This is a genomic window from Photobacterium sp. 270122K (assembly GCF_059941365.1).
Map to the genome: position 1 here is coordinate 576,714 of NZ_JBPOEN010000001.1, position 57,671 is coordinate 634,384.

44 protein-coding genes and 1 pseudogene (2 of these 45 cut by a window edge) are annotated in these 57,671 nt (G+C 51.8%); 27 read left to right on the top strand and 18 right to left on the bottom strand.

All coding sequences use genetic code 11. From position 1 onward, the window contains the following. Nucleotides 1-712, top strand: partial view of an iron-containing alcohol dehydrogenase gene (locus ACSF8W_RS02590; RefSeq protein ID WP_500844768.1) — the 3' portion only. 440 nt of this gene lie to the left of the window's left edge; the window shows 712 of its 1,152 coding nt (coding positions 441-1,152); its start codon lies off the left edge, out of view; its stop codon occupies nt 710-712. A gap of 202 nt (nt 713-914) precedes the next feature. On the opposite strand, the pseudogene ACSF8W_RS02595 reads toward ACSF8W_RS02590, so the two are convergent. Then, nucleotides 915-1,517: pseudogene (locus ACSF8W_RS02595) on the bottom strand (murein L,D-transpeptidase catalytic domain family protein); the annotation flags it as partial. 934 nt (nt 1,518-2,451) lie between these two features. Here ACSF8W_RS02595 and ACSF8W_RS02600 point away from each other — a divergent pair. Further along, nucleotides 2,452-3,126, top strand: a complete 675-nt coding sequence (locus ACSF8W_RS02600; RefSeq protein WP_500844770.1) for a PAS domain-containing protein — start codon at nt 2,452-2,454, stop codon at nt 3,124-3,126. A gap of 23 nt (nt 3,127-3,149) precedes the next feature. Here the strand turns inward: ACSF8W_RS02600 and ACSF8W_RS02605 are convergent, their stop codons facing one another. Further along, the gene (locus ACSF8W_RS02605; protein WP_500844771.1) at nt 3,150-4,055 is read right to left on the bottom strand and encodes a LysR family transcriptional regulator; all 906 of its coding nucleotides are present in this window, start codon (nt 4,053-4,055) and stop codon (nt 3,150-3,152) included. Nucleotides 4,056-4,226: 171 nt separating this feature from the next. On the opposite strand from ACSF8W_RS02605, the gene ACSF8W_RS02610 reads away from it, so the two are divergent. The 4 genes from ACSF8W_RS02610 (at nt 4,227) to yidA (ending at nt 8,623) form a co-directional block, all read left to right on the top strand. Further along, nucleotides 4,227-4,445: a DUF1656 domain-containing protein gene (locus ACSF8W_RS02610; RefSeq protein ID WP_500844772.1), complete on the top strand. Its 219-nt coding sequence runs from the start codon at nt 4,227-4,229 to the stop codon at nt 4,443-4,445. Nucleotides 4,446-4,466: 21 nt separating this feature from the next. Further along, nucleotides 4,467-5,402 (top strand): HlyD family secretion protein, encoded by a 936-nt coding sequence (locus ACSF8W_RS02615; RefSeq protein ID WP_500844774.1) that lies wholly within the window; start codon nt 4,467-4,469, stop codon nt 5,400-5,402. Then, the gene (locus tag ACSF8W_RS02620) at nt 5,399-7,660 is read left to right on the top strand and encodes an FUSC family protein (protein ID WP_500844775.1); all 2,262 of its coding nucleotides are present in this window, start codon (nt 5,399-5,401) and stop codon (nt 7,658-7,660) included. The genes ACSF8W_RS02615 and ACSF8W_RS02620 overlap by 4 nt, the downstream gene beginning before the upstream one ends. 153 nt (nt 7,661-7,813) lie before the next feature. Further along, on the top strand, nt 7,814-8,623 hold the full coding sequence (gene yidA / locus ACSF8W_RS02625; RefSeq protein ID WP_500844777.1) for a sugar-phosphatase: 810 nt from the start codon (nt 7,814-7,816) through the stop codon (nt 8,621-8,623). A 383-nt stretch (nt 8,624-9,006) separates the two neighbouring features. On the opposite strand, the gene ACSF8W_RS02630 is transcribed toward yidA, so the two are convergent. Continuing rightward, nucleotides 9,007-9,156 (bottom strand): hypothetical protein, encoded by a 150-nt coding sequence (locus tag ACSF8W_RS02630; protein ID WP_500844779.1) that lies wholly within the window; start codon nt 9,154-9,156, stop codon nt 9,007-9,009. 370 nt (nt 9,157-9,526) lie between these two features. Here ACSF8W_RS02630 and ACSF8W_RS02635 point away from each other — a divergent pair, with 370 nt between their 5' ends. Then, nucleotides 9,527-11,401, top strand: a complete 1,875-nt coding sequence (locus ACSF8W_RS02635) for a hypothetical protein (RefSeq protein WP_500844781.1) — start codon at nt 9,527-9,529, stop codon at nt 11,399-11,401. A 106-nt stretch (nt 11,402-11,507) separates the two neighbouring features. Here ACSF8W_RS02635 and sigZ read toward each other — a convergent pair whose 3' ends face one another. Next, complete coding sequence (gene sigZ / locus ACSF8W_RS02640; RefSeq protein ID WP_500844994.1) at nt 11,508-12,050, bottom strand: RNA polymerase sigma factor SigZ; 543 nt, start codon at nt 12,048-12,050, stop codon at nt 11,508-11,510. Nucleotides 12,051-12,103: 53 nt separating this feature from the next. Then, nucleotides 12,104-13,078, bottom strand: a complete 975-nt coding sequence (locus tag ACSF8W_RS02645) for a LysR family transcriptional regulator (RefSeq protein WP_500844783.1) — start codon at nt 13,076-13,078, stop codon at nt 12,104-12,106. A gap of 291 nt (nt 13,079-13,369) precedes the next feature. Here ACSF8W_RS02645 and iadA point away from each other — a divergent pair, with 291 nt between their 5' ends. Next, the gene (gene iadA, locus ACSF8W_RS02650) at nt 13,370-14,506 is read left to right on the top strand and encodes a beta-aspartyl-peptidase (protein WP_500844784.1); all 1,137 of its coding nucleotides are present in this window, start codon (nt 13,370-13,372) and stop codon (nt 14,504-14,506) included. A 160-nt stretch (nt 14,507-14,666) separates the two neighbouring features. Here iadA and ACSF8W_RS02655 read toward each other — a convergent pair whose 3' ends face one another. From ACSF8W_RS02655 to gshA, 4 genes are all read right to left on the bottom strand, one after another. Continuing rightward, complete coding sequence (locus tag ACSF8W_RS02655; protein ID WP_500844786.1) at nt 14,667-16,181, bottom strand: glutathione synthase; 1,515 nt, start codon at nt 16,179-16,181, stop codon at nt 14,667-14,669. Beyond that, entirely contained in the window at nt 16,147-17,982 is a 1,836-nt protein-coding gene (locus tag ACSF8W_RS02660) for an ABC transporter ATP-binding protein (RefSeq protein ID WP_500844996.1), read from the bottom strand. Before ACSF8W_RS02660 ends, ACSF8W_RS02655 begins: the two co-directional genes overlap by 35 nt. Nucleotides 17,983-18,067: 85 nt before the next feature. Continuing rightward, nucleotides 18,068-19,876, bottom strand: a complete 1,809-nt coding sequence (locus tag ACSF8W_RS02665) for an ABC transporter ATP-binding protein (protein WP_500844788.1) — start codon at nt 19,874-19,876, stop codon at nt 18,068-18,070. An 8-nt stretch (nt 19,877-19,884) separates the two neighbouring features. Continuing rightward, nucleotides 19,885-21,507, bottom strand: a complete 1,623-nt coding sequence (gene gshA, locus ACSF8W_RS02670) for a glutamate--cysteine ligase (RefSeq protein ID WP_500844789.1) — start codon at nt 21,505-21,507, stop codon at nt 19,885-19,887. A 333-nt stretch (nt 21,508-21,840) separates the two neighbouring features. Between gshA and ACSF8W_RS02675 the strand changes: the two genes are divergently transcribed. The 4 genes from ACSF8W_RS02675 to ACSF8W_RS02690 all read left to right on the top strand — a co-directional run bounded on the left by ACSF8W_RS02675 (nt 21,841) and on the right by ACSF8W_RS02690 (nt 24,465). Next, on the top strand, nt 21,841-22,386 hold the full coding sequence (locus ACSF8W_RS02675) for a TetR/AcrR family transcriptional regulator (protein ID WP_500844791.1): 546 nt from the start codon (nt 21,841-21,843) through the stop codon (nt 22,384-22,386). 92 nt (nt 22,387-22,478) lie between these two features. Next, nucleotides 22,479-22,985 (top strand): GNAT family N-acetyltransferase, encoded by a 507-nt coding sequence (locus tag ACSF8W_RS02680; protein WP_500844793.1) that lies wholly within the window; start codon nt 22,479-22,481, stop codon nt 22,983-22,985. Between the two features lie 57 nt (nt 22,986-23,042). Next, nucleotides 23,043-23,300: a YjhX family toxin gene (locus tag ACSF8W_RS02685; RefSeq protein ID WP_500844794.1), complete on the top strand. Its 258-nt coding sequence runs from the start codon at nt 23,043-23,045 to the stop codon at nt 23,298-23,300. 166 nt (nt 23,301-23,466) lie between these two features. Continuing rightward, nucleotides 23,467-24,465, top strand: a complete 999-nt coding sequence (locus ACSF8W_RS02690) for a hypothetical protein (RefSeq protein ID WP_500844796.1) — start codon at nt 23,467-23,469, stop codon at nt 24,463-24,465. A gap of 112 nt (nt 24,466-24,577) precedes the next feature. Here the strand turns inward: ACSF8W_RS02690 and ACSF8W_RS02695 are convergent, their stop codons facing one another. Both ACSF8W_RS02695 and ACSF8W_RS02700 read right to left on the bottom strand, forming a co-directional pair. Then, nucleotides 24,578-25,129: a carboxymuconolactone decarboxylase family protein gene (locus ACSF8W_RS02695; RefSeq protein WP_500844798.1), complete on the bottom strand. Its 552-nt coding sequence runs from the start codon at nt 25,127-25,129 to the stop codon at nt 24,578-24,580. A 93-nt stretch (nt 25,130-25,222) separates the two neighbouring features. Then, nucleotides 25,223-25,465 (bottom strand): DUF2798 domain-containing protein, encoded by a 243-nt coding sequence (locus ACSF8W_RS02700; protein ID WP_500844799.1) that lies wholly within the window; start codon nt 25,463-25,465, stop codon nt 25,223-25,225. Between the two features lie 148 nt (nt 25,466-25,613). Here ACSF8W_RS02700 and ACSF8W_RS02705 point away from each other — a divergent pair, with 148 nt between their 5' ends. The 5 genes from ACSF8W_RS02705 to ACSF8W_RS02725 all read left to right on the top strand — a co-directional run bounded on the left by ACSF8W_RS02705 (nt 25,614) and on the right by ACSF8W_RS02725 (nt 28,911). Continuing rightward, nucleotides 25,614-26,543 carry a LysR family transcriptional regulator gene (locus ACSF8W_RS02705; RefSeq protein ID WP_500844801.1) on the top strand — a complete coding sequence of 310 codons (930 nt, stop codon included), beginning with the start codon at nt 25,614-25,616 and terminating at the stop codon, nt 26,541-26,543. 69 nt (nt 26,544-26,612) lie between these two features. Beyond that, nucleotides 26,613-27,599: a permease gene (locus ACSF8W_RS02710; RefSeq protein ID WP_500844803.1), complete on the top strand. Its 987-nt coding sequence runs from the start codon at nt 26,613-26,615 to the stop codon at nt 27,597-27,599. Between the two features lie 33 nt (nt 27,600-27,632). After that, complete coding sequence (locus tag ACSF8W_RS02715; RefSeq protein WP_500844805.1) at nt 27,633-27,881, top strand: thioredoxin family protein; 249 nt, start codon at nt 27,633-27,635, stop codon at nt 27,879-27,881. An 82-nt stretch (nt 27,882-27,963) separates the two neighbouring features. Further along, the gene (locus ACSF8W_RS02720; protein WP_500844807.1) at nt 27,964-28,476 is read left to right on the top strand and encodes an RNA polymerase sigma factor; all 513 of its coding nucleotides are present in this window, start codon (nt 27,964-27,966) and stop codon (nt 28,474-28,476) included. Between the two features lie 96 nt (nt 28,477-28,572). Then, a complete protein-coding gene (locus tag ACSF8W_RS02725; protein WP_500844809.1) occupies nt 28,573-28,911 on the top strand; it encodes a cytosolic protein in 339 nt (112 codons plus the stop codon). Between the two features lie 257 nt (nt 28,912-29,168). Here ACSF8W_RS02725 and ACSF8W_RS02730 read toward each other — a convergent pair whose 3' ends face one another. From ACSF8W_RS02730 to ACSF8W_RS02750, 5 genes are all read right to left on the bottom strand, one after another. Beyond that, a complete protein-coding gene (locus tag ACSF8W_RS02730; RefSeq protein ID WP_500844811.1) occupies nt 29,169-29,600 on the bottom strand; it encodes a hypothetical protein in 432 nt (143 codons plus the stop codon). Beyond that, nucleotides 29,597-29,932: a hypothetical protein gene (locus ACSF8W_RS02735; protein WP_500844812.1), complete on the bottom strand. Its 336-nt coding sequence runs from the start codon at nt 29,930-29,932 to the stop codon at nt 29,597-29,599. Before ACSF8W_RS02735 ends, ACSF8W_RS02730 begins: the two co-directional genes overlap by 4 nt. Before the next feature lie 328 nt (nt 29,933-30,260). Further along, nucleotides 30,261-30,779, bottom strand: coding sequence for a lipocalin family protein (locus ACSF8W_RS02740; RefSeq protein ID WP_500844814.1), 519 nt, complete (start codon nt 30,777-30,779; stop codon nt 30,261-30,263). Between the two features lie 120 nt (nt 30,780-30,899). Further along, nucleotides 30,900-31,910, bottom strand: a complete 1,011-nt coding sequence (locus ACSF8W_RS02745) for a SphA family protein (protein ID WP_500844816.1) — start codon at nt 31,908-31,910, stop codon at nt 30,900-30,902. Nucleotides 31,911-32,009: 99 nt separating this feature from the next. Next, a complete protein-coding gene (locus ACSF8W_RS02750) occupies nt 32,010-44,036 on the bottom strand; it encodes a retention module-containing protein (RefSeq protein WP_500844817.1) in 12,027 nt (4,008 codons plus the stop codon). Between the two features lie 251 nt (nt 44,037-44,287). Here ACSF8W_RS02750 and ACSF8W_RS02755 point away from each other — a divergent pair, with 251 nt between their 5' ends. From ACSF8W_RS02755 to ACSF8W_RS02785, 7 genes are all read left to right on the top strand, one after another. Then, nucleotides 44,288-45,736: an HlyD family type I secretion periplasmic adaptor subunit gene (locus ACSF8W_RS02755; RefSeq protein WP_500844819.1), complete on the top strand. Its 1,449-nt coding sequence runs from the start codon at nt 44,288-44,290 to the stop codon at nt 45,734-45,736. A 46-nt stretch (nt 45,737-45,782) separates the two neighbouring features. Then, nucleotides 45,783-47,099 carry a TolC family outer membrane protein gene (locus ACSF8W_RS02760; protein WP_500844998.1) on the top strand — a complete coding sequence of 439 codons (1,317 nt, stop codon included), beginning with the start codon at nt 45,783-45,785 and terminating at the stop codon, nt 47,097-47,099. A 9-nt stretch (nt 47,100-47,108) separates the two neighbouring features. Beyond that, a complete protein-coding gene (locus ACSF8W_RS02765; protein ID WP_500844821.1) occupies nt 47,109-47,762 on the top strand; it encodes an OmpA family protein in 654 nt (217 codons plus the stop codon). A 2-nt stretch (nt 47,763-47,764) separates the two neighbouring features. Next, nucleotides 47,765-48,562, top strand: coding sequence for a transglutaminase-like cysteine peptidase (locus ACSF8W_RS02770; RefSeq protein WP_500844822.1), 798 nt, complete (start codon nt 47,765-47,767; stop codon nt 48,560-48,562). Then, the gene (locus ACSF8W_RS02775; RefSeq protein ID WP_500844824.1) at nt 48,559-50,559 is read left to right on the top strand and encodes a bifunctional diguanylate cyclase/phosphodiesterase; all 2,001 of its coding nucleotides are present in this window, start codon (nt 48,559-48,561) and stop codon (nt 50,557-50,559) included. The genes ACSF8W_RS02770 and ACSF8W_RS02775 overlap by 4 nt, the downstream gene beginning before the upstream one ends. 82 nt (nt 50,560-50,641) lie before the next feature. Beyond that, nucleotides 50,642-52,837, top strand: a complete 2,196-nt coding sequence (locus ACSF8W_RS02780; protein WP_500844999.1) for a type I secretion system permease/ATPase — start codon at nt 50,642-50,644, stop codon at nt 52,835-52,837. Between the two features lie 85 nt (nt 52,838-52,922). Next, nucleotides 52,923-54,263, top strand: coding sequence for a sensor domain-containing diguanylate cyclase (locus ACSF8W_RS02785; RefSeq protein ID WP_500844826.1), 1,341 nt, complete (start codon nt 52,923-52,925; stop codon nt 54,261-54,263). 47 nt (nt 54,264-54,310) lie between these two features. Here ACSF8W_RS02785 and ACSF8W_RS02790 read toward each other — a convergent pair whose 3' ends face one another. Both ACSF8W_RS02790 and ACSF8W_RS02795 read right to left on the bottom strand, forming a co-directional pair. Then, nucleotides 54,311-54,988, bottom strand: coding sequence for a YdcF family protein (locus tag ACSF8W_RS02790; protein WP_500844828.1), 678 nt, complete (start codon nt 54,986-54,988; stop codon nt 54,311-54,313). A gap of 26 nt (nt 54,989-55,014) precedes the next feature. Beyond that, on the bottom strand, nt 55,015-55,536 hold the full coding sequence (locus tag ACSF8W_RS02795) for a M23 family metallopeptidase (RefSeq protein ID WP_500844829.1): 522 nt from the start codon (nt 55,534-55,536) through the stop codon (nt 55,015-55,017). Nucleotides 55,537-55,760: 224 nt separating this feature from the next. Here ACSF8W_RS02795 and ACSF8W_RS02800 point away from each other — a divergent pair, with 224 nt between their 5' ends. From ACSF8W_RS02800 to ACSF8W_RS02810, 3 genes are all read left to right on the top strand, one after another. Continuing rightward, nucleotides 55,761-56,588, top strand: coding sequence for a hypothetical protein (locus tag ACSF8W_RS02800; RefSeq protein WP_500844831.1), 828 nt, complete (start codon nt 55,761-55,763; stop codon nt 56,586-56,588). A 183-nt stretch (nt 56,589-56,771) separates the two neighbouring features. Next, nucleotides 56,772-57,029, top strand: a complete 258-nt coding sequence (locus ACSF8W_RS02805) for a hypothetical protein (protein WP_047874001.1) — start codon at nt 56,772-56,774, stop codon at nt 57,027-57,029. Between the two features lie 83 nt (nt 57,030-57,112). Beyond that, nucleotides 57,113-57,671, top strand: the 5' portion of a protein-coding gene (locus tag ACSF8W_RS02810; RefSeq protein WP_500844834.1) for an RluA family pseudouridine synthase. It continues 200 nt past the right edge of the window; 559 of the gene's 759 nt are visible here — the first part of the coding sequence; the start codon lies at nt 57,113-57,115; its stop codon lies beyond the right edge, outside the window.

A 57,671-nucleotide genomic window follows, 5' to 3' on the forward strand; every position in this document is an offset into this window, starting at 1 on the left:
TGCGGTTGTTTCACGCGGCACCACTAAGCTGGCATTCATGACCCCACATGTACAACCACAATTTGCAGTGTTGGATCCAAGCACCACGCTAAGCCTGTCACCACGTCAGGTGGCTAACGGTGTCGTGGATGCGTACGTACACGTGATGGAGCAGTACCTGACCTTCCCAGTGAACGCCAAAGTGCAAGATCGTTTTGCCGAAGGCCTGCTACTGAACCTGATTGAAGAAGGCCCGAAAGCGCTGGCAACACCCAACGATTTGGACGTACGTGCCAATATCATGTGGACGGCCACTCAGGCACTGAACGGCTTGATCGGTGTGGGTGTCCCACAAGACTGGACCACGCACATGATTGGTCACGAACTGACGGGCCACTACGGTATCGACCACGCTCGCACCCTGAGTATTGTACTGCCAGCGGTGATGCAAGCACGTCGTGAAGACAAAGCTGAGAAACTACTGCAATACGGCGCGCGTATCTTCGGTATTACGGAAGGCACGACAAACGAGCGTATCGATGCGGCAATTGCGGCTACGATTGCCTTCTTTAAACAGATGGAAGTACCCACTGCCCTGAGCGATGTAGAACTGGGTGATAACGATATCGATGTGATTGTTGCTAGCCTAGAACAAAATGGCATGGCTGCACTGGGCGAGCACGGTAAGATCACGCTGGCTGAAAGCCGCCGTATTTTGGAAACCGCACGCTAAGTCATCCGTCCTACCGCCTCTCCCTTCACTTGATGTGCAAAGAGGGGCGGTTTTTCTCCTCAACATACCGCGTACCGCCACGATTCACCGCAATCCCCTCTTCTTCAAATGTCGCCGATTCATAAACGGATCTCTGTGCGCTTTGCTGCGCCACATGCAATAAAGATTCTCGGCTAACATCCGCCACCGCGCGTCCGCTGTAGGCCGCGAACACCACGCTGCCTCCTTTAATGGCATCAATGATCTGCCGGTTTTCTTCGGGCGGTAAAGCCGGACACCCCCAGCTCCAACCGATGTACCGATGTTTGGCTAAAAACGCCGGTGAGGCATACTCCGCCCCGTGGATCACAATATGCCGCCGCCGGGCGTTGTCATTCACCCCCGCCGATAACCCATCTAAACGCAGTGAATAACCAAATTTACCCTGATAGGTTTCAGCCGTTTTAAAAATGCCTAAAGACGTTTGCTTAGATTGGGGAATATTGGAAAATTGCTCAGCAAAGGCCATTCCGCTGGCGACACCGTGCGTGGTATAGGTGTGATGCAGCAGCTTTTTGTCCTGTAAATTAATCACATAGAAACGACGCTGGTGAGAAGGACGACTGTAATCAATAATCACCAAGTTGGGGTTCGCGCCAATGGCTTCGTTCATGTAGGCTATCACGCCATCGCGGAACAAATCAAAAGCCATTACATTGGCCAGATCCGCTGCTTGATACACCTCTTTCGCGAGGCGATCCGCGTACTTGTCGGGCGAGGCCATCACAGACAAAGGAATGAACAACAGGCAGCACAACTTTTTCATCATAGTTTTTTGCTCGCTCTATCATTTCTTTATGGTTTAGGCATGCTTTAAAGCATAACAACAAACCACCTTCCTGCCGCCCCCTCCCCTGCTCACCTGTCGTTTCCAAGCCATTTTCACGTTTTACTCAGCACTCGCGACAGATCACTTTCCAATAAAAACCCGCAAAGACAAGCACTCAAGTCATGGCTTGAGACAAAATCTTATTATTAAGACGAAATAGAGAAATCTGATACAGCAAAAATATTCGCTCAGTCAGCGGTGTTTATATATAAAAATATGACAATTTCACACAAGCAAAAATGTGATACTAAACACGATTTCATCTCATCGTTTTGGTCGATTGTTCGACATTACTCCATTAATGAACATGGGTAGTAAGGTTACCCTTTTATATCTGACTTTCTTTATATTTATTTATTCATATATTTGTTCGAGACAGTTATTGATATTTTTATTAAATCAAGTGCATAACAACATTGATACCCATTTTCTTTTTGTATTAGAAGCTAATTATTGAATTATTATGCTGTGCTGAAATGGTGCGCTTTTCATCCTGCGTGAACGATTTAAATGTACATTTAAAATATATCTATATGAACACATCAGAATGGGAAGACATAAAAGGAGTGAACGATTGCGCTTATTAAATTGACAGTAATTTGACAGAGATCTCGCCAAAATGAATGACAGAGAAAATTCTTCTATGGTATTTATACTGCATAGCACAATCATCTACTTTTGAACGTTTGTAACACTGCTCTTTTTTACATCAACAAGGATACCAAGCTGTACGTACGTAGGCCTATTTGTCCTGTTATGACATCCACTTAATCAAAAAAGTGGGTATTTCCCCTACTTTCTTTTAATCCCAAGTTGATAAAATAGAACAGTGAAAATAGACGAAAATACATATCTCTCTGTCCTTATTCACATGCTAGAGACCGTCCCCACCCCTGCTGGCCTGAAGTCTAAAGATGGGTATTTCGCCTATGCGAACGAGGCTTTCCGAAGACTGGTAAACGCCCCTGACGATATCGCAGGTTTAACGGATGGTGAGCTGCCATGTGATACAGCACAGTTTGCCGCTGAGTTTGTTAAGCAAGACCAACAAGCGATGGCAAAAAACAAAACCGTGACCACCATTGATATACACAATTATGCGCATGGTCACGATATTTATTCTTTCAGCAAACGTCCCGTTATCATTAACGGTGAGACATGGGGAACTCAGTTTCAGGCTGTTAATTTAAAATCAATGGTTCGCTTAGCGACTTTCGCAGAAGTGATTGCATTAAACACCACGCACCCATTTGTACCCATGGCGGTCGAACCCAATGCGCTTCCACTTACCGCAGCGCAAGAAATCGTGCTTTTTTGGCTACTAAGGGGCCGACAAACCAAGCAAATCGCCCAATTGATCCACCGCACACCCAAAGCGGTAGAAAAACAAATTGCCAACCTTATTGCACGCTTTTCTCACTACGGCGTCACCAATCGTGCTTCATTGGTGGAATTCGCCCGTGGCAATGGCTGGCTCACGTTGTTTCCTGAGCAACTACTGAAAACCCCTACGTCTGTCATCGTGAATACCTTGCCGGTTTTATAAACCGGCAACACCTTCTGTATGCTTCACACTCCTACTTCATGCTGCACGTCTCGAATGGCTTGACGCAAATATTCCAACAATAACGTAAGACGCGCCGTGTGGCGGATCGACGGTTTATAGAGCATGTATAGATCCACTTCCGGCACCGGATACGCCGGCAACAACGCCACCAGCTCACCGTTTTTCAACGCTCCCGCCACCTGAAACATCGGCTGTAAGGTAATACCGCTGCCTTCAAGGGCTGCTGCCAGTAACGCTTGACCACTGTTCATCGTCAGCCGCGAAGAGACCGGCGGAGTAATGTACCCGTCCGGTGACCAAAATCGCCAATGCTGTAACGTTAAAGGCGATTGGCTCTGCAAACACTGGTGGTGCATCAAATCCTCGGGCCGCTGTGGCATGCCAGCGTGCTGTAAATAGTCCGGCGTAGCGCACAACACCATGGGGTAACTGCACAACTTGGTCGCCACCAAATACTCATAGCCTTCCACCCGCTCCCGGAAAATCACATCGTAGCTTTCCTTTTTCACGTCCGGCGGGCTGTTATCCAGTGTCAGATCAATCTCTAGTTGCGGGTAGCGTTGCTGAAAATGCGCCAACACGGGCGCCAGTGCCGAGATCCCCACATTCACGCCGCATGCCATCTTCAATCGCCCACACGGCTCGTTGAGGTGGGTATAAATATCTTCCTGTGCGGCTTTCAATTCGGCCAACACCACCAAGCAACGCGCATGATACTGCTCACCGGCAGCGGTCAGCGCCTGAAAGCGGGTTGATTTCGCCAATAACGTCGCCCCCACATCCGCCTCTAGCCCGCGCACATGCTTACCGACCATTTGCGCACTGATCCCCCGCTCTTCGGCGACAGCCGCAAAGGAACCCAACGCGACCGCCCGCACAAAAATCTCAATACTGGTTAATCTGTCCATCTCATACCCGCTTTCATTATCAACACTGAGCGAGGAGTAGCGTAGCACATTCGAAACCTTGAGTTTCGAGTGTATTCCCTGTGCGCATCTTTATCCGCCATATCAAGGTGATTAAGATCACACTTTCCTTTTCACCCCATGCGCTTGTCTGCGTGTATAACGAGAACCCTCATGCCACTCGCCGCGATCCCCAAAGAAATTGCCATCGGCGATATTTACCTGCCTCCGTTATTGGTCGCCGCCCTGCTTGGGCTGATTTGTACCTCGTTGAGTGTACGCCTGCTTAACCGCTTTCGTTGGTTTCGCCACATTGTCAGCCCGCCGTTGGTCGAGCTGTCGCTCACCATTATTTACACCGTGTTTATTGGCACCGTCTTTTTTCCGTCTTAATCCTTTTCGGAGCGCCTTTTTGTGATCAAACGTTTTACGCTCACCTTGCTGTTTGTGGCCGCCGCACTGGGTGCGATAGGCTGGAAGTACCAACAATACCTTGAGAACCCTTGGACCCGTGACGGCCAAATCCGCGCGCAGATCGTGCAAATCACCCCGCGTGTGACTGGCCCGATTGTGGCCATGCCCATGCATGACAACATGGCCGTGAACGCCGACGATGTGCTGTTTAAAATTGACCCGCGCACCTACGAAGCGATGGTCGCCAAGGCGAAAGCAAGCTTGGCGCAAGCCCGCGCGCAACAGCAAAAAGCCGAGGATGAAGCCCTTCGCGGCCAGTCTTTGGCTCGCCGTCAACCAGGGTCGATCCCACTGCAAACCCTCAATCAACTGCACACTGCTGTCGCCTCAGCCCGCGCCGGGGTCATGGTGGCAGAAGCCGCACTGAAGGAAGCCGAACTCAACCTCAGCTTTACCACCGTTACCGCCCCCGTAGACGGCTTTATTACCAACTTGACCTTACGGGTCGGCAGTCAGGCGGTGGCGAATCAACCTATGGTTGCCCTTGTGGATGCTCACAGCTTCTGGATTGAAGGTTTTTTCAAAGAAACAGACATTCATGACGTCACTGCCGGTACGCGCGCTCATGTCACGTTCATGGCCTATCCGGATCAGCCCCTGGCGGCACACGTTGACAGCATTGGCTACGGTATTGCGAAAACCGATGGCAGCACCGGCGTTTCCCTTTTGCCTAATGTGAATCCCACCTTTCAGTGGATCCGCTTGGCCCAACGTATTCCGGTACGTCTCACGCTAGACAAGGTGCCAGAAGGCATTCAGCTACGCGTAGGGGCCACCGCTTCCATCATGATCCATAAAGCCCCGTCAGCGGCGACGCCACATACCTTTAGCGCAGCGATTCACGACCTTATTGCCCGCGTACAGGCGGACTCATGATAAGCCAACGCGCACGCTTACCCCTTAAAGTCGCCACCGCACTGTCTGTCGCCATTGTCAGTGCCCTGTGGTTGGGCTGGGAGCGACCATACTGGGCGGCGTTTGCCGTGATTGTGATGGCCGCAACCGAAACGGCTGGCCATTCGCTTCGAAAAGGTCGCCACCGTGTGCTCGGTACTGTCTTCGGGGTCGCGATGGCCTTTCTGCTCGCCGGTTTATTTCCACAACAACCCATCTGGTTACTGCTCAGCTATACCGCCTTTGCCGCTGGCTGTGTGTACCTTCAGACCAACCCACACCACGGTTATGTCTGGAGCATCAGTCTGATGGTCTGCTCATTGATCTTGGTGATGGGGAAATTAAACCCGGATCTGACCTTTTCGGTCGGGGTACTGCGGATGCAAGAAACCGTCTTGGGGGTGCTCTGCTTCACTGTCGTGTTCAGTGTGATGTGGCCAGCGTCTAGCCGACGCGTGCTCTACCCGACCTTGGCGCAATACTTTGCCGATCAATCGACCTTAGTGGGCGGCGCTATCACCACACTGGAAGATGAGGGAACATTGTTGTCGCCTTCAGCGATGAGCGAAAGCCTCAAGCGCCTGACCCGCATGGAAGATTTAATGCAGGCAGCCTTTGCCGACAGTTACCTGATCCATGCAAAACGCGCAGATTGGCAAGCCCTGCTCGCACAGCTAAACCGGTGGGCCATGCTGTGTGGCCATGTGGCCGACACCCTGCCGGTACTGCCGACACTGGAAAGCGATACGCCGACCCGTCAGTTGGCCGAACAATTTCTCATCCGTACCCAACAACGGGCTGACTGGGCGCAAGCGCTATTGACGCAATCTCTCTCGTCTCTTTCAGCTTCCGTCTCAACGTCAGTCTCGGCAAAAAACACGGCGAATAACGCACTACCGTGTGCAGCCCCAGCGTGTCTGGACGCACTGCCACAACCTGTGCCCGTGGATCTCGGTACTGTTGCATCACTGCCGCATCATGCCGCCCTGACGCAGTTGAACCACTTGCTGAGCACCATGGACACCTTACACCGTGCCATTGTCTCAACCTTGCAACAGGCATTAGATGACACCGCCTCACGCCGCGTATTGCCGCTATCCGCAACCGCAAAACGCAACACTGTGCCGCGCGTAGCTTCCCGACAAGCACGCTGGCAGCTCAATCCAGAAAATGCGATCAATGCGTTAAAGATCAGCCTGATCATCGGCATTTGTATTGCGCTCTGGCTGTACGTCCCCATGCCTGGGGGCGCGATGATTGTTTTGCTGGGGGCGATTCTCGGTAGTGTGATTTTATCGCTGCCTTTCATTAATGCCCGCTCCTTGCTGATCACCATGGTGGGCTGGTCAATAATTATGGTGGCGCAGTATGTGTTTATCATGCCGCTGTTTACCGAAGTGTGGCAGCTTGGGGCGTTTTATTTCATTAATACCTTTGTCATCTGGTACACCTTTTCCCAACCGCAACAACTGTTATTGCGTTTGCTAGGGGCGCAGCATCTGGTGTTAATGACTAACGGCGCGATGCAACTCACCCCACGCTATGATATTCAACAAGCACTGTTGCAACTGCTACTGATTGGGGTTTCCATGTTTGTTATTTTCATGGTGAATCACGGTGTTTTTTCCGGTCAGGCTGAGCATGTTTTTCTGCGCCAATTACGCTATTTCCGTACAGGGCTGCGGGCGCGCGTTGCGCGTCTGGCCCGCGGTCAATCACAACCGTACGCGTTTATCACACCGATCCCGTTACGGGCCGTTGCACAGGCAGAAATGGCCTTTTCTCGTATTAATCCGGCGATCTATCCCGCCGTTGATCCGACACAAGTACAAACATTGCTGACGCAGGCATACCGTGTGTGTCTGCACTACCGTGCGTTTGATGACAGCTACCAAGGCTGGCTCGCGGAATCGGCAACCCGTCCGGCCTCACATCAAGGCATCAACCGGGTGGTCCGCCAAACATTGCATGCGCTGACACAGGCGCTGTCATTTCCGCATGGTGTGCCCCATAACGTGCTACCCGAGGTACTGCAACAACGCCTGACAACATTGATCAACCGTTTAGGGCGCTATGCACCCGATGACATCGTATTCCTGTCTCTTTCCCCTGCACACGCAGAGAAAGATTACTTACTGCTGACCGCCCTTCAACAGTGGGTCGATGCATTTGATGCGCTTAATCAGCAAAAAAATAACTGTTCATTACGTGAATTACAGCGCACGCCTTTTGCGCTGTAATCTCAATGCACGGACACAATATCGGCAACCGGCAGGGAGCGATAAATTCGCGATTCCCTGCCAATAGCCGCATTCGATGCCATCCAAAGATGAGTTAGTCACAAAAATTGATTAAGATGTCGGCTCCACTCAGTATTCACCATGGATTTTCACATGTATAAATTGGTTGCCCTTGATATGGACGGCACCCTGCTTAACACGCAGAAAGCGATTTCTCCTCGCACCCAACAAGCGATTCAGGCTGCACGCGAACAAGGTGTCCACGTCGTACTGGCTTCAGGCCGCCCACTGGAAGGAATGACGAAATACCTTGATGAGCTGGATATGCGCGGCGAAGACGATTACGTCCTGAGCTACAATGCCTCGTTGGTACAACGCATTGCCAGCAAAACGGTGATCCGCAAACAAATCATGACCGGCCGTGATGCCAAAAACATCGCCAGCCTCGCGAATGATTTTGGCACCTTTGTGCATGCCTTCAGCCCAGAACGCGGTTTGATCACGCCACAAAACAACCCGTACACCCAGCACGAATCTGACATCAATGGTGTGGCGATTACTGAAGTCGACTTCAACACACTCAGTGACGACGAAGAAATCATTAAAGTGATGATGATTGCCGACCCAGAGATCTTGAGTGCGGCCATTGCTCAATTGCCTGCCTCTCTGTACGAGCAATACACCGTGGTACAAAGCGCGCCGTTCTTCTTAGAGCTGATGAACGCAAACAGCAACAAGGGTACTGGTGTCGCGATGTTGGCCGAACACCTTGGCTTGAGTGCAGAAAATGTGATTTGTATGGGTGATGCGGGTAACGACCACCATATGATCGCCTACGCGGGTTTAGGCGTGGCCATGGGCAATGCCACCGACGACATTAAAGCCATCGCCAATCACATCACCGACAGCAACGATAACGACGGCGTGGCGAAAGTGATTGAGCAGTTCATCCTGAACCGATAGCCACCACCCTGCGACAACAATGATCATTGGCCAAGTCACCGCCTGTTGCGCGTTGCTTGGCCTTCTTCCCTTCCTTCCTTCCTTTCCTTCCATGTTGCCACTTCGTGGGCCATATTGCTTTCATTCAAGCTTTCTGTTGCTCACTTGTTTACTTTACGACGCAGCATGCACAGATCGCCTTTTTTCATTTCATTACCTAAATAATTGAGACATTAATCACTCACATCCCTTTTGAGCATATGAAACAATATCGTGAGAAAGTCATTTTATATAGGGATATATACACCATGCAGCGATTTGAGACCTGCCCATCTTGTCAACAGAAAACTATGCTGATCCAAATTCATCGCAGTTTTTTAGATAAGGTATTGAAAAAAGACTTTTTAAAATTCCGCTGTGCCGAGTGCAGTGCCGAACTGTTCTGCCATCGCACCCGTCAGGATATTCGACTGCACAAAGAAGGAGTCGACACGGCAGATGTTTAACGTATCAACCACGCGCAATTTCAGGCATGTAAAACGTAAAAAAGGCATCGTGTAGACGATGCCTTTGTTTTTCTCTCTCACAGACCTATTTTACGCCCATCTATATCACACATTCACTGCATCCTTTTTCACATAGCATACTCACGATCTATCAATGAGAATGACAGGTCTATAGCAAGGCTTATGTGAACTCTCTCTATGAAAGAAAATATGTCTATCGCACTGATAATCAGCGCAAATTTTAACCATTGATATCATGGTAATTTCGCCTCCTGCCATACCATCGTTCCCATGATGACTGCGCTCATTCATGGCTGCTTATCCCTAATACTGTTTTCACCTCTGCCTCTGGGTCGTTTACCCGTTCATCATTGGATGGGTTACCGCTGTAGGCCGGGTTTACAAGGAGGTTCACACTATGACAGTGATAAAATCACTGCTGGCCGTATCAGCAGCAAGTTTGTTATTAACAGCCTGTGGTTCAGGGTCATCGGACGGTGATAAAAACGATGAAACTCACCCCTCTTCGGTGCAAATTAAACTGATCCATCAATCAACGGATCCGGTACAGAAAGCCGCGCTACAAGCACGCAATCTGGTGCAGCAAACCGATGCAAATGGCTACCAACACCTTTTAAGCACTGACCCCTATCTTATTGAGGTAGATGAAGGCACTGACGGCGGCGAAAACTACACACTGACTTCGCAATCCTTTTCCGATAATGGGGAAACACTGGTCACGTTAGACATTGTCGGGCAAGCCACCGTGACGGTAACCAGCCCCACGTTTGCCGTGGGCGAAAGCTATTACACCGTCACCTCTGTCGAACGCGCGCAATGTGACGCTGGCGATGCGCGTTGCCATACGCTTCATGCCGTACCGATAAAACGCAGCAATGCACCGATCCCTGTCTATCTGGCCAACACTGAATGGCATTATGTCACCTTGCCGGATTCCCCTATTTTGTATGACCAAGGTAAGCTCATCGCCACACCCACCGTCGGCGGTAACCCCATGACAAAATCCTCAGTGCCCGTGAACGGAAAACACTATTGGTATAGTTATGTGTCTGATCACACAGAAATGCAGGTCGCGACAACCGAAGGGTTTTATTCGGTTCCGATTGCTGAAGACCCAAGGCAGCCACAACATAAAACCGTTACCCTCACCGAACAAACTGACGGCACGATTGTATTAACGCCACCGAGCTTAGAAGATTCAACCGGTATCGCTCCTATTCCCCCCATGCAGCGTTATGTCGCCAGTGAGCCTCGTCTGCTGGGTGAACATCAATGCCGTGAATTAGGCGGCACCCACTATAGCCTGAAAGCCTTCAATAACAGTGATGTATCATGCTTGATCCCATCGATTGCCAGTGATGCGTTCACACTACGCACATGGTGGGAGGTATCCGGATATATCTATTCCCCTCTCCCCACCGCAACAACAACGCATTACTATCTGGGTGACAGTAAGAGTGCTCACCCCGCCTTCCTGTGGAGTGACAGCAAACAAGCCTGTTATAACGATGTCTTGCGGCAAAGCCCTGACTTCAATCATGATTATCAGCGCGCCGCCTTTATCAATGAAGCCAATACGCCCTCTCATAACATGAGTTGTCTGGCTGAAATCCACGACATACAAGATATCAGTGCGTATGGCGACAACCCTGCTATTTTTTCCATTGAATTTTTATCTTCCCAATTCAATGAGATACAAACCTTTGATCTAGATAGAGACATACCCTTTATCGACACGCTCAGTGGCATAAACTGTCACGACTTTACTGCCGCACACATTGCGGATTGCCTTTTAGAACAACGTCCTACCTTCCAAGAGCTCACCTTCACTGTCTTAGATAACCATATTGTGCTGCCACTGAAAGCCTTCACGGGCAATGAAACCCTCGCTGAGCAAAGTCACAGTGGGAACGTCACCACATTTTTCCCTTCCGACAGAAACGCTCACACCACGGATGCGGCTGACAATGGCGTTTTTTATCGCTTTGCCATTCGCGCATCAGAAAGTGATCAACCACTCACGGTTAAGGTAAAGCTACGCAACCGATTCACTTCAGCGTCTGTGTTTGTGTATGACGACAACCACCAACTCATTGACCATTTTACCCCCAATAATGGTCTGGAATACTTCCGTCAAAAATATCAGGACTACTTACTGGTAAGAAATACGGCAAACCCAGATCACAGTTTAGAACTGCTCATCGAGAATGAAAAAGGCAAAACATTCAATGCCAGAGGCTTTGATTTCAGTGCCTACAATAGCTTGTACTAATCAATGCATGTCCCACACTAGGACGGGGCAGAAATAACAAAAAGGGCATCTCGATAGATGCCCTTTTCATGTCGTAAAATGATTCGTTATCTTAAACGCAAAGCAGTCAGCACAGCTTGCAACCTTTATCGCGCTTATCAAAATCAATAATATTGCCACGGGTATCTAGCGACAATTCACAGCACTCCTGAAATAAGCCACTCATTTTTTCTCGGCTCTTTTGTACGCGGGATTTCAGGGTGGAATAGCTGATCCCTTTCTCTTGCGCGTAGGCTTTTTGTGATTGGCCGTGCAAATCAATGGCTGTCAGCATCTCGGCTTCGTCTTCTGGTAACGCCTGCATGAAGGGCATTAAGCAGGTGGCGAGTTCCTCATGGACACTGGGATTATCTTGTTCAAACCACAACTCTTCCGCCGACAAGGTTTTCGCGCGGCCTTTGGTGCGGTAAAAATCAATGATCGCATTGTTCGCGACCTGAAACATCCACGCTTTGACTTTGCTGCTGTCACGGATTTCATCCAAACACTGATAGGTTTTGATCAAAATATCTTGCAGCAAATCATCCACATCATCCGGATCCGCCACTTTAGCATGCAGAAACGCTTTCAGGCTGGTGCGGTATTTGGGCCAAATCGCTTCAATGGTCAGGGTGTCGCTCATATCGTTATCAATGCTGGCTATACAGAAGGTGAATCCATCTATTATACCAAAACACCAACGTTGGGTGCAGCGTCCGACATGAGACAGGCGGATGCCGCCGCTTTTTGCTTTGCTTCCTCTTGCGCCACCACCCGCTGTAGCGCCTGCCAGAATTGCTCAACCGATGCTCGGCTAGTCGCTTTGGCGCGGTAGCACACAATCTCTAACGGCACGGTCAACGCCACTTGCTCCGGGAACGCCGGCACTAAGAGTCCCTCGTCTAATTCTCGACGCATGGCATAACGCGGCGCCCAAGCCACTCCCAGTCCTTGCACCGCCATCTGGATCACCGCTTCCGTTAACGTGCTTTCATACACCTGATTGAGCATTTGCTTACGCTCTTTCACCAACGGGAAAACCACATTGTGCAAAAACGTCTGTTCAGAATAGGCCAAATAAGGAAAAGGCTGATTGTGAGGATGAGACGCCAACAACGCTGGCGCCGCCACCGGAATGATGTCTTCTTTTAAGACCAAGAGCTTATCGAATTTGTCTTCAATCAATAGCGAAGGACGCATGGCCTGCATGTTATAGGCCAACAGAATGTCGCTGGTATTTTCTAAAATCGCCTGAAAATGATTATCCACCCCTTGTATGGAGGTGTTCATGACGATATTCAGGCCGTCAAAATCCGCCTTCCCCTGCTGAAAGAAGGACGGCATTAAATTCACCGCAAAGGAATGCAAACTGACAATGCGTACGGTGTTGTCTTTTTGCAGCGACACATCGGCAAAGTCAGCTTTGGTGACCGACACTTGCGACAACAGCGTTTCCACATACGGGGCAAACTTCTTGCCCGGTTCGGTCAGGGTGATGGGATACGACGTGCGATCAAACAGCGGCACCCCCACCCACAGTTCAAGGGCCTGAATGCGACGACTAAAGGCGGATTGAGTCACGTGCCGCGCTTTCGCCGCCGCCCCGAAGCTACCTAAATCCATCAAACACACGAAATCCTCTAACCACTTAAAATCCATCTCTTGTTTCCATTTGTCGGCACACGCGGTGCCCAATCACACTATTCACTATGCAGTCGATAATCATCATGCAATGAGCTCGATGCCATCGAGCTTTTTGCGATGATTTTTATCCCATGATCTCTATGCCATGATCTTTATGCATAGTTTCATTCAAAATCAGCACCAGAAAGGAAAATACTCAGCACTTCTGTCGGGGTATGCTCAATCTCAAGAAAGAGACAGACAAGATGCCAACGGACAGCAGTTCATCCCTGCTTGGCTTACACAACAGAAAACGGAAGCGCCCTTATGTTTACCCTACTTAAAAATGCTGATCTTTATTCCCCACAGCCACTTGGCAAGTCGGACATCCTTCTTTGTCAGAATAATATTCTGGCAATTGCCCCGTCATTGCAAGTGAGCGGTCTGAAAGATGTGAATACTATCGACTGTACCGGCAAGATTGTCGCCCCGGGGCTGATTGATCAGCACGTTCACCTCATCGGTGGCGGTGGTGAAGCCGGTTTTGCCAGCCGCGTGCCGCAAGTGACCCTGCGTAAATTGATTGAAGCCGGTACCACAACCGCGATTGGCGTGATGGGCACGGACGGGATCTCTCGCTCACCGCGCGATTTGTACGCTAAAGCCGCCGGATTGCGTGTCGAGGGCCTGAACACCTTCATGCACACGGGCTCGTACGAAGTGCCGACCCGCACCCTTACGGGCTGCATTCGTGATGACATCACCTTCTTACCGTGTGTATTGGGCGTGAAAATTGCGCTGGCGGATCACCGTTGTTCGTTCCCGACCACTGAAGAGCTGTCACGCATTGTGTCTGACATTCGTATCGCGGGCATGCTGTCTGGCAAACGTGGCGTACTGCATATCCACATGGGTGACTTGGCGGATCCGTTTGCACAAATTAACGAATTGCTCAGCATGGGCTTGCCTATTCATCATTTCTCACCAACCCATGTGGCGCGTAACGAACACCTGTTTAACGATACCCTTGCTTTCGCCCGCAAAGGCGGTTTCATGGATATCACCTCTGGCGGCAGCTGCTTTGAAACGGCGGAACAAGCGGTGCGTTACGCACTAGAAGCGGATGTGAATCCAGGCCGCATTACCATCAGTTCTGACGGCAACGGCAGCCTGCCAAAATTTAATGACACAGGCAAACTGGTGGGCATGGCCGCCGCTGATGTGAACAGCAACCTGATGATGCTACCGAAGATGATTGATTTGGGGATTCAACCAGAGGTCGCAATTGCGATGATGAGCGCCAACGTGGCCGATTCACTGGGCATCAAGAAAGGCCGCCTGCACGAAGGCGCGGATGCTGACCTGTGTATCTTCAATGATGACTTCACCCTCGACAGCGTGATTGTGAACGGTCGCACCATGATGCTGCACGGCGAGGTGTTAGTGCAGGGGAATTACGAGTAAGAGCTGAGAAGCGAGATCCTAGATCCACGGAACTAGGAACTAGGAACTAGGAACTTAATGCTGGCACCAAATAAAACAAAACCACCATGACGGTGGTTTTGTTATTTAGGCGAACACAATGAAAGACCTCAATTCATCAGCAAGCTAATCCGCTAACGAATTAGTCCACCAGCGTAATAGAATCCAAGATCCCTTTGCCGCTGTGAATGCCGCCTTCGTGCTCTTTGGCGGGTTTGCTGCGCACCAAATACCCGACATAGCCTTGCTGGGCGGTCATTGGCTGGCCGTTGAAATGGGCGGTGAACAAGCCAATCTCACTGACTAAATCCGCCACCACCGTCATTTGACCATTGCGCACACCCAATGCAGGTCGATCACGCTCATGCGGATACAAACGCTGCATCAGCGCCCAGGCGGCGTATTCGTCAGGCTGTAAGGCCGTCAGGGTCTTGGCGATATCGTCACCGAACACGCAGTGACCGCCGCCTTCCCCTTGGTTTTTCAGCACCCACGCCGCCGGATCCGCTTGCGTCATGAACCATTCCACAGTGTCAGCAGAGATCGGATGCATCGCGGCTAAAACGCTTTTCACCTGCTCGGCTTGAGATAAATCCAAGCCCCAATGGGTCAAGTCGCTGGCTGGCATACGCGTTAATAACATCTGCATCGCTTTGCTGGTCGCCAGTTGCTGGCTCACCGTCGCGTTCACCGCCACACGGTGCTGCTCGATAAACACGCGGGTCTGGCTGAGCGCGGTCATCGACATCGACGATTCGCTATCTTGGTCAACCCTATCTCCGTCAACGCAGCTCTCGGGCACCAAATAATCTTCCGGCTGATACCCTGCGCGCAGGTACACCACATCCACAGGCCCCAAGCCCGCCAAAAGCAGACGCTGGCCGTCTCCGGTCGATAAATCTGTCGCTAACTGAGCAAAGGTGCGGCGCACGGTACGCACACCCAAATCCTGCAAGGCTACTTCCAGCAAATGCTGATCGTAAACATTGTCCTCATCCGGCTGCACCACCATCACAAACAACGGCGCACCGCTTTCGTCAAATGAGGCTTTGATCTGCTCAGCCGCTTGGGCAATCGCCCCCGCTAAGTGAGACAAACACGCATTTGGCGCAGGCACCGCAGCAGGGTTTTCTACCCATTCTTGATAAAGCGACGGCCACTGCTGCTGCACATACGCATGCAACTGAGTCGCACGCTGACCGAACGGGCCCATGCCGGCGGCAATGCCGTTGAACTCAATCACTTTCGCCCCTTGCTGGCGATCGTCCATGTAATCGGTACGCATCAATAACAAAGGCTGACGCGGCGGCGACAACGGGGCATCTACAGTACCGTGCAACTGCTTGTGCAACGCCATCAAACGGCCAAAAAACGGATCCGCCTGTGCCATATCATGCAGCGCCGATTGCACAAACGCCGCGTCTTCCGACACGGCACTGATCAACTGGCTGATCAACGGCGTTACCGCCAACAAATGGTCAAACGCCGCACGCTGCAAGGTGATGGGCGCCAAGCTAAACGGGCAATGACGCGCGGTGCCATCAGGATTTTTGATCGCCACACCGTGCATCATGGCCCATTCACTGGCTTCAGCAATCACACTTGCCGATGGCGGGATCGGCTCAGGCGACGGCCAAGCCAAGGTGGCTGTTTTCATGTTCAATTTCTTCTTTTGCTTTTTGTGCTAAGTAAAGCGCGCGGTACTCGCCCTCTTGCTTTACCAATTCATCGTGCGTGCCTTGTTGGATAATGTGTCCTTTATCCATCACCACAATGCGATCCGCATGTTTGATGGTGGACAAACGGTGCGCCACCGCAATCACGGTACGGCCCTGCTGCATGTTCGACATGGCCGCTTTCACCGCTTCTTCCGATTCACTGTCGATATTCGCCGTGGCTTCATCCAGCAACATAATCGGTGGATCGTACGTCAGCGCACGGGCCAATGCCAGCAACTGACGCTCACCCACTGACAGCTGCGCCCCGCCGAAACCCGGTTGGTGGTGATAGCCTTGCGGAAAACGTTCGATGAAGGTCGACGCTTTTACCTGACGCGCCGCTTCCATCGCCGCCGCCGCGTTTGGCTCACCGTGAGACAAATCGATGTTATCGAGCAAGGTGCCGTTAAACAGGTACGGATCCTGCGACACCAAACCGATACGCTGACGCAGCTGCGCATTCGGCAAAGATTCGATCGGCAGGCCGCCAATCAAAATGTCGCCGCTCTGGTGCTGGTAAAAACGCATCAAAATATTGATCAACGAACTCTTGCCGCTACCACTGTGGCCAACAATCGCCGTGAACTTGCCACCTTGTGCAGTAAAGCTAATGTTGTTCAGTGCATTACGCCCCGGCTCATACCCAAAGCTGACATCACGGAATTCAATGTCATTGTGATGACTCGCGGCACTGAACATCGTGTCAGCAGCTGTCGATGACTTCTCAGTGAATGACACATTGGCTGGCACATTGGCCGTTACAGGCTCATCGCGGTGCAGCACATCGGTTTCATCATCCAACAACTCAAAGATGCGTTTGGCCGACACGGTCGCCACTTGCAGCTTACGCAGTTCCATCGACAACATGCGGAACGGTTCAAAGAAACGCTCGATGTAGTTCAAGAAGGCGTACAGCGTACCGATTTCCAGCACACTGGTGATCGACGCCTGACCAAACCAGCCGACAATCACGATGGTCGCTAAGCCACCGACTAAGCGGGTGAACGGCGCCAGCATCAAACAGTCAATGCCAATCGAGCGGGTACGGAAGGTAAACCAACGCTGATTGCTGTCTTCAAATTTATCTTTGAACGTCGCTTCCTGACGGAATGCCTGAATCAACGCCATGCCTTGCAGCGACTCGTTGATCTGGTTGTTGATGTTGCTCACCTGCTGACGAATGCCGTCGAAAATCGGCATCGAAATGGTGCGATAACCGTGCATGGTCAACAGCAATACCGGGATCAGCACCAAGCTCAGCATCATCAAACGCCAATCCAACAGCGCAATCGCGATGAAGATACCGATCAAACGCAATGTACCCTGCAAAATCGTCGGTACGGTCGAGACGTACATATCACGCAGTGATTCCGTGTCATTGGTCAGGTATGACACCAACTTGCCCGATGGCAGGTTATCAAAGGTGCGGATCGGAAAGCGCAGCACATGGTTAAACAGCGCACGACGAACGTCATTCACCACCAGCAAGGCACCTTGACGGAACGAAAATGCCTGTAAAAACTGGAAGGTGGCCGAGAACAAGTACAGCGCAAGCACGGCACCGGTCAGCATCAGCAACTGTGGCCATTCAAACTGCTGCGGTACAATCACCTCATCAATGATCACCTTGGCTAACCACGGAATGGCCATCTCTGCGGTCACCGCCACCGCCAGCATGGCAAACGCGGCGATAAAGCGCATTTTGTGTGGCAAGGAGTAGGCAAACAGGCGGGCAAACATTCCCTTGTTTTTCGATGTGTTTCTCGATGTATTTGTCGATTTGTTTATAGATGCTGTCGCTGCCTGTGCAGTGTTTTGTTTAGCATTAGGCATGACATTCTCCTGCTTCCGCCAAGTCCGTATCCGTTGTCGTCGTCGAAACAGCGGCTGATGACGGATGACTCAATTGGTTCTGACGCTGATACACCGTGGCATACCAGCCTTGATTTTCCATTAAGGCTTTGTGGCTGCCCTGCTCTGCAATGCGGCCTTCTTCCAATACCAAAATATGATCCGCGCCATACAGGTTTGGCAGACGCTGGGTGATCAGCATTACAGTTTTATCGCCATAATGGGTGCTCAGGTTATGACGCACACGGGCTTCGGTTTTCATGTCTAACGCACTGAACGGATCGTCCAGCAACAAAATGTCAGCATCCACTAACAAGGCACGGGCCAAGGTGATGCGCTGCTTCTGACCGCCAGACAAGTTGCCGCCGTTTTCACTCAGCGCGGTCTGGAAGCCGTCTTTCATCGCCTCGATTTCTTCTTTGATACCGGCCATGTCAGCGGCATGCATGATGGCCTCCATCGACGCATCCGGTTTGCCCATCGCGATGTTTTCCGCAATGGTGCCCGTAAACAACAATGGCTTTTGCGGTACCCACGCCATGGTGCCGCGCAGTGACGAGAACGTCAGGCTGTCGGTCGAGATCCCGCCGAGCGTAATGCGTGAGGTGTCATCCGTCAGGCCATATTGGCGCAACAGCAAACTGAAAAGCGTACTCTTGCCGCCACCGGTCGGGCCGGTAATGCCCACCAAGCCACCCGCTGGCACCGAAAACGCCACATTGTCCAATGCCGCGTGTGCATTGTCTGGATAGGCAAAACGGTTGATCTGCATCTCGATTACCTTCGGCGTATTGGCTGGCAAGGTGTGCTCGCCTTCAGTCACTGCTGGTTGTTCCGCAAACAGTTTCTCCAGACGATCCCACGAGGTATTCCCGCGCTGGAAAATGCTGAACTGCCAACCAAACTGCATGAATGGCCCCAGCAATTGCGCCAGATACAGAGTAAAGCTGGTGAACAAGCCCACGGTGATCAGCCCTTGGCTGATCAACCACGCACCGTAACCCAGCGTGATCACAAACGAGGTGCCGTAAATCATCTGAATGGTCGGGCCAAACAAGGAGTCCACTTTCGACACCGCCACGTTCGCTTCTAGCGTGTCATCCAGTGCTTTTTCAAAACGCTGCTGCTGGCGGGCTTCCAACGCGTGCGAGCGCACCGTCACAATGCCTGACACCGTGTCACGCGCTTCTTCGTTCAGATGCGAAAACGCGGCCTGCGCACGGCCAAACGACTGCTGCACACGCACGCCGTATTTACGGGTCACCCACACCAACAACGGGAACGGCAATAACGCCACCGCGGTTAAGTGGCCGCTGACCACAAAAATCATGCCGAAAATGACGGTCAAACCCGCGATCAGCGAGTCAACCATGGTCATCACACCGCCGCCTGCTGCCTGCTCCACCGCGTTCAAATCGTTGGTGGCATGGGCCATGACATCACCCGGGCTGTGCTTGCCATAAAACGCCGGCGACAACAGGCTCAGGTGGGCAAACAACTGGCTGCGGATCACCCGCGTTAATCCCACCGATGCACCATATAACTGGTTCTGCCACACATAGCGCAGACCATACATCGCCAGCACCGCCACAAAAATGCCCAGCAGGTGGGTCAATAAGAAAGAGCGGGTTAACGTATCGTGACTGATGGCATCAACAATGCGGCCAATCAACCACGGTGGCATCAGGTTCAGCAGGGCGACCGCCTGCAGCCCGACAAAGGCAATAAAATAACGTCGGGCAAACATTTTCATGTAGCCGCGTAATTTCCACAGAAATTCCATAACGGAGGTTACTCACAGGTGCTAGATAGGGTGTTTTTCTCTCGCAAGAAATCGTCAAAGCTCAAGGTGTCTTGCGCTTCTTTTTGTTGCTGCGCCGCAATAGATGAGACGGCCAAAGCCTGTAATTGCACAACATCGTCCGTTTCTACGGCAATATGCTGCAAAAAGGTGTGATGCTGTTGAGCCAACTGCAACACAAAAGTGCGATAGCTTACACCATGACGCTGAAGATCCGCCAACAGTTGTGCCGACGGGGTCAGCGTACTGTCTGCAAACTTATCTTGCTGACGTTGCAGGCTGCTTTGATAACCGGCTTCTGGCACGCCATCAGCACTAATACCGAAAGTGCTATCTAATGCCGCTGCGAGAGGTTGCATCGCCGCAAGCAGCTGCTCGCCCATTGCCACCAATGGCTGTGCGCCGTCTACCGTTGGCAACATCAACCCCGGTTTACGGCCTTCTGTCGCCACTAACTCCTGACGTAACTGGATAATCGCCATTTCTTCTGGCAACAATTTCGGACTCGGTGCCAGTGCACAATAGGTTAAGAACACATCGAGGAAGTGACTTTGCGTTTCATCCAGTCCCAGCGGCAGGTACGGGTTGTTGTCCACACTGCGCAGCTCAACGTATTCCACCCCTTTGCGACACATGGCATACAACGGACGTAAGTCTTCACTCACGATTTTCGGACGAATCGCGCCGTACAGCTCATTTTCCATTTGCAGGACAGACGTATTCACCTGCTCGCCCGCATCAATACCCGCATAGCCGTCACTTTGCAGGGTCAGCAGACGATACAAATCATTCAGGTAAGCGGCTTTGTTGTTATAGCTGATCGCATGCTGCGATTGCTCGCTGCTGCCATAGCCCAGATTGCTTAAACGCAGAGAAGTTGCCCACGGCAGGTAAAACGTCTCGTCATCCAACGCCAGCAACGGATGTTCACGCCCTGCCAAGTAACTGCTATCTAGTGCGGGTGAGGCACCAAACAGATACGGCACCACCCAACCGTGACGCAGTACGTTACGGATAAGGTGGAAATAACGGCTGGAAATAAACGCCGATAACGACAGTTCACTGCCCGTTTGCTGATGCAGCTGCTGCCAGAACGCCTCTGGCAACGAGAAGTTATAGTGAATACCCGACACGGTTTGCATGCGGCGACCATAACGGTTCGCCAGGCCCTGACGGTACAGTTTTTTCAACCGCCCCGCATTGGACAGGCCGAAATCGGCAATGGTGATCGCCGACTCGTCCGGCAGGCGCGGCGGGAAACTTGCGCCCCACAGCACCTCCCCTTCCGGCAGTTGTTTTGCCACGGTGTGGTGCAAGGCAGTCAAAAACGCGAACGTCTTTTGCTTGTCGGTTTCTGCCGGAGTGATCAGCTCTAACTGCGCTTCGGCAAAATCAGTGGTGATATACGGGTGGGTTAACGCCGCCCCTAATGCCTGCGGGTGTGGCTGATCAGACAATGTTGCCGCAGCCGTGGCGCGGATCCCTTCTTTTTCAATCCCACGACGAATACCTGTCAGGGTGGCGGCCAAATCCGCTGTAAGTGTAACGGGTGCTGACGTTGTTAGAGACACAGTCGCCGCGACCGGCGCATCAGAAGTGATTGCTTGTTGCATGTTCTTTTTCTTCGCTCTTCACGCAAACAGCGATGAGAACCAAGCCCGATTGCTGGCCCCATCGCTGTTTGTGGTGGTGTTCAATCTCTGTAAGACGTATGGGGACGGAAAAAGACGAAAGAAAAGGTGAAAAAGTTTAAGAGCAGGGACGAGGGGTGAGTTTTTAGGGGCGAGTAGGAGCGGAAGAGCAAACGGTGCTGTGGAACGCTACGTTGGCTGAAAATGGGTATCCAGCATTGCCACCAAAGAAAAGGCGATTAAACTGCTTGACAACATAGGGGCGGATCCCTAAATTACAAACCGACCGAACGGTCAGCCGATGTGAGACATGTGATGACGATGGACAAAAGACACCATATTATTGAAGTCGCGACTCGATTATTTTCTGAGAAAGGTTTCGAGAAAACGCCTATTTCATTGATCTGTGAAGAAGCTGAGGTTTCTAAGGGATTGGTGTTTCATCACTTCAAGAATAAAAATGACCTGCTAAGGGAAGTGTTCGTTCATATCACTTCTGTCATTGAAGAAGCCGATCAACAAGATGCCGATATTGATGTGAATGACATTCGCATGGAGGCATTGATCAATTCGATCTTTGATGGGATGACCAAGCCTGAACACCGAAAGATGTATCAATTTAACTTCAGTGTCATGGTCCATCCAACTACTCGCTCTATCGTTGTTGACTTGATTGATGAAAGATACCAAGGGTTGCAAACCTCAACAGAAGAGGTATTTCGTGCGCTTGGGCATGACAATCCCTCGGTCATCACGAAAATGTTTATTGCAGAGATTGATGGTATCGCCATGAATTATCTGCTTAATGACGATTTTCCAATCAACGAAATCAAGCAAGAATTCATTAAGAAATACTGCTAATTTCGTAAAAATCACGCATCACCCAATGCGTGATTTTTTTAAACCTAAATCACCGACCGACCAGTCGGTTTTAATTACAAAAGAGAGAAGAAATGAATACGCCTTACCACATTCAATATGAAGCATTCGCAAACGCAGGCGGTCTTTACGATGAACGACATGCAAAATTGTATGCCGAGTTTGCCGATGATCTGATTGCAGACGGCAGCTATTCCATTGTGTATGACGGCGTGGCACACGCTTGCTACACCCCCATCACCATTGATGCCGCACCACATTTAAAGTGTTACGTATTGGCTCCGCTGGCGGTCCTTCCTGAGTACCAAGGGAAGGGTTATGCAACACGCTTAATGGAGCAAGCAGAACGTGAGTTAGATGCCGATGTGATCTTTGTGATGGGCGAACCCTTCCATTACGGGAACCGCTACAACACACCGCACAACGTGCTGCCACCGGTGAAAACACTCGCACCTTTAGAGTGCTGGTTCGCCAGAGAATTAACCCCAGGCGCGCTCGATAACGTCGGTGAATCTACCTCGTCGCTGAAAGGCCCGTATGCCTCGCCGTTGATGTGGGGCCACCCGAGTGAACAAGTGTAATTAATCACTGAAAGGGCAATGTTTTGCCCTTTCAGTCTGACATTGAGAATAACCACAATGAACCTATCAAAACACGAACAAAGAGTGTTGCACGTACTCGCATTAGGCGGAGAAATTCAATACTCAAGAAACGGCAGTAGTAAAATAAACGAGATAGCTTATTTTTCCCGCGAAGGCCATATCTTGGCAGATTGCACCGTCGAGATATTCCAGCGGTTGAAAAACAAAAAGCTGATCCGTTCGAAAAACAGTGCGCCGTACCGAATTACCGCATTAGGTGCATCTTCAGTTAAATCACAAATGTTTCAACGCTGAATCCCCCCACACATTTTTACTGTTCTTTGCGGTCTCTTACATTTTTTGACAGTTAAGCCGTTATTATATGTAGACTTTTCACACAGAAGTATGGGGTGCGGCTTAATTGTATTAACTTCACATTACAACTACGCTGATACCATTCCCCTCTACGGATATTCTGACAATGGCCACAAAAAGCAATCAAGCGCTCGTCCTTTCCTCTGTCATTTTTTTCGCGATCGGGTGCTCACCAGAACCGAGCATCCCATCAAGCACTAACACCAGCGATTACCACGGGACAGCAAGCATTACTCAAGGCATCGCCAAAACAGTAACGGCAAATCTTTTTGAGTGTGAAAATGGGCGCAGCCGAGCGGCGGGTATCGGTGAAATTACCGATTCAGAAGGAAAGGTATGGACGGTTCCGGCTAAAAACCATTTTGCCACGGCACCGAAAGCCTTCGACTTGTATGAAGAATGCGCCAACATCACCCCCAACGGTCTGGATGATGTAAATAAAGACGCGGTACCTGTTGCCGTGATAGATCCTGACGGTGATGAAATCACGGGGTATATTTTCGCTGACAATTATTTTGAGTTATACATCAATGGTCAGCTTATCGCGGTAGACACCGTACCATTCACGCCATTTAACGCGAGTATTGTAAAGTTCAAGGTAAAGAGACCTTATACGATTGCAGTAAAAGTCATTGATTGGGAAGAAAATTTAGGCTTGGGCACAGAAAATAACCGTGGCAAAGCATACCACCCTGGCGATGGTGGCTTTATCGCAAGCTTTAGCGATGGAACGGTAACAAGCGCTGACTGGCAAGCCCAAACGTTTTATACCTCGCCTATTTACGATTTATCCTGCTTACGTGAAGTGGATGGCCCCCACCTTGAAAAACAGCGGTTATCCAGCTCTTGCACAACGGAGGGGAAAGATAATGGTGAGAATGCTTATGCCGCTCACTGGGAAACGCCAACAAACTGGATGAATACAACCTTTGATGCAAGCGCATGGCCTCGCGCAACGCAATATTCAGAAGATGAGATCGGTGTAAATAACAAAAAGTCTTACATGAACTTCATTGAAAAATTCAGCGGTGCCGGTGCCAACTTTATCTGGTCAACCAACGTTGTGTTAGATAATGAAGTCCTCTTTAGGTATGAGGTCAAATAGCGTTCGTCGATGATGTATTTTCATCCGCATAGTGAACCGATATCTAAACGCACACTGAGCAAAAAAATGAGCGAGCTTACATAGCTCGCTCAAGCGTGTTTTGACCGTTGGATTATTTTTTAGACCAAGCAAACTTTTCAAATACCTTGTCTACAGGTGTATGAGCAATATGGTTTACGTAGTTGCTGATCACTTTTTGCGATAGCCCAAGGATCACTTCCAGTACCTGCTGTTGACCGTAGCCTGCTGCGAAAAATGCGGCTAAGTCTGCTTCTGATACGTTGCCACGCTCACGCACTACAGCAAGGGTGAAATCTTTAAGTGCTTGCAGCTTTTCTGTTGGCATGGCTTCATCGTTACGCAACGCTTCAGTCAGTGCGGGATCAACCTTCATTGAATGCGCAATACCTGTGTGTGCAGGCACGCAATAATGACATTCGTGCTCAACATTGATGGTTTGCCATACCACGGTGAGTTCTTCAGCATCGAATGATGTATGCGTAAATTGCTGATGCAGTTGCGTGTACGCGGTTAGGATTTGAGGAGACTCAGCCATTACAGCATAAAGACCCGGAACCATACCCATTTGCTTTTGTGCGCCTTCAAGGATTGCTTTGCTCTTTTCAGGTGCAGACTCAACAGTATGTCGTTTAAATTCGATCATTTTCTCTTTCCTATTCTCTATGACTGACTCATCGCCAAAATAAGTGGCGTTGACGCAGTTAACCAAGCTGTGACTTCAGTATGACGGGGATATTTATTTTACTTCTGGCTCTAGAAGCACCTTGGTTACAAACAAACGAACCGTTGGTGCCACAAGCGCTAACACTAACAATGCAGATGGCACCATTTGTGACACTGCGTTTAGCCATGCATCGAAGAACACTCCGTTTGCTGGCAGCGTTTTAGTCACCATGATTGCGGGCATGCTCAAAAGCATAGTCGGTAGAACCATAGAAACCATGAGTGGATATTGGAACTTGCGCGGAAACTTCTTCATGATGCTCTCTCATGTACTTAACTGCGATTGGCTATCTGATGAGGTAATAGTAGTCCCGAACGTAGCAATCAAAAACAGACAGTATTGAACTTGAATCTTTCATATTTGAATGATTAACTCCACGTGTAATCCTCAAGGGTGATCAAATATGAAAGCCAAAGACATCTCCAACCTTTACCTATTTTGCCAATCTGTCGAGTGCGGCGGTTTTGCAGCAGCGAGCCTTAAAACCCACGTTTCAGCCCCAACGCTATCAAGGGCTGTCGCAAGTCTTGAAGACAAACTGGGCGAAAAATTAGTTCATCGCAATGCTAAGCAGTTTCAGCTCACTACGGCAGGTGATGAATACTACCAACGCTTCGCAGCCCTATTTATGCAGCTTAATGATGAATGGACACAGCTTTCTAATAGTCAGCCCGTATTAACAGGTGAGATCCGGGTTTCTTGCCCAGAACCCTTTGCTGATAACTTCCTGCAAAAAATGGCTATTGCGTTTATGCAGCTTCATCCTGAGGTTTCTGTCACCATCCAATTTAGTGCAGGTACAGAACGTTTCTTTGATGAGCAAATAGATCTGGCGATTGTGACAACCCCGCCTCATGCAAGCCATTTAGTGCAGCGCCAATTGTTTGAGTCGCCTTTAATGCTGGCGGCAGCGCCAAGCTATATTGAAAAGCATGGTCAGCCAGAACACGCCGAAGACTTGATTCACCATCAACTCCTCTCTGGAAATAACCTGCCCTACTGGGACCTCAAAGAAGACAGCAAAGCGATCCGCATTCCTTATCAGCCGCGATACTCCATCAGTAGTTTGCGCCTAAATATTGATGCGACACGGGCAGGCGCAGGGATCTGTATGATGCCAAGAGCAGCCTTTGAACCGTTTGCTGAAAGAAAAGAGCTAGTAGAGGTATTGCCAGCGATTGAATGTCCAACGGGCAAGGCATTCTTGGTATGGGCGGACAGAAAACTGATTGCGACCCGAGTCGTTGCCTTTAAAGATATGATTTTTGAGCGCTTTGGGCAATCGGCTCAATTTTTGGCTTCGATTCATTCAGTTCGGGATCCATCATCGTAGAAGACAAAAAATTCTGCATCCTTTCACAACCTCAAACGTGTTAGAGGTAAATCATTAGAGGATGCCACTATGTTGGACGTTTTTACCCATTTTGCCGACTGGCTGACATATTCCATTTTCCACTTGGAAGCCAGCACTTCAATGGCAAAAGGCGTGCATTTCTTTATCGAAGACACCAGTAAGATCCTCGTCTTACTGATCGTATTGATTTATGTCATCTCCGCACTGAGAGCCAGCTTGAGTGTGGACAACGTTCGCCAATATCTACAAGGCAAGCATCGCGGTGTGGGTTATTTTCTAGGCTCTCTATTTGGTGCCATTACCCCGTTTTGCTCATGCAGTTCTATTCCTCTGTTCATGGGCTTTGTCTCTGCGCGCATTCCTATTGGTGTGACCATCGCATTTCTTATTACCTCACCTTTGATCAATGAGGTGGTGGTCATCATGCTTGGCAGTGTCCTTGGGCTGAAATTCACCCTCATGTACGTCGCCATTGGCATGCTGCTCGGCATAGTTGCAGGCTTGCTGATGGATACGTTGCAGGCACACCGATGGTTACAGCCCTTCCTTGCCAAAGCGTATCAACAAGCCCATGAATTAGATGCGCAGCCGCAAACGGCGATTGAATCACCGCCAATGACGTTGAAACAGCGCCATGAATTTGCCGTGAACAAGACCAGCACCATCTTCAAGCGCATTTGGATGTGGGTCTTTATGGGTGTGGGTCTTGGGGCATTTATTCATGGTTTTGTGCCGGCTGATTGGTTCGAGCAACACCTAGCACACGGACAATGGTGGACCGTCCCCCTCGCCACGCTCAGTGCCATTCCGATTTACACCAACGCAACGGGTATCGTGCCCATCATGGCGTCATTAATAGACAAAGGCATGCCGCTTGGCACCACCCTTGCGTTTTGCATGGGAGCGGTCGCCGTAAGCTTGCCTGAATTCATGATGCTCAAACAAGTGATGCAATACCGATTACTCACCGCAATAGCAGGTTACTTGCTGGTGGCGATTTCCATCACCGGTTGGTTGTTTAACTTCTTCTATTAATCACAGCAGAGCAAATGCTCACAGGAGTCTGATATGAAAAGCATTCAAGTTTATGGTTCTGGTTGTAAGAACTGCATCGTCACCGCAGAACGTATTGCCGAGGTTGCGCAAGAACTAGGGCAACAAGTCAGCATTGAAAAAGTCACCCGCTTAGAAGCCATCATGAAAGCGGGCATTATGAGCACACCGGGTATCGCGATTGATGGCGAATTAAAACACACGGGGTCGGTGCCATCTGTTGATCTGGTTCGCGATTTACTCAAAGAAGATGTTGTAGCGTAAAGGCACGAAAAGCGCGTCGCGCGTGCTTTTTGGGGAATGAGTACGCGCGACGGATAATCGAGATGCAAGAATGAAATGTTTGATGGATGCGTGGCATCATGCAGAACCTAGCCTGTATGGTTGGCTACTAAAACAAACCAAAAATCCGCACGAGACGGAAGACATCATGCAAGACGTGTTTCTGAAAGCCATGGGCAACAGCGAACGTTTTTGCACATTGCAAGACGGAAAATCATGGCTGTTTAAGATGACCAAAAATCGCCTGATTGATCAACTAAGACGCAAGATCGAATCGGTCAACGTCGAGCAGTTAATTGTGCCAACGGAGGTTTCTCCTGCGATGGTTCAGCTTCAACGCTGTCTTCCAAAGGTATTAGTGAAACTCACCGAGCAAGAACGTGATGTGATAGAGCAGTGTGATCTCAATGGTATGGCACAAAAAGATTACGCAGAGAAACACAAGCTCAGCCTGCCCGCCGTGAAGGCACGTTTACGTCGAGCCCGTATAGCGCTCAAAAGCATTTTGGTGAGCGAATGCAACGTCACTCAAGACCAAACGGGCGTCTGCTGTTTTGCCTCTTTTCAAGCAGAATAAAGCCGTGATGCCGACGCAAAACAAGATAATCACAATCCGCGTGATACCGCCCGTTTTAGTGATACACTTTCCGCATCAGAATTATCGAGAAACCCTATGTTTATCCATCATATTAACGGCATCGACTGGCTAGTCATTACCGCTTTTGAAGAACTAAAAACACTATTTATCGAAGACGCTGGTGTGATCCCCGCTTGCTTCTCTACCACCAGCGAGTTGAGCCTGATAGATCAAGCCAAGCGCACGTATGGATATTTGCCTTCACTCAGCGGCGTAATCACCGATACCGGGACGTATCAGAGCAAAGATATCGAAGAAGATTTGAACCCACAGCTTGCCTGCATAGTTGAGGGGCGTGGTCGAGTGTTTATCTATCACGGCGGCTTTGTGGCTTTTGTGGATGACGAGCAAACCTTTATTACCCGAATGGACTGAAAATCATTCCGTTCGTTGAAGCCGGCGAATTGGCATCCCTAGTAAAGAAAGGGGCATATCTATGTCCCATTCCATCAACGCAATCAGATGTCACTCAACCGCAACGTCACCCCCCCTGCTTCACCACGATCAATGCATCGGTATCAAAGCCGCGTGCTTTTGCTATCAGATCCTGAACACATTTATATCGCACAAATATGCAGAATTTCTTGCTCTGCAAAATAACTACAAAGAGGCGACATCATGAGGCATTAGCCTCATAATCTCTTTAACGTATATGGGTATAACTTCGTGGCCGTTTCATCAACCGCAAACCAAATACTTGTCGGTGAAACAGCTTTTGATTGAGGAAGTGTGTCGGTAAATAGAAGCTTGCAGCTCCATGCTTTTTCACCCACATCCTTTTCTATCTCAACCATTGTCCATTCACACTCCCCACCAATAGAGATCGTCGTATCAGGATCAAGAGTTGATGATAACAACATAGACAAGTGATCCCCGAGTGCATAGGGTTCTATAACCTCATCCGGGTAATAACTTGCTCTATTAAGATCTGCGTCAAGGTTATTGAATAAAACCTGCATCACCTTTGTATGTGGCGGTTGAGGAGGAGTATCAGCGGCAATGGCACTATTACACAATAATGCTATCGTTATACCTGTAGATAAAATCACCGCTGAATAGCTCATAAAAATTCACCAAAGTAAAAGTTGACTGTACCTTTTCGGCCATAAACTGATTTAAAGGTCGTCATAAATACACTTACCTGTTCACACTTCACCTTGTCACTCGTATTCCCATAGTGCCAAACTGTACCATCTTTTACGATACCAATATGCTTACTCGACATCGCACCCATATGTAACTTATTACCTCTTTTTGTCACATTCGCAGCCAGTGTGACAAAGATCAAACATTCTCTCATGGATGCGGGTTTATCAGCCCACTTTCCTGTTTTCTTTGATTTATTAAAAATGTCATCAACGCGAATTACAGAGCCTTCTCCTTCAATATTTTTCAAATCATTCCAGGTTGAATTTTTACAAGTGTGTTTTGCATCCTTATATTGAAGTACATGCCCTACGAAATGAGCACAATGATTTTCTCCGTCATTCTTACCTAAACTAAATGGACAAAGTGTACTTATATGCTTATCTACATGATGAATTTTCTAACCACGTCGAAATATCAAGCATCATTTGAAAAATAGACAGCACCAAAGCTATTCAAATGGATGAAAGCCTCGTTTTTTATAAATCATACTGAGTATTTTCATCCGTTTTGGATGTCTACCTATAGTTTTTCAGCAGCTATGTTTTTGACTTCTATATTGGTGAACTTGCTTAGGTTTACTCCCCATGCTTCACCACGATCAACGCATCTGTATCAAAGCCGCGTGCTTTTGCCATCGAGACGAATTTTTCCATCACGCTAGGATCAACCGTTGGGGTGCGCGCGAGTAGCCACAGGTAGTCAGTAGAAGGGCCAGAGACAAAGGCGTATTGGTAACCTTCGTGGTCAAGTTCAAACACCACATACGCGCCATAGAAAGGGCCAAAGAACGAGACTTTCAGGTAGCCTTCGTCGGCACCATTGACGAAATAGGCCTTACCTTCCGCTTGCTGCCAGGCGTTTTCTTCTGCCGAAAAGCCTCGGTTAATTACTCGAACGCCGCCGTCATCACGCAGGCTGTATTCTGCGGTGACTTGGGTTAATCCACGCTCAAAGGAGTGATCTAAACGAGCAATTTCATACCACTTGCCCAAGTAGCGGTTGAGTTCAAAATTGGATACTGGCGTGACGGTGTCTGGCATTCCGGTACACCCCGAGAGCCACAGTAGACTGAACAAGAGAAAAAGCTTTTTCATACGACATCCTTGTATTGATAGCCCATACAATCAGGCATTTACATCATGGCAACATCACACCATAACCCATCAGATAAGTATAGTGTTATCAGTAGGATAAAACGCATAAACAAAACGTGTTCAATACGTCACTTGCAGGGCGAACGTGACGTGATCGCCTTCTGTCGTCGCTTGGGTGGCAAATTCGTTTTGCCACATCAGAGAGGCTGACAGCACGGCATTGGCCACTGCGGTGTGATAACTCACGCGAGGCCCCCATGACCAGATGCGAAACGTTGTAGCCGATTTGGAATGCGCGGATACGCCCTTGCCTGAATCGCTAGAGAGTTGTTGTACGCCCACGCCGGAAAGGCCAATGCCGACCATGCCGCCGAGCAACAATACGCGCTGTTCAACGGTGGCACTTAGGCGGGCAATGTCACCGCTGTCGTAGTCGGTTTTTGCGTTCGGGGTATTGAAGCCGACACTGGCATGAAGGGAGGCATATTGGCCGGTGACGGGTTGGTGATAGCTGATCGCCACGGTCGGCACGATGCTCCAGTAATCGGTACTGAGTGACGGTTTGCCGGTTGAGGCATCCTGTCCGGTCGGCGCATAGAAGGCCAATTGCAGGTCGGTTTGCCAATGATCATCCATCGCGTAGGCCAGCATGATGGGAGTGAACACCATATCGCCCAGTCCGCTGGCATTATCAAAACCGCTCACCGTTGAAGACGAACGGGTATCAAGAGAGACATACGGCAGCTGCACGTGCATGGCATACGTCCAGCGTTCCGCCAGTGCAATATCCGGCCGCCACAGGATATCCAGCGAAACCGATTCAAACGAGACAGCGTCTATTAACGCATTCTCACCGTGTGCCTTGCCGTCATAAATGTGTGTGGTTAGCCCAACCTGCCAGTGCGGCGGTTCAGGCTGATGTGAATACTTTGATGCCGTGGTGGGAACCGTAAGATCATTCACGGTACGCCAGCGCAGTACATCACTGATCCCTTCCGCCGCTTGTACGGTCGAGCTGACCACGAATATCACTACCAAGGCCATCATGCTGCGCTTTGCACTGGCGTGAAAAACACACATGGCCCGTTTTACAACGCTTTCCCTGACGCTTTCGTGAACGCCTTCCTGCATGGTGTTATTGCCTCCTGCTGACTGCCCTTTATCACCTTAGTCACTGACGCTTTGATGCGCTACTGCCTGAGGCGGCTTACCATCTCCAAAAATAAACACTCAATCCACGATAAACACATTATTGGTAAAGAGTTGATTAATAATATCGGCCGAGGACGAGCCCGCCTCTAAACCCAAGCCAGCAACATCCACGTTCTCTAATACAATACCCTGGGTGCCTGCCGGATTGCCGCCACTGACGGTGGTGAGATCCAACCGCAGGCTGTCGGTGCTTTCCACGCTGGCGGTGATGTTATCGAGCAGGCGATCTAAATCGCTGCTGCCGTCATCCGGTAAAATTTCGGCGATATTGAGCTGATCCAGCCCCACTTCCATGTCTTTGACGGTGTCGGTCACGCTGGTGCCTGCGCCGCCCACATCGCCCGCCTGCCACACAAAGGTATCGGCCACGCCGTCTCCGGTGCCATTGCGGGTACCGCCCCATAAGGTATCGTTACCCGCGCCGCCAAACAGTTCATCGCTACCTGCGCCGCCCACCAGAATGTCATCGCCCAAGCCACCAAACAGCCGTTCGTTGCCGTCTGCGCCAATCACCAAATTGTCGCCATCGGCATCCCCTTCGCCCACCGCGTTGCCCGTCTCGGTTAGGTTATCCATACGCACATTGATAATTAACGCGGTCGATTCAGCCTGGCTGCCATCGCTTTCCTGAGAAATCGCTACCACGGTGAGCGGGTTGCTGCCTTGGGGCAAATTGGCAATGAACAGGTCATCCAACTGGGCGACGGGCACTTGCCAACTGCCGTCGCCCAAGTCTGTGCCCACTTCCGTGCCGCTGGCATTGACCAAACGGCCTGCGCCCAAATCGCGCACTTCCACCAGCAAGGTTTCATCCGCATCGGCCGCCGTGACGGCCAAGCCCAACAGCGGTACTAATACGCCCAGCGCGGCGCGGGTATCGGCCATTTGTGGCACCGCCAGTTCCAGTGTCGGCGGTTCCGGTTTGGGCGTCACCGTCACATTGATGGTGGTGGTGGCTTGCTGCGGCCCGCCGGATCCTACGTTGCCGTTATCATTGGCGACCACGGTGATCACGTCGTCCCCTTTGAAATCCGGCGCGCCCTGATACGTCACGCCGCTGGCAAGCAAGGTGTTAATCGCGGCCAAATCGCCACTCAGTGTCACATTGCCGCTGCCGTTATCGGTAATCGTCACGCCCGTGGTATCGCTGACGGTTAATGTGCCGTTGTTAGCACTCAAGGTTACGCTCATCACGCCGGTGCTACCCGCCTCATTAAAATCGACGTCACTCACGCTCAAACCAGCAATCACCAAGGCGGTGTCTTCTTCCACGGTTTGATCGCCAATGGTCGGCAGCACCGGTGCATCATTGACCGGATTGACGGTGACCGGCACGCTATCGCTGTCTTCTAAGGGGCCACCGATACCGGTATTGCCTTGGTCATTGGTGGTCATTTGCAGGGTGTCATCGCCGTTAAAATTGGCGTTGGGTTGATAATTTACCCCCGCCGTCAGCAAGGCGGTGAGGTTCGCCAGCGATCCTTCCAATACCAGAGTGCCGGTGCCGTCCCCCGTAACGGTAATACCTGTCGCCGGAGACCCAGAGGGCACCGACAGCACCCCGTTGTTGACCACCAGCGTGACCGTCATAGTCCCGACCGACACCTCGTCCACGTCCACATCACTGATGCGCAAGGTGTTAATCAGCAATACCGCATCTTCGTCCGTGGTTAATGAGGCTGGCACCGTATTTACCGGCGCATCGTTCACCGCTTCAATGTCTAGCGTGATGGTCTGAAACACTGCGAGGGCATCCGTCGCCACATTGCCGTTGTCCACCGCCCGAATCGCCAAATTCAGCTCACCGTTCCAGTTGTTGCTGTTGGCGTTGCCCGGAATAAAGGTCAGTGAAGCCAGCTGCGAGGCCTCGACCGTCACCAACCACACGCCGCCCCCTTGGTTCACGGCCGTCCCCGTTACGCCCGCCGGCAAGGCAATTTGGCTGGAATCCGGCACGTTGCTGATTTCCACCTGCAAGGTCTCTGGCGGGTTCTCAGTCACATTGCCCGCCGTGCCGGTGTAGCTGTTGGCATCATCCAGCGCTTCAATATTGAGCACCAATTCAATGGCCTGATCTTCCGAACCCGAGGCGGTCGGCGTAATGTCGGTATCTACCCCGTCGGCAATCGGGTTTACTTGCACCGTAAACGTCGCGCTGTTTTCTTCCGGTAATTCCAAGCTGTCTTCTTTGGAAAACACCACGATGCCCAGCTCTACCGAGCCACTGAAATCTTTGGGTGGGATCAGCCCCAGCCCTGCCAAATCAAACGAACTGCTACCCGCAGGCACCGATACACTCCACTCGCCGCCGCCGTTATTGGCCGCACCATCAATGATGAAGCCTTCCGGTACATTGACAATTTTCAACGACAGTATCGACTCGGAGCCGTCCACATCCACCACTTCACCGCGAATGCCATCGAAACTGATCGGCCCGCTGTCTTCGTCCCCTACGATGGGCGTATCGATACCAACGAAGTCCACCTCATCATTGACCGCTATCACCTCAAAGCTGATGCTGCCGTCAAAGGTCGCTGTGTCGGTTTGCTCGGGGACGCCCGAGGTTTGATCGTACTCGGCGGTATCGACGATGGTCAGTGCTACCCCCAATTCAATATCGCCACTGAAATCTTCCGGTGGCCGATAACGAATAGCCGCCAACTGGCTGGGATCGGTAATGGTCAAGGTGGTCACAGCCGTACCATCGGCGGTGAGAAAGGTGCCGCCCTGACTGCCCACCGTCAGCACCGCTTGCGAAATCGTTTCCAGCCCCGCCAAGGTGGTGGTACTGATATCGGCCACGCTGGCGGTGACATCCAAAATGATGATCCCGTCTTCATACGCAATATCGGGGTAAATCACCTGTGGGGTATCGCCTTCAATGGGCTGACGATCCGCATCTAACCCTTGAGTTTCCACCACGGTCAAACCGATTTCCGGCGCTCGGTTTGGGTCACCTGTGCGACTCGGCACATCCACCACCGGATCAATGCGCACGTCAATGGTGTCGGTCGCCTCTTTCACGTTCCCGCTGTTAATGTCGGTATTGACGTATTTCACGTCGAGCAAGAAATCCCCAGCGAAATCTTGCGGCAGGTTCAGCGTGATGCCGGAAAAATCAATCGTACCGTCGGCCGGCACCACCAGTTTCAGGACGTATTCGTTGGTGACAAAGTTAAAATCCATACCCGAAATCGACGCGCCAGACGGCAAACTGGCCGCACTGATCACCAGTGAAAACTCATCGTTCAGCTGATCATTGCCCGCCGTATCCAGCGACAAAATGCCGTTCAAATAATTAGCTAAATTGACGGCGTTATCTTCCGTGCCTGTGAGGATCACATCCTGTTGCACCACGATCGGTGCCGCCAGATCCAGATTCAGCGCATCCGTCTGAAAAATGATCTCTAACGTACTGTTCACCAGCACCACGACACTGGGCTCGGTATCGTCACTGAGATCTTGCACCTCGGCGGCCAGCGCCACATTCACCGCCCCTTCAAACCCTTGTGGCGCTAAGATCTGAATCGAATTTAAGCTGCCCTGCGGCACCGTCCAGCTGCCATCGCCATTATTGATCCCGCCGATGACGACAAAGTCGATAGACGGATCCGGAAAGGTAATGACTATCGACTGAATGACTTCATCACTGCTCGGGTCGAGATCGTCAAACACAATCTGCCCGTCTGAGCCCGCCGCCCCCGTCAAATCCAACGACCCATCCGTAGAAACGATACTGTCGACAAACTCCGGCTGACCTTGGTCATTGATGATTTGCACGCCCAGTTCGGCATCCGGTTCCACCACCGCGCGGATGATGACACTCAACGTCCCGTTTACCTCCTTGGTATCTGACGCAGGCGAGTCCACATCGTTCTCTTCGACTGTCACCTGTGTGGTGATCGCCGTCAGCCCGATGAGATTGAGATCCGAATCTTCCGGTGCCAGCAGTTGCAGTTGCGCGCCCGCCAACAATTGGGCCAACTGCGCCGCATCAATCACCACCGAGCCGCTGCCATCGACCACCAGCGGCGTGATCGTCCCGCCATCGTTAATGCGCAGCTGATAACCCGGCTGAATATTGCCCACCGTCAGGCCGGTAATGACTTCTTTGCTGTCGGTTAAGGTCGGTTGCCAATTGAGGGTAATGAATTGATCTTCCAGCCCGTTACTCTGGCGGGTGTAGTCTTCCACATCCACCACCGGCTCAATCTTGATGATCAACTGCAATTCAAATTCGCCCTGATCGCCATCGTTTTCGGTCACGATCACATTGGCATCCAACACGATATCTTGCGTGCTGTTCTCCGGTGGACGAATGGTAATGGCGACCGGTTGCCCCGGACTGCCGATGTCTTCGCCGCTGAGTTTCACTTCATAGCGCGGCAAGCCAGTGGCCGGATCAAAGCCGACAAACACCAGCGTCTGTTCATTGCCTTCCGCATCAAAAATGCGTGTGCCTTCTGGAATATTGGAGATCACAAACGTCAGAGTTTCAGATTCATCCAACGGCGCATTGACCTTCTCGCCCGAGACCAACGTGAAATCGAGCACCGCATCGCCATCTTCCTTGATGGTGGTTTCCAGCGCAGGCGGCGACGCACCATCTACCACCGTCCAGTTGGTACCGTCCAGCTCAAAATCCGGCTCGTCGACGACGCCGGTTAAAGCGATTTCAATGAACTGTGCCGCCGTCACAAACTCATCTTCCACGGTTTGGGTACTGCCGTCTTCCAGCGTGATATCAACCACGTCTTTCACCACGCCTTCGACCTTGATGCGAAAATCCACATTGCTTTCCGGCACCGGAATGAGCTGCACCTGATCAAGGTCTTCAAACAGAATTTCGTACACCCCGTTACTGTCCGGTGTCAGTACCGTACCGTTTTGCATCAAGGTGGCGCCAGCGGGCAATTCCGACAAGCGCACATACAGGGTTTCCACCCCGAAATCGTCATCGGTGTCGTCTAATTCAGTCAGGGTAATGAGTGGTGCCAAGGCGATGGGTTCGTCTTCTAAGCCGCTGTCTCGGCGTACTTTCAGTTGGGCTTCATCGGCCACGGGCAGCACGTTCACCAGCAGGTTTTCGATCGTCTGTGCCGTTTCACTGCCGGGCACAAAATGGCCTTGCTCGCGGCTTTGTGCAGTCAGCGTGAGGCGTATATCGCCACTGAAATTGTCTATCGGATCCAACGCCACACTGCTGGCGGCCGACACCGGCACTTCAAACACCCCTGGCGAGACTTCGGTGATCCCTTCGCCGATGATCTGGCCTTCCCCTTGAGTGATGGTGATGAAATAGGTCAACACTTCAGAGCCGTCGGTGTCTTTCAGCGCGGCTTGGAAGGACTCAGCCAGGCTGATATTGGGACCGTCTTCTTCCCCGTTGCCGAAGTACACCACGGTTTCAGGGGCAAAAATCGGCGGATCGGCAATACCCAGAATGTCCACGGTCAAGGTGCCGGACTGCAACGGATGATCCACCCCGTCAGCGGTGATAATCTGCGCAGTGACAGTAAAATCGATCTTATTACCCGGCTCGGCAAAGGTGGAATAGTCTTCATCCCCGACAAAAGTGACGCCTTGCAACTGGAACACGCCGTCGCCATCCGGATCGGTAAAGGCGGCCGCTGGGATCAGCACTTGCGCCGGCGAAGAACCCGTCACGGGCGTCAACAGCGTGCCGTTGAGATAAAAATCGCCATGCGGTTCGGCAGGTAAAATAATGAACACCTCACCGATTTGCTCGTTACGATCCCCGTCACCGATATCTATCGACATGGTAATCGGCAAGCCTTGAGCGGGATCGGTAATCGAACCATCCGCGTCCCGTCCCTGATCTTCTTCGCCATTGGCCGGCAGCACCACCAGCTCGGGCTCTTCATCGGTAATGGTGATGGTCAGCGTGCTTTGGCTGGTGTCGTTATCACCGTCCGTCACCTCAAAATCCACGTTCACCACAATGGGGGCGCCGCCGTGATCCACATCCGGCAACGAGGCAAAAAACACATTCCCTTCCGGCGAGATAAACAACTGCCCTAACAGTTGCCCGTCCTGATTCACATCGAACGGAAAAAAGCCCTGCGGGTTGGGCGTGCCGGTTAAGGTTTGTCGCTCACCATTGATGATCACCGCAGTCACGGCGGCATCGTCTGCCCCTTCTTCGCGCACCGTCAGCACATCAAGCGTGGGGGTCGTGCTGCCTTCTTCCACCGCCGGAAACGCCGTATCTTCGGTTTGTGGCACATCGTCATCCACCGTGATCAGCAAATTCACCGGCGCACTCAAATCCCCATCCTGATCTTGCGCTTGCACCGCAAAATCCATCGTCAATTGGGTATCGTTCTGGGGCTGCACATGATCCAACGCGCCCAGCAAGGTGAAGGTGTAACTGCCGTCGGCACGCAACACTAACGTGAAAATCGGCACGCCATTGACCTGTCCGTCATAACGCTGTGAGGTAGCGGTACTGGCTGCGCTGTTGAACACCAACAACACCTGCGTGCCCCCCGCCGTCAGCGTGCCAGCATTGGCAGTGTTAAAGGCAGCAACATCCACCTGATAAGCAATGATGGCATCCGATCCGGTATTGAATGACAACTGGCCGGATGCGGTTTGCTCTGTGCCGGACGGGTTCGACCCGGGATGGAAATTGCCGCCGGTATCAATATCACTTTCTTTGACCAATAACGGGGGAATACCGTTGATCACCGGATCCACCCCATCGGTAATGGTGGTGGTGATCAACGCCGGTGTGGTCAGGCTATCACCATCGGTGTCCTGCACTTGCACCGGCAAATCAAACACAATGGTGTCATTGAGCTGGCGCACTAAGCCGGTATCGTTGGTGCCGTTGTGATCCAGCGGCGTAAATTGGGTTACCGTGGTGCTGACGTCCACCTGTCGGCCATCACTGTTTTGCGTGGCCGTCAGTACCGCCGTCAAGACTACTTCGCCGCCTCCCTCTCCCGTGGCCGTGAGCGTTAATGTGCCGACGCCGCTGTTGCCATTAGGGGCAGCCGTCCACGTGGCGACAACCGCATTGCCACCGGCGGTCACTTCGGCAGCAAATTCATTGAGTAAGTTGGCGATCTGTACAGGATCGAGGGTGATCGTAGCGGGGTTAAGACGATCCACGCCCGCCGCAATCGTGATCTGGCTACTGCCGGACACCGGATAGCCCACGGTCGGCGGTGACGGTGACAAATCCCCTTCGGTAAAGGCAATCTCCGCTGTGTTGCCGCCCGCCGGATCAGTACCATCGGTAATGGTGACGGTGATCACGCCTTGCGCGGTGTCGCCGTCACGATCGTCCACCGTGACATTGAGTGCCAGCGTATTGAGATTATCGATGGGTTGGTCCAACGGCTGCGACTGCGTGACGCTGTAACTGCCATCAATGCCGATCGTGATGGTCAGCACCACAATGTCCGGTTGATCCGCCCGCACCACGGTAATTTGCCCACCGCTCCCTACACTGGATACTGTTACAGAGGTGGCAAAGCCGTTGCTGGTCAGGCCGGTTAAGCTGGGCTGCGAGGGCGAGAAGAACACCGCCACCACATCATCACTGCCGCCCACCACTGCAATGGTGCCATTGCCTGTCGCGTTCCCGTCATCCCCCTCATTCAGCGCCACACCGGAATCGTCACCGAAAGCCGGTTCATCACCATCAGTGATCGTTAAGGTGATTTGGCCGGTGTTGGTGTCGCCGTCATCGTCCGTCACCACCACGTCCAGCGGTAGGGTAATTGTGTCATCACTGAGGTGATCCAAATTATTGGTCAAGGTCAGGGTGTAATTGCCGGTTGGCGTCATGACTACGGTCAGCACTGGCACACGCGTGCCGTTCTGCTCAATAAAGCCATTCAGAGTATTGCCCCCAACCACTTCTATTTGTACCGGCTGGCCGTCACTGAACAGATCATCAAACGCCGATTGTTCGGCCGCAAACGTAATGGCCGCCACGGCATCGCTGCCGACATTCACGTCAATCTGACCATTGAGCGTGGTATTGAGATCCGCCGTTTCATTGGCGGTAATGCCGCTGTCGGTCAGCAATTGCGGAATGGGACCATCGACACTGGTGGCGGTGACGGAAACGGGCGTTGTCAGCACATCGCCGTCTACATCCTGCGCCTGCACCGGTAAGCGCAGGACGATTTGCTCGCCGTTAACGCTGACAAATCCGGTGTTATTGCCGTTGAGGTTATGATCCAGCGGCGCGCGCTGCACCCACATCAGGGCCAAGTCCACATCCTGCCCGTTACTGGCTTGTGTGGCCGTCAGTGTCAGGGAAACCACTTCTGTGCCATTGGCTAACGCACCGGATAACAAGCCACTGGCCGGATCATAGGTGAACGTCAACGCGGCACCGCCAGCGGTAATTTCCGCATTCAGCTCTGCGAGGATCGCCGCGACTTCCGTTGGCGTGATTTGTACACTCTCAGGCAGTAAGCGATCCGAGCCAGCAGTGAGCACATCGCTTTGCGTGGCTGTGGCGGGATAATCACTGTTGCCTGCCTCATTGACCAAATCCGGCTCCACCAAGGCCACCGCGACGGTATTGCCTCCTGCCGGATCATCCCCGTCAGTGACGGTAATGGTAATTTCACCGGCAGCCTGATCGCCGTCGTTATCGGTGATCACCACGTTCACAGGCAGCGGAATACTGTTTGAGTCGGGAGCTGTGCCGGTGTGATCCAAGGTGCCGAGCAACACCACATCAAACTGGCCGCTGGTATTGATGCTCACTGTCAGTACGGCATTACCCGCACCGTCTTCCAGGCGCAGTTCTGAGCCGGCCGGATCCCCCGCCGACACCCAGCTCAAGGCATTGCCGTCACTGGTGGCAGACACCGCAGGCTGATCGGCTGCAAACAACAAAGACGCGATCGCATCACTGCCCACGTCAATGCCAATGGTGCCACTGACCGTTTGGTTGGCATCTTGCGTTTCATTAACGGTAACGCCCGCCCCTTCACCCAAGGCAGGCAAAGCCCCATCGTTGATGGTGACGGCCACGGTGGAAGCCGACAGCAAGTTATCGCCGTCGCTGTCGGTCGCCATGACGGGCACGGTAAAGGTCATCGCATCGGTGTTACTGGTGAAATACGGTGAGGTGGCGATATCAAGGTGATCCAGAGGCAGGAATTGCGTGGTCACGAGCGTGACTTGCACATCATTGTCTGACGTGACCAGACCGGACGTTGCTTGTACCGCAGAGAGTGTCATGGTTAACACTGGCGAGCCATTTTGCAATGCCACACTCAGCATGCCGGTCGCGGCATCAAAAGTGACAGTCACAGGTTGACCACCGGAGGTGAGGTTGTTTTGCCAATCAGCGATCAAGGCACTGAGCTGGGCAGGATCGAGCGTGACGGATTCGGGCAACAAACGGTCGGCACCTGCTGTGATCACCCATTGGGTAGAGACGGTGCTGGGATAGCCGCTGGCATTGCTGTTTCCGTCGGGGTCTGGGGCTGGATCCGGCTCCACATTGAGCGCTGTCGCGGTTTCTCCGCCACTCGGATCCGCCCCGTCAATCAAGGTCAGCGTGATTTGACTTTCGCTGCTGTCACCATCGTTATCGGTCACTCGTACGGTCACGGGTAACAACACCTGATTGGTGTCGACCGGTTGGTCAAACGCATCGGTCATCACCACGGTATAGGTGCCGTTTTCGGCTATCGTCACCGTAAAAATGGCTTGTGCCGGATCGTCTGGATTGGGAGAGCCGGATTCCTGTGAGAACAGCGTCAGTGTGTTGTCATCAACCTGATACGTGACGGGCCGTCCGTTGCTGGTCAGGCTCGCGACCACCGCCGCCAAGGCATCATTGTCGACAAACACCACGCTGTCGATGGCATCGCTGCCAATATCCACCGGTATGCTTCCGGTGGCCGAGCTGATAGGCGGGTTTTCACCGCTGCTACCGCTGCCTGGCACATTATCCGGATCGGTAATGCTTGCGCCGGAATCATCCCCAAACGCAGGGATCACGCCATCATTGATAGTCAGGGTAACGACCACCGGAGCATCAAGGAAATCCCCATCGGTATCATTGGCTTGTATCGGCACGGTGATAACAATTTGCTCGCCATTCACCTGCACAAAGCCACCGCTATTGCCTGATCCACCGCCAGCCCCTCCACCTGAACCATCGGAAAGATGATCAAGGGGCAATAATTGCGTCAATGTGGTGGTCACCACCAAATCTTGCCCATTCGTACCTTGCACAGCTTCCACGGTGATCTGCACGGCGGCATCACCGTTCGCCAAGCGGCCAATTAATACCCCAGTGGCCGCGTCATAGGTAAAGGTGAGCGGTTGCTGACCGGAACCCACCTCACGAGTCAGCTCGGCCAATAAGGCTGCCAGTTGCTGGGTATCAATGGTCACGGTATCGGGATCGAGTCGATCGATACCGGCGGTGACATCAATGGCGACCGTACCAATGGCAGGATACTCATTGGGGACTAAGTCCGCTTCTGTGATGGTGATTTCACCGGTTTCGCCTCCCGGCGGGCTGTTGCCATCAATGGTGATCACCAGTAACTGACCGCGGGTGCTGTCACCATCAAAATCGGTGGCGATCACGCCCAAGGTTAACTCTAAATTGGCTCGCACTAACTGATCGATAGGCTGAAACAAGGTCGCCACATAGCTGCCATCGGTGCTAATCGTCACAGTGAGTACCTGCTCACCCCGACTATCCACCAGCAACAACTGATTGCCGGACAGCTCTACCGTGGTGGCAAACCCGTTACTGGTCAGCCCGTCTAAATCGGGCTGCTCGGGGGTAAATACCATGGTGTCGATGGCATCACTGCCGAGATCGAGCGGAATGCTTCCGTCGACAGGAATACCCAGAAAATCCGCTTCATCAATCACGGTACCGCTGTCTGTCCCCAATTGTGGGTCAACACCATCCAAGATATTCACCGCCACGGAAACAGGCGTATCAAACGGGTTACCGGCCAAGTCTGCCCCTTGCAACGGCAAATCGACGGTTAAGGTATCGTTTTGAGTATGATCAATGGGTTGGGACAACACCGTGGTCACCGTGATGGTCACATCCCGCCCTGCCCCTTCGGTTTGCACCGTAAAGGTGACGACGGTACTGCCTGCGACTGCGCCCGATGAGGAATCCGACGCCAACACGCCAACAATGGCATTGCTGGCCGCATCAAAGGTGAATGTCACCGCCTGCCCGCTGGACGTAATGGTCTGATTCAGTGTGGCGAGCAATGCCGGTAATGCACTGGCATCAAAGGTAATGGAGCTGGGATCGAGCGGTAACGAACCCGCACTGACAATCACACTGGTACTGGCTTCTGTTGGATAGGTGTTGGGCTGCAAGTCCCCTTCGGTGAGCTGCATGGTGCCGCTTTCACCGCCAGCAGGTGCAAACAAGGGGGGAATGTCATCATCGCTGACACGCGTCGCAGGCGTATATTGGGTATCAAAGCCGGCCTCGGCTAACGTGGCATCCCCGTCATAGGCAATCACCACAAAGCCGGCATTGGCGGTATCGCCACCAGAGCCTCCAGCACCGCCGCCTGCACCACCCGCCGCTGGTGCTTCTAGCAGTTCGCTCGGATCGCCCCCAGCCAAGATCAGCGCTTCCAAGGCATCCAAATCCACATCGGCCAGTGCGCCGCTTTGCAGATCATACGGCAGTGCATCTAATTCATTGACCAAGAAAGCCTCTGCCTGCTCACTGGCAGAAGGGGCAACCAATACACAGGTCGGACACGGCCAATCCATCAAAACCGGTTCGCCGTTGACCATCATCATGTACTTGGCGTGAGCTTGAGCGAAAATCACCCGATCGCTGGGCACCGTCATATATGCCGGACTGACCGCAGACTGGGCATCCGGCGCCGCTTCAGAAGCCGGAGGCGGAGCCGTGACCGCCAGCACGCGGCCATCCCGTTGCGGCAGGTAGATCTCCCCGCTTTCCACGTGCAGGGTGAGTGATGATGAAGACGCATCCTTGTTGTCGACAACGGTAGGTGTGAGCGATGAAAGCAAATCAGCCATAGCGCGTCTCGTGACCAGAGGAATGACACACGTGTGAAAACGTGAATCCCCTTAGTGTAGTCTCACCAGCAAGCCGCCTTTCAAAACCAATAATCCGTTCTCAGCTTTTAGAATTCCCATTCTCGGCACGCTGTCTTTTTCTTGGCTTACCTAAGCTCAGGGCAATAAGCAGGATGCCTCACACGCAGAGGGACACCGGCCTTGGGTTGAAGGTCATCGCCACACGTTGAACACACAATATTGGTCAAACCATGAAAACGCCCAATCCCGTGACGCCGTCAACACCAACACCGCACGCCCAACGTCGCGCGGCCCCTGTCGATCCGGCACTGCTGGCGTATGCTGACGACACCCAAGCGGCCTTTTTGCAGCATGCGCCCCGTCGCGCGCGGGCACTGTTGTGGGTGGTGGTGATATTCATCGTGACAGCCGGGGTGTGGGCATGGCAGGCACCACTGGAGCAAGTGACGCGGGGACACGGCAAAGTGATCCCGTCTTCTCAGCGGCAAGTGGTACAGAATCTCGAAGGGGGCATCGTGAAAGCCATTTTGATCGGCGAAGGGGAAACGGTGCAGGTAAACCAGCCGTTGATGCAGATCGACGACACCCGCTTTCGCTCCGATGCAGAAGAGCGCAATCAAGATCTGGCCGGATTAGAAGCCGATGCCATTCGCCTGCGGGCGTTATTAGCCAGCGTCACGACCACCAAAATGGCGCCTAACACCCTCGCCCGGGCTTGGCGTAACTCCATCGCCCTGCAACCCACAACACTGCATTTTCCGGAGACCCTGCGCCAACACCATCCCGCCCTAGTGGCGCGCCAGCAGGCAGAATTTCGTGACAGCCTCGCCAGCTTGGATAACCAGTTGTCGGTGATCGCGCAGCAAATCAAACAAAAAGTGCGCGAGCGGGATCAAGCCAAAGCCCGCCTGAGCAACCAACGCCACAGTTTTGCGCTGGCGAACGAAGAGTACACCATCACCAAACCCTTGGCCGATGAAGGCGTGGTGCCAAAAGTCGAACTGCTCAAACTCAAGCGACAGGTCAATGATGCGCGGCGCGAAATGACCAACAGCCAGTTACACATTCCGGCCCTGCAAGCCGCCATCCAAGAGGCTATCTACAAACGGTTAGACATTGCCCTGAATTTCCGCTCAGAAACGCAAGCCGAACTGAACCAGACCGCCGACAAACTCGACGCTCTGAGCCAGACCCACATTGGCTTACAAGACAAAGTGTCGCGCACCGTAGTGACCTCCCCCGTCAACGGCACGGTGCAGAAAATACACATCAACACGGTGGGCGGCGTGATACAGCCAGGGATGGATTTGATCGACATTGTGCCCAATGAAGATGCGCTGATCGTGGAAACCAAAATCGCGCCGAAAGACATCGGCTTTCTGCGTCCCGGCCTGAAAGCTATTGTCAAATTCACCGCCTACGACTTTACCCAATACGGCGGCCTGACCGGCACACTGGAACACATCAGCCCCGATACCTTGGTCGATGACGAAGGCAACAGTTACTACCATGTTCGGATCCGTACCGACCAGCCGCACTTTACCGATGCAAACGGCACCATACTGCCGATTATTCCGGGCATGACGGCCTCTGCCGATGTGATCACCGGTCAGCAAACCGTCTTGCAGTATCTGCTTAATCCGGTGCTCAGAGCACGCCAAACGGCACTGAGGGAGTAACGCTATGTCTGTCTTCCGCCACCCAGCAGCTTTACCTATTCTCGCGATGCGCCCATCGCTGATCGCCCGTGTCATTCGCGTACCGTTGCTCTGCGCCAGCCTGATCCCAGCGACGGTACAGGCACAGTCCCTCGAACAGGCGGTGGCAGACACGCTGGCCACCAACCCCGAGATCAAACGTGCTTACAACACCTTCATGAGCCGCAATGAAGCCACGCGATCCTCGGTAGGGGATTATTTGCCGAGTGTCGATGTCTCTGCCGGCGCCGGTTATGAAGATTACGATAACAGCACCAACAGCACCGGCGATTACGAGCCATTGGACGCCACCATCAGTTTGCGCCAGTTGATTTGGGACGGCTCCATCACCTACCACGACATTCAGCGCAACAAGGCCGAAGCGGAAGCCCAGCGTTACCAACTGCTGGCCGATGCACAAGACAAAGCCCTGCGCGTGACCGAGCTGTACCTCGATATTCTCGAAGCGCAGGAAGTGTTGATCCTGTCGCAGAACAATTTCGCCGTACATGAACGGATTTTCGCCGACATCAAAAAGCGCACCGATTCGGGCATTGGCTCGACAGCGGATTTGGCACAAATCGAAGGGCGACTGGCCCGCTCGCACGCCAACATGATCGCCGCAGGCAATAACCTGCAAGACAAAAAAAGTGAATTTATTCGCGTGGTAGGCAGCCCGGCCATTCAGCTGGAAAAACCGGAAGTGGATCAGAACTATTTGCCTGCCACCTTATCGGACGCCATTGCCCGTGCCACCGACAACAACCCGGTGCTGTCTGTCGCCAAAAATGACATTGATGCGGCGCACTACCAATACAAGCAAACCAAAGGCAATTTCTACCCCACCTTTGAGCTGGAGGCCTCGCAAGAATGGGGCGAAGATTTGGACGGCACCCCCGGCCACACGGACGAATTCAAAGCCGGCATTCGGGTGCGTTACAACCTCTACAACGGCGGGTCAGATATGGCGAACAGTCGGGAAGCGGCCTATGAACTGAGCCAATCGAAAGATGTGCGGGATCGGGCTTATCGCCAACTGGAAGAAAGCACCAAGCTGGCGTGGAGCAGCATGGAACTCGCCCTGAATCAGACCCTGTTTTTACAACAACATGTGGATGCCTCAGCCCGCACGGTGATCGCCTATGAAAAACAATTTCGCATCGGCAAGCGCACGTTACTGGATGTGCTGAACACCGAAAACGAGTTGTTTGATGCGCGCAAATCGTACTTGGATGCGCACTATGCGGGCATTTTAGCCCAATACCGCGTGCTCAATGCCATCGGCCAACTGCTGGATGAAATGCGGGTGGATGTGCCGTCACAATGGTCAACGCCGGTACGCTAGGAGGAGAGAATGCGACCACTATCATTCAGACAATCCACACAAAAGGCACGACGACTGACGGGTTTGCTCAGCCTGTGGCTTTGCATGTTTATGCTTCTCTCAGGATGCAGTTTTGAGGCGGAAGCCCCGCCAGTGGCCGACCAGTCGCGGGATTTACTGGATGATGACGGTGATGGGGTCATCAATGCCCGCGACCGCTGCCCGAATACCCCGCATGCGGCCATTGTCGATAACAACGGTTGCCCGACCATTGTCGAGCGTAGCGATGACACCGAATTACACATTCTGTTTGCTAACGATTCCACGGTGATCCCCGCTGAGTATCTGCCGCAAATAGACCACATGGCCGCGTTTTTAGCGGCGTACCCTGACACCCATATTGAACTCAAAGGCTATGCCAGCCAAGTGGGTGCTCACGACTATAACGATGCGTTATCGAAGCGCCGCGCCGAGGTGGTGCGGCAACACTTGATCGCCTTGGGCGTTACCCCTGCCCGGATCCGTACCGTCGGCTTTGGTGATACCCAACCCGTTCCTGCTGCCAGTGAAGAGGAATCCCATACGTTGAGTCGCCGAGTGACCGCCCGTGTTCGGGGCGAGCGCGGCAGCGTACTCAATGAATGGACCATCTTCTCGCTGCGCACCGAGTCAACGGAGCCCTAACCATGATGACTTTCTTTTCCAACTTAATCACTTGGCTCATTTTGCTGGTGCTGTGGCTCTCTGCCAATGCGGCAGAAGCTGTCACGCCCTCCACGAAGACGCTCAGCCCGGAAGAACAACAAAGCGTACTACGGGTACAACTGGCCTACGGCGATCCCGCCAGCCAACGAGTGATCCACTGGCGACAACTGCTCACTGAAGTGAAAAACCAAGTGAAAACACAAGTGAAAACCGAACAGACCAAGCCGGCTGACCAATACCTGCTGCAGTCGGTCAATCAGTTCTATAACCGCTTGGTATTCTTAGACGATCCCATAGTGTGGGGCAAAGAAGATTACTGGGCCACCCCGCTGGAGTTTTTAGGGGTCGGTGCCGGCGATTGTGAAGACTACAGTATCGCCAAGTATTTTTCCCTGCGTGAATTGGGTGTGGCGGATGACAAGCTGCGCCTGATTTACGTGAAAGCGTTACAACTGAACCAGTTCCACATGGTGCTGGCCTATTACCCGACACCGGCGGCCGTGCCTTTGCTGCTGGATAACCTCACCCCGCAGATTTTACGCGCCACAGAGCGCCGTGACTTACAGCCCATCTACAGCTTCAACGGCAGCCAATTGTGGTTAATGAAACAACGCGGCGAAGGGAAAGCCGTCGGCCAGGCCCGTCAGATCAAAAAATGGGAACAACTGCGTGATCGCTTTCGTCGCCAAGAACTGGCCCAACCCGTGATCACCCCGTACACGTGGTTGCCCCCTCGCGTCTTGCACCCAAATAATGCACCGGAGATCCTGCGCGCATGACCCTGTATACCCGCTTGTTCCTTTGGCTACTGTTATTATTCGTCGCCCTGCTGGCGGTGATTTTTTACAGCCAACTGAACAGCACTCGGGACTTTTTGATTGAACAACAAAGTGCCGAACTCGATAACGCCGTTCAGGCCATCGGCTTGCCGCTATCACACTACATCGAGAGTGGTGACACGGTCGCCATAGAAACCGCCGTGAATGCGGTGTTTGACGGCAGTTATTACCAACAAATCACCTTAAAGATTTTCGAACCTGAAGCCGAGATCACCCGCCAATACCCGGCCAGTCCCGATCACGTTCCGGCTTTCTTTGAGCGGTGGATAGATATCCCCACCCTGACCCGCAACACCACCCTCACCAGTGGCTGGCTGCAACTGGGTACGCTGTCTGTCACTACCCAACCGGCCATGGCTTACAACAAACTGTGGCAAAGCAGCATCAACCTGCTCTACACCTTTACCGGTTGTTTATTGATTGGCTTACTGCTCCTCAAAACCTTGCTCGACCGTTTGGTCAAACGTCCGCTCAGTGAGTTAGAAGCCCATACTCAACGCATCGCCAACAACGATTTTGGCTCACCACTTGAACCGCCTGCAACCCGAGAATTACACACCGTGGTCACCGCGTTTAATCACATGAGTAAACAACTAGAGGCACACCAGACGCAACAAGCGCAGGAAGCCGATGTGCTGCGCAAACGCGCCTATCAAGATCCGGAATCCGGTTTGGGTAACCGCCGTTGGATATTGTTGCAACTGGACGAAACACTACCGACAGATATGCAAGGCGGGCTGATCATGATCAAAGCCAATGCGATTCAGCATTTGCGCCATGCCAATCGCTATGAGCAAGCCGCACAACTAACGCAGGCATTGGGAAAAGCACTCAATCAAGCCGCCATACAAGCCGCCATACAAACCACTGTGCAGACCCAGCGCACCATCGCATGTTGCCATGTCGGGCGGCTCAGTCACTCTGAGTTTTTGTTGATCATCTTTGATGCGGATACCGATGCCCTGCTGACACTGGCTCGCACGTTGGTTGCCGATCTCACCGCCATTCAACACACACTGGCGCTGGATGTTGAAGGGCATATCAGCGCAGGCATTGTGACGCATCACACGGCGACTGCCACGCCTGACACGTCAAGCGCACACCATTCTCGTGCCCTCAGCGTGCCACAACTGCTGGCACAATGTGACAATGCCCTTAGCTTGGCGCAACAACACAGCGATCACGTCGCCATCATCGGCAATGATCTGCATGTGGAACAACACCAATGGGGAAAACAGCAGTGGTGGGAATTATGTCAACAAGCAATGGCCGACCACACCATTGAGGCCACCTATCAAACCGTGTATTTGCCCACCGGCCATAACGTACACAAAGAGTTGTTCACGGCGATTAACCGCCAAGGCAAAACCTACCGGGCCAGCCAATTTTTACCCGCATTAGAAGCCCTAGGAAAAACCACCGCGTTTGACTGCCATGTCATCGCCATGACGGGACAATCACTGTCGAACCTGTCGGCCTTCATTGCGGTCAATATCGCCAACCACACCTTGCAAGACGGCGTCTTCTTACCTTGGTTGGATGACTACCTGCGCGAGCATCCAACCTTGAGTCAGCAACTCATTTTTGAGCTTCCGGAAAGCATTTTTATCCATGCGCCCCGCGTCGCACAGGCACTTTGCCAATTACTGGATAAACACCATTTCACCTATGGCATCGACCACTATGGCTCGCACTTCAACTCGGTCAGTTACCTGCGCCATTACCACCCGCGCTATGTCAAACTCGACTTTGCCTATACCCGCCGACTGGAGGATGACGTGCAAAAAGATGCCCTGCTCGCCCTTACCCGCAATGCCAAACACCTGGGCATAATGACCATTGCCACTCGGGTGGAAACGCATACGCAACGTCAAACCCTGACGGCATTGGGCGTCGACGCCATGCAGGGCTTTGCGATGGAGCCACGCCATGACTGATACCTCTTTTTCTGATGATCGCCCTAACGAATGTCCCGACAGCGCACATTCAGACCCGTCGCACGCCACACATGCCGGTGCAATGCATGCAGACCCGCTATTACAGGCCCTAATCATCGTCTGTCGCCATTATCAATTGCCGACCTCACCGGACAGTTTGCTGGCAGGGTTACCGCTCCAAAACGGCATTTTACCGCCCCATTTATTGGTGCAGGCGGCCAACAATGCAGGATTCGACGCCACCGATTGCGCCTTCACGGTTGCCCAGTTTACGCCCATGTTATTGCCGCTGGTGGCGCAACTGGCCGACCAACATGCCTGTGTCATTTTAGCGGTAGATAGCGAGCACGAGCAGCTATTGATTTCGCCCACGCCCGCCTTACCGTCGCAGTCGCAGTCGCAGGACACCGCTGCAAAAGCATCGCAAGATGACGATGACGCATACTGGGTCAGCTTTTCAGCCTTTGATGATCAATTTCAGCAACGGGTTTTCTTGCTTAAACCGCAATTTCAGTTTGATGACCGCAGTGCCGAACCCCATGAGAAAAACGGACGCAATGCGGCGAAAAACCATTGGTTTTGGCACACCTTATGGCAATCCAAAGGGATCTATCAGGATGTGTTGATTGCCTCTATCTTGATCAACCTGTTTGCCATTGCGACCCCGCTCTTTACCCGTTTGGTGTACGACAAAGTGGTGCCCAATCAAGCCTTTGATTCGTTGTGGGTGCTGGTCAGCGGCATGGCGATCATCTTTGGGTTTGATTTACTGCTTAAAGGGCTGCGCAGCCACTTTCTCGACATTGCGGGTAAGAAAGCCGACTTGCTGATGTCATCGGCCATTTATCGCAAAGTCATGGCGATTAAACTGGCCGCCAAACCGCCGTCTGTCGGTGCTTTTGCCCGTCATTTGCAGGAGTTTGAATCCATTCGTGACCTGTTCACCTCGGCCACGGTTGCGGCCTTGATTGACTTGCCTTTTGCCTTGCTGTTTTTGGCTGTGATCGCCGCCATTGCCGGCCCGTTGGTGTGGGTGCCCGTTATCGCCATGGTGCTATTAGCGCTCTTTAGCTGGCTGATCCAACGGCCACTGCGCGCCAGCATCGAACAAGGATCGAAACTGTCCAGTCAGAAACACGCTAACCTGATTGAAAGCCTCGCGGGATTAGAAACCGTGCGCCAACAAGGGGCGCAACACCACTTTCAATACCAATGGGAACAAGCCATCGCGCACATGGCCAACTGGGGTGTGAAATCCCGCCGCTTAACCGATGCGCTCAACCATTGGTCAGGCTTTACCCAACAAACCGTAACCGTGGCAGTAATTGTGGTGGGGGTCTATTTGATTGCCGCCGGACAGTTAACGGTCGGCGGCCTGATTGCGGTGTCGATGCTCACCAGCCGTGCCATTGCGCCAATGGTGCAACTGGCCCAACTTTCGACCCGTTACCAGCAAGCAACCTCCGCCTACGCCATCATCAATGACATCATGGCGATGCCGGAAGAAGTGACACCTAACCGCCACTACCTCGACAAGCCAGATCTCACTGGCACTATGGCCTGCGAAGATGTGCACTTTGCCTATCCAGCGGCTTCAATGTCGCTATCTAACGGTACCATGCCCCCTCGTCCCGTACTCAACGGGATCACTCTGTCGGTTGCTGCAGGCGAGAAAGTGGCGATTATTGGCAAAATCGGCGCGGGCAAATCGACCCTGCAACGCTTGTTGTGTGGCCTGTATTCCCCGTCCGGTGGTGCCGTGCGATTTGATCACACCGACATTCACCAGTTACACCCTCTGGCGCTGCGGCGACAAATCGGCTGTATGCCGCAAGACGTGACCCTGTTTTACGGCAGCATTCGAGACAACATCACGCTCGGGCACCCACAAGCGTCTGACGCCAGTATCTTGCAAGCGTGTGAACAAGCCGGCGTCACCCGCTTTACCCAACACGCGCCCGACGGGTTAGATCGCCAGGTGGGTGAAGGCGGACTGCAACTCTCCGGCGGACAGCGACAAGCTATTGGTCTGGCCCGCGCCTTGTTGCGCCAGCCGAAAATATTGATTTTGGATGAACCCACCAGCCAAATGGATAACGCCGCAGAATTACACGTAAAGAAACACCTTATGGGGTTAGATGATACCCACACCATTGTGCTGTTTACGCACAAAACCAGCTTGTTAGACGCAGTTAGCCGCATTATCGTGATTGATAACGGCACAGTAGTCTTGGATGGGGACAAAAACCGCGTACTGGCACAGCTAAAACATGCTTAATAGGCACACAAGTGCATGAATACCTTTCTCTCATGTGCTGAAAACGTTATTATTAGCCACAGTGCTCAATAAAAAATAAAAAGAAATGCCAGTAAAACATAACCCGAAGTATTGCTTCATTGCCTTTAACTTCACATTAATTGCAACAATCATATTCAGCTACTTATATTTTGAACATTATAGTGACAAATATTCGCATGTAAGTCATACCTTTGAATCAAACAAGGCACAGGTCTATCTGTTTTCAAAGTTTATTTCACAAGTTGCGGATAACACACCGAAACAACATGTCCAGTTTACGGGGAATATCTATAGTAGCGATATTGAAAAAGCGATGAACAATGATGTCATCAAATCAATTTATGATGAATCACAAAAAATCTATAAACATAAACCCTCTTGGTTGTCTTTGTTTGATTTAATTTATATCAAACTGCATCCCTATAACACGATTATCTCATCAAGACCGATGCACTTCTTAGAACAAGGGAGTTATGACATTAAGTATCTGTTCACAGAGGAATATTGTATAAAGTTTCGTGCTTGCACCAATTACACTCATTCTGCTGACTTAAATGATGATCTTATTTTCAGTGAGCCTCACATTGATAAAGATACCAATATTTTAACAATTACTTTAATTTCCCCTATTTATCTTCATGATAAGAATATTGGTGATGTACAGACTGATATTCATTTATCAGAAATTCATATGACGTCATTAGCCCATTTTTCGTATCGTATGGAAAATGGCATGTTGTATCTGAATTTGCACAATTTTACCGAGTCAACCGCCTTCTCTCAGCAGATGACGTTCCCGATCGACAGCAATGCCACCATGGTGATCTATATTTCCTATCTGCCTATTGTGCTGTTCTGTTTGGCATCGGCCTTTATGTTTGGCTCTTTTTTCTATCTGGTTGCACTGTATAACAGGAAAAAAACCGTCCAATCAAAACTCGAACGTGACAGCATGACGGATGAACTAACAGGATGCTATAACCGGAAAATACTCACATCCAAACAATTGAAAAAGCGGCTGGCGACATCAAAGAGTCACGTTCTCATTGCCCTTGATGGTAACAAGCTCAAACAGATCAACGATAGCTACGGCCACACCATGGGCGATTTAGCCATCACTCATATTGCGAAAACGCTGCAAGACAACTTTACGGATGAAGACATTGTGATTCGCCACGGCGGGGATGAATTTATCGTGGTGGCGATCAACGACAGCCTACTCAACATCCAAAGAAAACTGGATAAGGTACACAGCGCACTCGCCACCACGCCCGTTCAAGATGCAATTTTCGTCAGCCTCTCAGCCGGTATGGCAGCATTTGATACTTATGACGCCCTGAACAGCGCCATCCATGATGCGGATATGGATTTATACCGCCACAAAAAGCGCCAACACAGTGAATAAGTAGAAACAAGCGGGATTCACCGATTGTGTGGATCCCGTATTGAACATTAACCAAACCACACATACCCCAAGTAATACTTGGTTTCAGACCACAACATCTTCGCTTTAGCTTTCACGCTTTGATAACGGGTCGTGGGTGTGGGAGAGGGTTTGGCCTGCAACCCCAAATCGACCGCCATGCGCATAGCGCGTTTCATGTGCAGTGGATCGCTGACAATCAGCACCGTCTGGACACCCGCTTCGACGATCACAGGTTGGATGAACCGCAAATTTTCACGGGTATATTTTGAACGCCCTTCCAGCAAAATAGCCGACGCAGGCACACCGTGCGCGATAGCGTACCCTTTTGCCACCTGCGCTTCCGATTGGGTATCCCCCGCACCAACGCCACCAGTGAAAATCAAGGTATTAACCCGTTGGTGCTGATACAACCAGATCCCGTGTTTGATCCGTTCTTCAAACACAGGTGAAGGTTGGCCATCCCATACTGCAGCACCCAACACAATCGCCGCATCGGCCAAGGGCGCTGTATTGGTTCTGATTTTGGTCTTGGTCTTGGTCTTGGAGTCAGCTTTGTTATGAGTCTTGATATCGACATCACGCACTAAATGGGAGGAGGCGGTTAAGGTGCGCTCGCCATACCACGCAATGCTGCCTGCCACGTAGCCGACATAACTCAGCAACAAGATCCCCAGTACGATAGCTACTCGTATTATGCGTTTCATACCATGCATCGATTAACCCTGCCCCATTAACCCTGACAGCGTTCAAATGCCTTGGCAGGATCGAGATAAAACATCTTCTTCCAGCCTTGGGTTTGTGTGGTGATCAACCATGGGTAAGGCACCACGCTCAATACCGAATAATGTAAGTGCGCCGGCTTGCCTTTGGCATTGCCCGTTTGGCCTACCGTCCCCATGATCTCACCGGCCGATACCCAATCGCCCACCGACACCGCACCGGATGCCATGTGCGCGTAATAATGCACCCGCCATTTGGGACCCAGCACCGCCGCCACGTTGCCGCCTTTCGGTAACTGGCCGGCATACAGCACCAACCCGCTGCTGGCCGCGATCACGGGCGTGCCTTGCTTGGCGAAAATGTCGATCCCCTTGTGCGTCCCTGACGATCCCCACGGTTCATACCAAAAGGTTTCGTGATTCCAATCATTACACTGCGCATTTTGTACGGGGATCATTGTTGTAGCAGGTATCAGCAATCCAGCCGCCAATACGCTTCCGACGCCCAGTGCTAACCGTTTCTTCCATGCCATGCCTAATTTCCTTTGCCATCTATCGCCTGCGCTATCCGGCCATTATGCGTATGGTGGTTGTGTGGTGAAAAGCAAAGCACAAAGTTTCTTATCACAAGATGAACTGACTCGCACTTGTTCACATCTCTCTTCCCCCCCCTTCTCTTGATCGCACTATGTATAAAACAAGGCACTCGCATCCGTCGCATGACCACATGAATGTAAGCACAGAAAGGAAATAACACATGAAGAAAGGACTGGTTGCCCTCACACTGGGATTCGCTGTCCCCGCCATGTCGCTAGCAACGGAAATCTGGGATGAAAGCACCGTCTATACGGCAGGCAGCCTGATTAGCCATCACGGTAACACCTTCGTGGCTTCACACCGAAATCAGGGCAACGCCCCCGAAGTGAATGATTTCGTCTGGGATGGCTGGCTCTATACAACCAAAGACACCATTGATATTTATGATCATGAGACCGCCTACCGTGTGGGAGACATCATCGATTTTAAGGGACGCGTCTATGTCGCTCAGTGGCCGATAAAAGGTGAATATCCCCATCATGCATCTTCCTCATGGCGACAGCTCGTTAATGTTGATCTCACTCCTGCCACCTCTCCCATCACAGATACCGTTCCCAATGACAATCCGAAATCTCTTGAGACCGTTCGCGGGCTAGATAACGATGGCGACGGTATTCGTGATAGCTACAAACAGGCGGTATTAACCCAATATGACAATCCCGTTTTTGTTCAAATGGCGCTCAGTATCAGCCATGAATACGATGATCTTTACAGGATTGTCCTTGATGACACCATCGCGATATCACCGAAAGAGGCCGCCCAAAAGCTCAACAGTATTACCGCCTTTGAAGCCTGTACAAAATACCTGTTCAGAGAAGGTATCATTCAAGATTCCCCACTTACTCTGTTCGCCAATACCATTTATCGCGCACTCTACTACCGTTTAGGCACCAATCGTCTGTTTGCCCGCACGAACGATGATTTGGATGCCCTTCAGACGTTTGACCCTCCCTGTCCGGCATCTTTAAGCAAGGACATGAAGGACTGAAGAACACCATCACTGCATCAGGTTATAACGGGAAATGTAAACACGGGTGGCGGCGACGCATCACAGGATGACGCCACTCGCAATTGTACAAAAATCAACCACACATCAACTACACACCCAGTCTCCATACCCTGTTGAGATATATAGTGAAAGTAGAATGGCATTCGATTGGATGGAGGCAACATGGACGTTGTTAATGACATCGTGTACGTGATTTTTACCGCTAAATTTATGATGTATTGGCCTGCGATGCGGTTTGATCCGCAACCGAAGTTCACCCGCACCATGGCGACACTGATGATTGGCAGTGTGCTGTGTCGCCTTTACACCGACTTTCTCTTTCTTGCTTTGCTGCTCAGCGTTTATGGCCTGGTGCTGTATTTCATTCAATGCCATGTGTGGATGCAATATGCCAAAGCGAAGTCAGAGAATCCGCATTGAGTCATCGAACAAAGCGGTAGCCAACGCCCCTAACAACACTATAATCAGGGCCTTTCTTTGTTATTGCACTAGGCCCCCCTTATATGTCGACATCTGACGCGTCTATCTCGAGTGAAATCATTGATCATTTTGTGGCACCAACGTGCCAGGGTCGCGTCGAGATCCTGTATCAAGATGATGATATTTTATTGATTAATAAGCCCAGTGGGTTACTCAGTTTATCCGGCAAAAATCCGCTGAACTGGGATTCCGTGCATTACCGTTTAGTGAACGGCCAAAGCACAACCCTGACAGAAAAGGCAACACCGGCATTTACAGAGGCCAAGTTGCCACATCGATTAGATCTCGGCACATCCGGCATTATGGTGGTGGGACTTAACCCTGCGGCCTCAAAAAGTCTGAATCAGCAGTTTCAAGCTCGAACCGTGAAAAAGCGTTACCTTGCGATGTTAGCAGGCTGGGTGGATACGGACTGCGGCCAAATCTCTGCACCCATCGCCAAAGATGCCGCCCTGTTTCCTCGCGTGAAGATTTGTCACGAGACAGGCAAAAGTGCCATCAGTGAGTATCAGGTTATCGAGCGTTTGGATAGCCCAGCAAGAACGTTAGTGCAATACAGCCCGGTGACAGGCCGTACTCATC

Bases quoted from the DNA above. Each gene is read 5' to 3' on its own strand.
- ACSF8W_RS02715 (WP_500844805.1), top strand. From the start codon at position 27,633: ATGAAAAGCATTCAAGTTTATGGTTCTGGTTGTAAGAACTGCATCGTC.
- ACSF8W_RS02740 (WP_500844814.1), bottom strand. From the start codon at position 30,779: ATGAAAAAGCTTTTTCTCTTGTTCAGTCTACTGTGGCTCTCGGGGTGT.
- ACSF8W_RS02730 (WP_500844811.1), bottom strand. From the start codon at position 29,600: ATGAGCTATTCAGCGGTGATTTTATCTACAGGTATAACGATAGCATTA.
- ACSF8W_RS02790 (WP_500844828.1), bottom strand. From the start codon at position 54,988: ATGAAACGCATAATACGAGTAGCTATCGTACTGGGGATCTTGTTGCTG.
- ACSF8W_RS02620 (WP_500844775.1), top strand. From the start codon at position 5,399: ATGATAAGCCAACGCGCACGCTTACCCCTTAAAGTCGCCACCGCACTG.
- ACSF8W_RS02720 (WP_500844807.1), top strand. From the start codon at position 27,964: ATGGATGCGTGGCATCATGCAGAACCTAGCCTGTATGGTTGGCTACTA.
- ACSF8W_RS02785 (WP_500844826.1), top strand. From the start codon at position 52,923: ATGCCAGTAAAACATAACCCGAAGTATTGCTTCATTGCCTTTAACTTC.
- ACSF8W_RS02710 (WP_500844803.1), top strand. From the start codon at position 26,613: ATGTTGGACGTTTTTACCCATTTTGCCGACTGGCTGACATATTCCATT.
- ACSF8W_RS02795 (WP_500844829.1), bottom strand. From the start codon at position 55,536: ATGGCATGGAAGAAACGGTTAGCACTGGGCGTCGGAAGCGTATTGGCG.
- ACSF8W_RS02765 (WP_500844821.1), top strand. From the start codon at position 47,109: ATGCGACCACTATCATTCAGACAATCCACACAAAAGGCACGACGACTG.
- ACSF8W_RS02770 (WP_500844822.1), top strand. From the start codon at position 47,765: ATGATGACTTTCTTTTCCAACTTAATCACTTGGCTCATTTTGCTGGTG.
- ACSF8W_RS02675 (WP_500844791.1), top strand. From the start codon at position 21,841: ATGACGATGGACAAAAGACACCATATTATTGAAGTCGCGACTCGATTA.
- ACSF8W_RS02660 (WP_500844996.1), bottom strand. From the start codon at position 17,982: ATGTTTGCCCGCCTGTTTGCCTACTCCTTGCCACACAAAATGCGCTTT.
- ACSF8W_RS02605 (WP_500844771.1), bottom strand. From the start codon at position 4,055: ATGGACAGATTAACCAGTATTGAGATTTTTGTGCGGGCGGTCGCGTTG.
- ACSF8W_RS02655 (WP_500844786.1), bottom strand. From the start codon at position 16,181: ATGAAAACAGCCACCTTGGCTTGGCCGTCGCCTGAGCCGATCCCGCCA.
- ACSF8W_RS02610 (WP_500844772.1), top strand. From the start codon at position 4,227: ATGCCACTCGCCGCGATCCCCAAAGAAATTGCCATCGGCGATATTTAC.
- gshA (WP_500844789.1), bottom strand. From the start codon at position 21,507: ATGCAACAAGCAATCACTTCTGATGCGCCGGTCGCGGCGACTGTGTCT.
- iadA (WP_500844784.1), top strand. From the start codon at position 13,370: ATGTTTACCCTACTTAAAAATGCTGATCTTTATTCCCCACAGCCACTT.
- ACSF8W_RS02690 (WP_500844796.1), top strand. From the start codon at position 23,467: ATGGCCACAAAAAGCAATCAAGCGCTCGTCCTTTCCTCTGTCATTTTT.
- ACSF8W_RS02745 (WP_500844816.1), bottom strand. From the start codon at position 31,910: ATGCAGGAAGGCGTTCACGAAAGCGTCAGGGAAAGCGTTGTAAAACGG.
- ACSF8W_RS02685 (WP_500844794.1), top strand. From the start codon at position 23,043: ATGAACCTATCAAAACACGAACAAAGAGTGTTGCACGTACTCGCATTA.
- ACSF8W_RS02780 (WP_500844999.1), top strand. From the start codon at position 50,642: ATGCATGCAGACCCGCTATTACAGGCCCTAATCATCGTCTGTCGCCAT.
- ACSF8W_RS02775 (WP_500844824.1), top strand. From the start codon at position 48,559: ATGACCCTGTATACCCGCTTGTTCCTTTGGCTACTGTTATTATTCGTC.
- ACSF8W_RS02700 (WP_500844799.1), bottom strand. From the start codon at position 25,465: ATGAAGAAGTTTCCGCGCAAGTTCCAATATCCACTCATGGTTTCTATG.
- ACSF8W_RS02600 (WP_500844770.1), top strand. From the start codon at position 2,452: ATGCTAGAGACCGTCCCCACCCCTGCTGGCCTGAAGTCTAAAGATGGG.
- ACSF8W_RS02800 (WP_500844831.1), top strand. From the start codon at position 55,761: ATGAAGAAAGGACTGGTTGCCCTCACACTGGGATTCGCTGTCCCCGCC.
- yidA (WP_500844777.1), top strand. From the start codon at position 7,814: ATGTATAAATTGGTTGCCCTTGATATGGACGGCACCCTGCTTAACACG.
- ACSF8W_RS02705 (WP_500844801.1), top strand. From the start codon at position 25,614: ATGAAAGCCAAAGACATCTCCAACCTTTACCTATTTTGCCAATCTGTC.
- ACSF8W_RS02645 (WP_500844783.1), bottom strand. From the start codon at position 13,078: ATGGATTTTAAGTGGTTAGAGGATTTCGTGTGTTTGATGGATTTAGGT.
- ACSF8W_RS02750 (WP_500844817.1), bottom strand. From the start codon at position 44,036: ATGGCTGATTTGCTTTCATCGCTCACACCTACCGTTGTCGACAACAAG.
- ACSF8W_RS02755 (WP_500844819.1), top strand. From the start codon at position 44,288: ATGAAAACGCCCAATCCCGTGACGCCGTCAACACCAACACCGCACGCC.
- ACSF8W_RS02760 (WP_500844998.1), top strand. From the start codon at position 45,783: ATGCGCCCATCGCTGATCGCCCGTGTCATTCGCGTACCGTTGCTCTGC.
- ACSF8W_RS02695 (WP_500844798.1), bottom strand. From the start codon at position 25,129: ATGATCGAATTTAAACGACATACTGTTGAGTCTGCACCTGAAAAGAGC.
- ACSF8W_RS02665 (WP_500844788.1), bottom strand. From the start codon at position 19,876: ATGGAATTTCTGTGGAAATTACGCGGCTACATGAAAATGTTTGCCCGA.
- ACSF8W_RS02805 (WP_047874001.1), top strand. From the start codon at position 56,772: ATGGACGTTGTTAATGACATCGTGTACGTGATTTTTACCGCTAAATTT.
- ACSF8W_RS02630 (WP_500844779.1), bottom strand. From the start codon at position 9,156: ATGCCTTTTTTACGTTTTACATGCCTGAAATTGCGCGTGGTTGATACG.
- ACSF8W_RS02635 (WP_500844781.1), top strand. From the start codon at position 9,527: ATGACAGTGATAAAATCACTGCTGGCCGTATCAGCAGCAAGTTTGTTA.
- ACSF8W_RS02680 (WP_500844793.1), top strand. From the start codon at position 22,479: ATGAATACGCCTTACCACATTCAATATGAAGCATTCGCAAACGCAGGC.
- ACSF8W_RS02725 (WP_500844809.1), top strand. From the start codon at position 28,573: ATGTTTATCCATCATATTAACGGCATCGACTGGCTAGTCATTACCGCT.